We start from the raw sequence: 57,671 nt of genomic DNA on the forward strand, positions 1-57,671 counted from the left end.
GCGACTTGGAGCTTCACCGTCTCTCCCGGGGCGACCTACCGGATCGCGTCCACCTGGTCGGCCGGATCGAACCGGGCCAGCGCCGCGCGGTTCGGCCTGCTGGACGGTGGCTCGTCGCTTGGGACGGTCCTGGTGGACCAGCGCCAGTCGCCGGGAGATGTCACGTCGCAGGGAGCGGGCTGGGAGGAGCTTGGGGTGGTGACGGTGTCCTCCGGGGTACTGCAGGTCCGGCTGAGCAACCTGGCCGACGGGTTCGTCATCGCCGACGCCGTGCGGATCGAGGAAGTCTCGGCCCCGAGATCGGCCCCCTCGTCCCCATCCTCGCAATTCTCGTTGCTCGAACTGGCGTTGTTCGACGAAGACCTCTCAAAGACGTCTCGATGGTTCCCGAACCTGTCCGGGGCCGAGCTCAGCGTAATCGATCAGCTCGCCCAGACTCTCGTACGTTCGTGAGCCCCTGAGCATCGCGATCACCTCGGGGCGGGTCGCCGCGTTCGGCGGATCCGCCCCGCGAGTGCCCCCAGAAATGGGTCTGATAATGAACCTTATGCTCGCTTCACGTTCACGTGAGTGTGACCTCGAAACGCTGCCGGGCTGCGATAGCCGATCGTCGAATACAGCCGGCAACGGTTGTATAAGACCTCGATGTACTCGAACACTCGGCTTGAGCGTCGAACGACGTTCGGTCGAGTTCAATCCTGCTCGACATCGGGGGGGACGACCGAGGACCAGGCTGAGCCGACCTTGAGTTCATCGAGACGCCAACGGGCCTCCGGGCCGGCGGAGAGTCGAATGGACCTGATCGGGAGGGTGATCGACATGGAGGTCGCTTGTGCCGTCCAGGCGTCTGGTTCCTCGGCGTCGGCACGCTCCCCTGGGCGGTAGACGCGGAGGGCGGCGGTCTGCTGGTCCGCACGAACGCCAAGCTTGAGGACGACCAGGTAAGTCTCCCGGTCCAGTAGACCGGTCGCGGTCTCGTCGATCTCACCCGCGACGCTAATGAACGGGAAGCCCCGGGAGGTAACGCCGAAGGTGACGCCGTCCCGTCGTCCGGCCCCAAGGCCTTCGGCGTCGGGCTCAAGCGTGATCTGCAATGCTTGCCCGGAGTCCGATCGGGCCGGTTCCCGGCCGATCAGCAGGCTGACGAACCAGGCATCGCCGCCCCCCGCCGCGACGGGCTCCTCGAAGCACCGGCGGATGTCATCCCCGGACTCGAGGGCGAGCAGGCGACGTCCCGAGCGGTCGAGGCCGAAGACGACGTCGCCGGGGGCATCGACGACGGAGGCGATCCGGCCCCGTTCACCAGCGGCGGGAATCCAGCCGTCCGCCCACCCGAAACCGCTCCGGCCGCGACGCAGGTGGCCTGCGAGGTTCTCGAACCCGTCATAGGCCAGCAACGCTCCCCCGGTGGACTCCCGCAGGTCCGCCTCGATCCGGCGGACGAACTGCCGGAGGCCGAACGGGATGCGCCGGGGCCGCCCTGGCTCGCTCCTCAGAAATCGCCTGGCCTCACCCGATGCGATGCGATCCTCAAGGCCCACGACCGCATCGGTCGGGAGCCAGATCACACTGCCGTCGAAGACGTGGACCTCGGTCGCGTCCTCGTCGAGGGACACCGCGTACTCGGTGCCTTCGTCGATGATCCGGGCCTCAGGTGTTTCCAGCGTGAAGCCGACGGAGACCTCCGTGACCTCGACGACGAGGGTCCCGGCCCTCAGCCGGGCGGAGTCCGTCGACTCGACGGACAGCTCGCAGGGGCCCTGGAGGATGAGATTCGTGCCCGAGTCGAACCGCAGCTCCGCGGCACCGGAGGCCAGGGCGATCGCCCCGGCCGAGAAGCGGCCCGCTTGCAAGGCGGGCGGGATCCGCCATCGGCAGTCGATCCCCTCGACCAGCCTGCCGAGGTCGCGTCGGTCCGCTGGTTGTGAGCCGGCCTTGTCGTCGGAGGCCTTCGAGACGATCCGGTCGGGGGACGGCTTGCTCGGGACGATCTGCGAGGCGATCAAGACGAGGGCCGCGGCGGCCAGGGTAGCCGCCGCGATTCCCCATCGCCAGGATCGCGGGGCGGTCCTCGGACCGCACCGGGCCGGATTCCCCTGGGCCCTCGTCGCCCGATCGCCGGCCCCGGCCGATTGCTCCTGGGCCCAGGTCCTCAGCCCGGCTTCAAGGTCGATCCGCTCCCGGAACAGGGCGCGGGCCGAGGCATCGGATGCCAGCCGCCGCTGGAGTGCCCGATGGTCCTCCTCGGAGATCGTGCCATCGACGATCGCATCGATCAGCCTCAGCAAGTTCTCATCGCTCATGACCCGATCCCCTCCCTCGCGAGCCGGATGCGGATGCACTCCAGCAGCCGTGACCGCAGTCGGGCCAACTGCTTGTAGAGGGCGGTGCGCTCTTTCCCGAGTCGAGTCGCCACGTCGGTGATGGTCTCGGAACCCATGTAGCAGCGGCGGAGGATCTCTCGTTGCCGCTCGGAGAGACCGGCCATGCAACGCCGCAAAGCCGCGATGCGTGCCTCCGAAAGCTCGTCCTCGGCGGCCGCCTCCTCGGCGAGCAACTGGATCAGCTCGAGATCGAAGTGCAGTCGGCTCCTCCGCTGGACTGTGAGGAAGTTGCGCACCTCGTTGAAGGCGATGCCGCAAGCCCAGTGGAAGAAGCTGCCGGAGCGGTCGAACTCCGGCAGCTTCTTCCAGAGGACGATGCTGGTCTTCTGAAAGACGTCCTCCACGTCGGCCGGGTTGATCAGCTGCTTCGCGATGAACGCATAGAGTCGGTGCCGATGCTGCATCAAGAGGGGGACGAACTCGGAGACACCGTCGTCCCGCTCGGGAGTTGAGACGGACTCGGTCAAGGCCACGGACTCCCTTCATGATCCCCACGTGCCGGCGAGCCGGGCGCACGCACTTTATGCCGTTATCGTACGCCGACCCGGGGATCGGACGGTCTATCGCCCGTTGACGGGTTTTTCCGCGAAACCTCGGGCAATCCCACCTGGCCTGTACGAGAACCGTCGAGCCGATCAAAGTCGGGCCGGAGACGGGTATCCCGTATGAGCGGGCGCTCCGGGTCGACCGGCCCCCCTCCCCCTGGAGACCGCTCGATGCGAATCATGGCCGTGTTGCTCGCAGGAATCGCCTGGTGGGCCAATCCGGCGGCCGGTGCGGACCCCCCGCGCCGACCGAACATCCTCTGGATCATCGCCGAGGACCTCGGCCCCGATTTCGGCTGCTACGGCAACGAGGACGTCGCTACACCGCATCTGGACGCCCTGGCGGCCGAGGGCCGGCTCTACCGCAAGGCCTTCTCCACGGCGCCGGTCTGCTCGCCGTCGCGCTCGGCCCTCGCCACCGGCGCCTACCAGACGAGCATCGGCGCCCAGCACCACCGTAGCCATCGCAGCGATGGGTACCGGCTCCCCGAGGGGGTCCCGCTCATCCCGGAGCTGCTGAGCGAGGCCGGCTACACCAGCGTCCGCGTTACCTCCCTACCGCCGGAAGCGGGGGTAGGCGTCTCGCCGAAGCAGGACCTGAACTTCGAGGTCCCTGAGGGGATGTGGGACTCGGAGGAGTGGTCCGAGCTCGAGGCCCATCGGCCGTTCTTCGCCCAGATCAGCCTCGGCGAGGCCCACCGCCCGTATCGCGGCGGCGTCGGCCCCGAGATCGACCCCGAGCGGATCACGACCCTGCCGCCGTACGTGGCCGACCACCCGGTCGCCCGTCAGGACTGGGCCGATTACCTGGAGACGCTTCAGTCGCTCGACGCCAAGGTCGGCGCGATCCTCGACCTCCTCGACGCCCGCGGGCTCGCCGAGGACACCCTTGTCTGCGTTTTCGGGGACAACGGTCGCGAGGACTTCCGGGGCAAGTCCTCGGCCTTCAACGCTGGTTGCCATGTGCCCCTGATCATCCGATGGCCTGGCGTGATCCCGGCCGGGACCGAGAGCGACGAGCTCGTCAGCCTGATCGACCTCTCCGCCTCGGCCCTCGCCCTGGCCGGGGTTATGATCCCCGAATCCGTCCACGGCGTCCCGTTCCTTCAGGAAGGCACGCCGTCCCGGGAGTTCGTCTTCACCGCCAAGGACCGCATCGAGGAGGCCGTCGACCGGGTCCGCACCGTCTACGACGGCCGCTATCGCTACCTCCGCAACTTCATGCCCGACCGGCCACACCTGATCGACCGGGCGTACTACGATCGAACCAACCCGGTCCGCGCCCTGATGCGGGACCTGCACGAACGCGGCGAGCTCACCCCCGAGCAAGCCAAGGTCTTCGACCCGTCCCGCCCGCCGGAGGAGCTGTACGACCTCGAGTCCGACCCCTTCGAGCTCCGCAACCTCGCCGATTCCGATGACCCCGAGCATCGGGAGGCCCTGGGGCGTCTCCGGATCGCGCTCGATCGCTGGCTCATCGAGACCGGCGACCTCGGCGACGTCCCCGAGGATCCAGCGGCGGTCGACCTCGGCCGGGGCGGCGGCCGCGGTCGGGGAATGGCCGGCGCCCAGGGAGCCGGCCGGCAGGGAGGTCGCGGGAGGGCCGGTGGACCGGCTCGGTCCGCTCCGCCGGCCGACCCAGGTCCCACGCCCCCGGGTGCCTCAGGCCCCGCGGCCCCGGCCGCGCCTCCCGAGCGGGACGAAGATGAGCCGCTGATTCTCTCAAGGCTGGGGATGATGTACGTCGGCGGCCGGACAGTCGAGGCCGAGGGCGGTGGCCGTCGGGGCGGCGGAAGGCAGTCGAACGTTGTGGAACAGGCGCCGGTGCACGTCCTGATCCCGAGCGAGACGACCCGAGATCTCCCCGTCGTGATGGTGCCGGGCCTCGGCCTGACTTCCTACCTCTATCTCAGCACGCCCGACGGCCGCGAGGGCTGGGCCCAGATCTTCGCTCGGGAGGGATATCCCGTCTATGTCTTCGACGAGCCGACCAACGCCGTCTCCGGATTCGACGTCGGCCCGTTCAACGCCGTCCGCTCGGGTCGGGCTGGGCCGGAGACGCTACCGGTCCTGATGGTCTGGTCGAACGAGTCGGCCTGGCGGACCTGGGGCCTCGGGTCGGAGCCCGGCGTGCCGTTCGAGGACACCCAGTACCCGGTCGAGCGGATCGACCAGCTCTACGCCTCGTTCACCCCAGTCGTGGGTGGGGCCGGCGGTGGCGGTGGCGGTGGCCGTCGCGGTGAGGGGGACGCCCCTGCCGCCGCCGGCGCGAGAGGAGGCGGCCGATTCGGCTCCGGCGTGAAGGCCGCCGGCCTGGTCGCCCTCCTCGAGCAGATCGGCCCGGCGATCCTGGTGGTCCACTCCGCCTCGGGCACGACCGGGATTGAGGCCTCCCGGCTCCGCCCGGACCTTGTCCGGGGCCTCGTGATGGTCGAGCCCGTCGGTAGCCCGACCGACCCGGATCTGGTGAAGGACGTGTTCGCCGACGACCCGTTCCTCGCCGTCTTCGGCGACCATTTCGAGGTGCGGAGGATGCAGGGCCGCTACGAGGCCTGCCTTGAGACGGCTCGGCTCGTCGGAGAGGCCGGCGGTCGAGCCGAGGTCATCCGACTTCCCGACCGGGGGATCACGGGCAACACTCATCTCTTGATGCAGGACCGGAATAACCGGGAGATCGCCGAGATGATCATCGAGTGGCTCGGTGATCAGTGATCTGCGAGTCTTTCGATCCGTCAGCGCCGTGCCGTCTCCGCGGGTCAACGACTCGGATCGACTGCACGTTCCACCCGCATCGAAGCAGCCGACCGCGCGGGGGGCGGTTCCTTTCGATTCAACGAACATGGAGCGGCCCCGGTTTCGAACGTCCGTGTCCGGAACCGGGGCCGGGGCTCACCGTGCGTGAATTGATTGCCGTTACCGACTCGACGAGGACGAGGTCGTTTCCGACGTGTCGGCTGACGAGCTTTCGGCGATCCTCCAGGACCGGATACTGCTAAGGCTCGACTTGAGGAGTGTGATCGCCGAGGAGCTCTCGGTCGACTCCGTTGGGTTGGGCCGAGCAGCGCTCACCGGACGAGTCTCTCTCGTGGCAGGTCGAGCATCGACGCGGGAAGCAGCGATCACGTTCGCATTGATCACGGTCGGATCAAGGCTCGCCGGCGAGATGGTCGGAGGAGCCGCGGGAGGTTGCTCCGGAGTCCGAACCCGTGAAGAAACCAGAGAAGAGGTGAATTGCGTACGAACTGGAGTCTGGGTCGTGATCTGGGCCGCCGGGGCCGGAGCCGGAGCCGGAGCCGGAGCCGAATTGAGAGTCACAGATCTCTGAGGAGCGGGAGCGATGGAGGGACGGACGGGACTCATCGTTGTTGATCGAGGGGCGCTGGCCACGGGCATCTGCAAGCCGGATCGGGGGCTCTCATTCACTCGGAAGTCGATCTTGGTGTTTTCTCGGCCCACCACCACGTCTCGTCTTCCGACAAGGCGGTCGTTCACGCGGACTTCGACCTGATGGAGTCCAGGGGCTACCTCGGCCTGGTAGCCGCCGGAGGACCAGGTGCTCACGCTGGACGACTGGCCGGTGCCCGCGTTGGTGATTGTGACCTTGGCGTTCGAAACCCCTTCGCCGAGATCGTAGAACTGGTCGTTGTTTGCGTCGTCGAAGACCACGCCGAGAATCTTCGGGGCGGCCTCGTCCTTGCGGGCGAAGACCTGGGTGACGACCAGCTTCGTCTCCGTGGTCGGAGCAGGTGAGCCGAACGGGGTGGAGCGATCGATCGAGACTTCAACCGGCACAATGGCCACCCCGACATCCTGATGGCTTTCAGTTCTCGGGTCGTTCTGCAGAATGTTCTCTCGGTGCGGGTTGTGAGCGTTGCCAGGCCCGTAGTCGGCCAGGAAGGCCCGCATGGCGTGCTCGGAGGAATCGACGCCATAGATGATATTCTCGGCGACGGCGTCCGGATTCGTGTACCCAGCCGCGATCACGCGGTCGGTCACAGATTCAAGCCCTTTCGGGCCGTCGTGAGTCTGAGTGCCGAGTCGAATCTGATATTCCGTGTGCCGCTTGGCCGCGTCGGCAAGCGAAGGGTCCCAGGCAACCGGAGGCCGGGAGTCGGAAGCAGCGATCTCGGAAATGACGGAATCGACCGAGTTGCCGTCCTGAGTGATCGCCGTGATGGCCCCTCGGGTCAAACCTTGTTCCACCCGCTCGGCCGCCGACTCGGGATTGATCAAGGCCTCGTTGATCAGTTCCAGCATCAGTTGCTGTTCGCCGGTCACATCGGCAGACAGGAGCTTGCGGGCTTCCAAAGTCTCCAACCGAAGCGATCGTCGCATCGTGGGGCGAGCCATCAAGACCTCCCTGTCTTGTTTCGAGCCCTGACCCTGCCATAGGGCCGGACATGACATAGAAACGTTATTGGCGATTCGACCGTCCGTCTTGAGCGGCATTGGCGGTGAAACTCGCCGTAGCCAGATGTCAAGAGCAAACGCAAGGGCTGTGCCAGAAATCTTTCGAATCGTGCCAGGCTATTGGTGTCCCTTCCGCAAGTCAAACGTTCGATTGGGGATACGGCCGCGAAGATTCCTGATGCCGACCCGTGATCCTGGTCCCGATCGCCCTGCGTTGTTCCCGATTCAGGACTGCCTTTTTACAATGCCCTGGGCAGGAACTCCAAACGCAAGTTTCGTTAAAGATTGGAGTTGCGCCGGACGAACTGAGAAGCTGTTCGGGTCGTAGGGATCATTCCGAGAGTGGCGCCGCAGTCAGATCGCCCCCGCCGTGGTCTTGAAGGGGGTCAAGCCGCGCGGATAGCCTGAGGGCGGCTGACCTCCGCTCGGTCAGCCGATCTGCTCATCTTGCCGAGCAATCGTGATTGCAAGCGTTCGCATCGAAGGAAAAGGTCCCATGTCTACGGCTCAGGACGACTCCGTGGCTCGCGTTGCTCAGGCGACGGCTGAGGGAAAGCTCTCCGAGTCGGCGGCCAAGAACATTCGCCGCTGGCTGATTGAGTCGCCGTTCGCTCCCCACCGCGATCGGCTCCGAGCCGACATTGAGCAGCAGCGCTGGCGAGAGCTGGACGACGCCTTTTTCGCTGTCCTCGAATTCGGGACCGGAGGACGCCGAGGCCGGATGTACCCGATCGGCACGAACGTCCTGAACGAGCGCACCATTGCCGAGAGCGCCCGAGGCTTGGCCGATTACGTCACCTCTCGCAAAGGATCAGACGCGAAGCGGTCGTGCGTGATCGCCCGGGATGCCCGGCGCAACTCGAAGGAGTTTGCCGAGTGCTGCGCCCGGGTCCTGGCCGCGGCTGGCTTCACCGTTTACCTCTTTCCCGAGCCGCGATCGACCCCCCTGCTCTCCTTTGCCGTCCGGCATCTCGGGTGCGATGGCGGGATCATGATCACCGCCTCGCACAACCCGCCCTCGGACAACGGCTTCAAGTGCTACGCGAGCACAGGCGGTCAGGTGATCCCCCCCGACGACTCGGGGATCATCGCCTGCGTTGAGGCCGTCTCCGAGCGGGAGATTCCCGAAGTCTCGATGGAGCAAGGACTCAAGGACGGCTCAATCCAGCTCGTCGGCGAGCAGATCGATCGCGCCTTCATCGCCGCCGTCGTCTCTCAATCGGTTTCCGACGCAAGGAATGCCTCGATCGTCTACACGCCAATGCACGGCGTTGGTGAGTCGGCCTGCGGCGAGGCGCTTCGGGCGGCCGGGTTCGCGAAGGTTAACGTCCTGGAATCGCAGCGCCAGCCCGACCCTGACTTCTCAAACGTCCCCGGCCACGTCGCCAATCCCGAGGTCCCCCGGACGCTCGAACCGGCGATTGAAGAGGCCCGCCGCACGGGAGCCGATCTGGTGATCGCCAGCGACCCGGATGCCGACCGGATCGGCGTGGCCCTGCCGGTCGGTCCCTCGTCGGCCGGAGCCTGGACAACGTTGACCGGCAACCAGATTGGTGCCCTGCTCGCGGCCTTCGTCGTCGATCAATGTCAGAAGGCCGGGAGCCTTCGCCCCGATCACTACATGATCACCACGCTGGTCAGCACGCCGATGACCCGGTCGATCGCCGAGCAGGCCGGGATCAGGATGGAAGACAACCTGCTTGTCGGGTTCAAGTGGATCGGGCAGCGGATCGACCGCGCCGGGCCGTCGAATTTCCTCTTCGGTTTCGAGGAGTCGCACGGCTACCTCCGCGGAACGCATGTCCGCGACAAGGATGCCGCCGTCGCGGCCTTGCTCTTTGCCGAGCTGGTCGCCACCCTCAAGGAGCGTGATCAGACCGTCCTCGACTATCTCGATGAGCTTTACCGCAAGCATGGTCATTACGGCGAGGCCCTGATCAACAAGGTCTATGAAGGGCGCACCGGCCTGGAAAAGATCCGATCGCTCATGGCCGCGCTCCGCGAAGACCCGCCCTTGCAGATTGGCGGTCTGGCGGTTACTCGCGTCGACGACTACGGCCGCCACGAATCGCGGCGCCCGGGCTCAAGTGCCTCACCAACCCCCCTGCCCGAGCCGTCTGGCGACCTGCTCATCTTCACGCTCGACGCTCCCGGCACCCGGTTTGCCGCTCGACCCTCCGGAACCGAGCCGAAGATCAAATTCTACCTCTTCGCTCGGACCGACACCTCGGGCCTTGCCGACGGCGCAAGCGTCGACACCGCCAAGGCCGAGACCGCCCAGCGGCTGGAGCAGATGGCTGAGGACATCCACCGATACATCGCCTCGAAGGTTCCCGAGAAGTAAGACTGATCCTGCCCCGAAGCCTGATCCCGGGTGTCTCGGCCCTGCGGATCGAGCCGACGGGTGTCCTTCCCGAGAATGCTTGAGGAAATTCACCCTCCCAGGCTCGTTCGGCGGCCGAGGAAACCTTGGGAGTTGCCTCCCGACCGACAATAAGTGCAGCCCCCCTGCCCTTCCTTCATCGTCGCCCAAGTTCAGGAGTTGCCCAGGGGGGAACACGTCGCGGAGCGACCTTGCCATGTCCGACCCCTCGCCGACAACCGACTCGAACGCTTCTTCAGAGGCGAACAACGCCAGGGATGTTTCCTCTCTCCTGCGTGCCAAAATCCGTGCCCTTCCGAAGACGCCCGGCGTCTATCTGATGAAGGACGCCCAGGGACGCGTCATTTACATTGGCAAGGCCAAGAACCTCCGCAGCCGGGTCGGCTCGTACTTCGTCAAGGGGGCCGAGTCCGACCCTCGGATCCGCGACTGGATCGGCGAGGTGGTGGATCTCGACCATCTCGACGCCGACAGCGAGGTCGATGCCCTGCTCATGGAAGCTCGGCTCATCAAGGACATTCAGCCGAGGCACAACGCCGACCTGAAGGACGACAAGAGCTTCCCCTACCTCCAGATCACCACCGGCGAGGATTTCCCCCGCGTCAACTTCACCCGGGAACCCCGCGACCGCGGCGTGAAGCTCTACGGCCCCTTCCCCCGCGCCAAGGGGCTTCGGGGGGCCATTCAGGTGCTTCAACGTATCTTCAAGTTCCGCACCTGCTCGCTCGACATTGATGAAGATGACCCCCGATGGCGATGGTTCCGCCCCTGCCTTCTGCACTCGATCAACCAGTGCACCGCGCCCTGCAACCTCCGGATCGACAAGGAAACGTATAAAAAAGACATCCGTCGCCTCCGCCTCTTCCTCGAAGGCAAGAAGGACGTCGTCCTCCGTGAGATGGAGGACGAGATGAAGGAGGCCAGCAAGGCCCTCCAGTTCGAAAAGGCCGCCCGATTGCGCGACGAGCTGAAGGCTTTACAGAACCTCAACCTCCGCGGCAACCTCGAAGACCACGCCCAGCCCGAGGTCTTCTATCAGGATCCGAAGAAGGGGCTCCGCGGCCTCCAAAAGGTCCTGAACCTGCCGACCACCCCCCGCACGATCCACGGCGTCGACATCGCCCACCTCGGCGGCACCGAGACGGTCGGCTCGCTCGTCACATTTATCGACGGCCTCCCGTTCAAGCCCGGCTATCGGCGCTACAAGATCAAGAGCGTCAAGGGAATCGATGACTACGCCTCGATCCGCGAGGTTGTCTCCCGCCGCATCCAGGGCTTGCAGGAACGAGACGAACCCTTCCCCGACATCTTCCTCATCGATGGGGGCAAGGGACAGCTCAACGCCGCACTCGACGCCTTCAAGGCCCTTGAGGTTGAAGTCCCTACCCTGATCTCTCTCGCCAAACAGGAGGAAGAAATCTACGTCCCCGGCCGGCCCGACCCCATCGTCCTCTCGCGCCGATCGTTCGCGCTCCGCCTCCTGCAATACGTCCGGGACGAATCTCACCGCTTTGCGCAGCATTATCATCACATGTTGCGATCGAAGCGGACCCTTGGCAATGATGCGAGCGATTAAACCCCTCGCGAACCCGTGACTGTTTCCACACCCCGACGATTGTGGTGCATTCCGCAAGGTGTTTCGTGACCGACCCCATTCAACGCGATTACGAACGTGCTCAGGAGTTCCTCGCCGAGGGCCAGTTTCAAAAGGTGCTAGCGGTCTTGACTCGGATGAGGGACCAGGACGAGAACGACCCCCGAACCATCGAAATTGCCGGCGACCTGGCGAAGGAACATGGCGATCTCGACGAGGCGGAGCAGCTCTATCTTCGGCTCGACGACTTCAAGGATGATCCGGAAGTCCGGGGTATCGGTCAGCTCAGTCTGGGATTCCTTTCCCTTGAGCAAGACGATTCCAGGGCCGCCTGTGAACGATTCGCGGAGGCCTGCCGTTGGTTCAATGATGCCCGAGCGATCGATCACTTGACGCTCGCATTCGGTGCTCTGGGACAGGCACGCGCGGGTCGTGGCGAATATCGTGAGGCGGTCAACGCCTTTCGCTCGCTCATCCAGGCGGCGAATCAGTGGGAAGAACCCGAGGAGCTTGCGGGACCCGTCGCCGAGGCAACCCGGCAACTAGCCGATGTCCTTCGCCTACTCGGCGAGCTTGACGAGGCGGAATCCACCTTTCGCGATGCGATCGCGCGATTCGAAGACTTCGAACATCTGGAAGGCAAGGCCAACTGCCTCGATGGCCTCGGCATTATCGCTCAGATCCGAGGTCGCTATGACGAAGCGGAAACGCTTCATTTAAAAGCCTTGAAGATCAACAAACTTCTGGATCACGAAGAAGGAATGAGCGTCAACTACGGTAACCTGACGATGCTCAACCTCCATCGGAAGGATCTGGACCGCGCCGAGCGTTACGCCCGCAAGGCACTGAAGATCGACCGTCGGCTGGAGAACGCCAACGGGGTTGCCCATTTCTATAATCTTCTTGGACAGATCGAGACGGATCGCGAGCACTTCCAGTCCGCCGAGGACGCCTTCACGAAGGCCGAGAAACTCTACCGTTCTTGCGGCGATCGGGAAGATCTGGCCAGCGTGACCAGTCATTTCGGCGTGCTCTATCGCAAGTGGGGTCGGCTTGACGAAGCGGAAGCCAGGACCCTGAATGCCATGACGATGGCCGAGGAGATGAGTCACGGCGACGGCCTTGCTGCCACTCATGACGAGCTCGCCCTGATCCGCAAGTCTCAGGGACGAATCGACGAGGCCCGAGCGCTCTGGTTGAAGGCCCTCGCCCTCTACGAAGAACTCCAATCCCGGCGCATGATTGCCGAGGTTCGCGCGCAACTCGAACAGCTCGATGCGGAATCGCCCTGACCGATGTTCTTGAGTTTCGCTAGAATACGATCGAAGTGGTTCATCGTGAACGGAGCCATCAATGCCCTCCCCCTTCCCCGGCATGAATCCGTATCTAGAGCAGGAGGGGATCTGGCAAGGGTTCCACGCCAAGTTCCTGGCGGCGATTGGCGAGGGGATCGTCGCGCAGGTCCGGCCGGATTATGTCGTCGAGCTGGAGGAGCACCTATTCGTCCACGAGGTCCCTCCTGATGAGCTGAGGCGCTTGATTGGCCGGGCCGATGTCTCCGTCGCTGGTGGGCCTGGCGGCCTGGCTGCGGGGCTCGCGGTGGCCGAGGCGCCTGCGACAGTCGAGCTTGCGATCCAGGAGGTCGAACGGCTCCCTTATCTGGAGATCCGGGACCGCCGGGGTCGGGAGGTCGTCGCCGTCGTCGAATTGTTGAGCCCGTCGAACAAGCGAGCCGGCCCCGATCGCGCCCGGTATCTCGCGAAGCGGGCTGAATTGCTCTATAGCCCTGCCCACCTGGTCGAAATCGACCTTCTCCGAGGTGGCGAGCCGATGCCGATGGAGAGGAGGCCCGCTTGCCTCTACTCTCTTTTGATCAGCCGAGCCGACGACCGCCCCCGGGCCGGCTTCTGGCCGATCGGTCTGCGAGACCGGCTCCCCGAGATCGGCATCCCCCTTCGGACGCCGCACCCCGGCGCCCGGATCGATCTTCAAGCCATGCTCGACCGCGTCTATGATTCCTGGGGCTACGACGACTTCCTCTACGACGGACGCCCCGAGCCTCCGCTCGGCCCCGAAGACGCCGCCTGGGCCGCCGCGATCGTCCCTCGACCTCTTGCCGAACCAAACCCAAACGCTCCTGCCCCCCCGGACCTCTCATGATCCTCGCCTCCGCCTCCGGACTCGGCCGCCAGTACACCGGCGACCCGATCTTCACCGATCTTGCGTTCGAAATCCGGGCCGGAGAGCGGATCGGCCTGGTCGGGCCGAACGGCGCGGGCAAGACGACCCTCATGCGCCTGCTCGCCGGCATCGATCAGCCCGACATGGGCCGTTTGAACATCAGGCAAGGCATTCGCGTCAGCCTCCTGAAGCAGCAGCCCGATTTCGACCCGAAGAAGACCCTGTTCGAGGTCGCCCGGTCCGGCCTCGCCTCGTTGCTCGAACTGCAGGATGAGCTGGAAGAAGCCGCTCGGGAAATGGCCGAGGCCGACGACGACGCCGACCGCGATCGAGCCTCCCGACGCTTTGCCGACCTGCAAGACCAGCTCGAACACCAGGACGCCTACGCCATCGAGCACCGGGTCGAGGAGATCGTCTCCGGGCTCGGCTTCAAGACGGAGGAGTTCCACCGCCCCGCCGGCACCTTCTCCGGCGGACAGCAGTCGCGCTTGATGCTCGCCCGGCTCCTGCTCGAAAGCCCCGATTTGATGCTCCTCGACGAGCCGACGAACCACCTCGACGTGGCCACCGTCTCCTGGCTCGAAGCCTACCTCTCGCGACAGCCGACCGGCATGGTCATTGTCAGCCACGACCGCTACTTCCTCGATGCCACCGTCACCAAGATCTGGGAACTCTTTCAAGGGCGGGTCGACGCCTATCCGGGCAACTACTCCCAGTACTGGAAGCTCCGGGAGGAGCGGGCCAAGGTCCTCGAACGTCGCGCCGAGAAGCAGGCCGAGCAGGCTGCCCACCTCCAGAAGTTCATCGACAAATTCTCCGCCGGCACCCGAGCCACCCAGGCCAAGGACAAGGCCAAGAAGCTCGAACGGGTCATGTCCGAAGACATCGAGCTGATGCGGAACATCTCCGGCCCGCCAATGGGCTTCGATGAGGTCGTTCGCTCGGGAGACGTGGTGATCGAGGCCAAGGACCTGAGCAAATCGTACGACAAGCCCCTGTTCAACCGCCTCAACCTGACCGTCCAGCGCGGCCAGTGCGTCGCCATCATGGGGCCGAACGGCGCGGGCAAATCGACTCTTATCAAAACCTTGATCGGTCGGGTCAAGCCGGACGAAGGGGAGGTCAAACTCGGCCACAAGGTCACGGTCGGCTACTACGATCAGGGGCTCGAATCCCTGCCGGCCGACACCCCCGTCCTCCGCGCTGTCTGGCCCGACGATGACCCATCCTGGGTCATGCAGGACGTCCGCGACCTGCTCGGCAAGTTCGGCCTCTCAGGCGACCTGGCCCTGCAGACCGTCGGCAAGCTTTCGGGAGGCGAGAAAGGCAAGGCCGCCCTGGCCCGCCTGGCCGCCACGGGAGCCAATCTCCTGGTGATGGACGAGCCAACGAACCACCTCGACATCTGGTCGTGTGACGCGCTGGAGCGGACGATCCGGGAGTTCGAAGGAACCGTCCTCGTCGTCAGCCACGACCGCTATTTCCTCAACCAGGTGGCCGATCGTCTGATCGTCGTCGATGGCGGCCGTGCCCGGGTGGTCGAGGGGGATTACGAGGTCTACCGCCGGATGCTCGATCAGGAGGCCGAGGCCCTCGCCGCCAAGCAACGCGCTGCCGACGACCGCAACGGCTCGGCCAAAGGAGGAGGCTCCTCCTCGGCGACCCGATCGGCCGATGCCTCTCCGAAGGGCAAGAAAAAGAAGAAGTACCCCTACCGTAAGGCCGCCGATATCGAGCGCGAGATCGCCGAGGTCGAGGCCGAAATGGGCGAGCTCGAACACGCCCTCGGCCTTTCCGAAACCTGGAAAGACGCCGACCGCGCCCGCGCCGCTCAGGAACGTTACGACGACCTGGCCGAGTCCATCAAGGCCCTTTACGAACATTGGGAAGAGGCCCTGGAGTATAATGGCTAAATCGCGTTCCGCTTGTTCATCAATCTTCGATCACTTCGTCGTCACCCTCACCCGGCCTTTGGCCATCCTCTCCCCTGCTTGCGGGGACGAGGGATGAATCTGCCTCCTTCTCCCCGCTCGCGGGGAGAGGGCCGGCGTGAGGGGTCCTGGGCGAGGACGTCAGGCGTGGCGTTCGAGTCGCCGCCCCCTCACCCCGACAGGGGTTGCTGGGACCGTGTCGACCCTAGTCGCACATCGACCAACGGCCCTTCTCCGACGCTCCAAAATCCTGACTTTCCACCGGCACGACCGAGTCGATCCGATGCCCGACCCGCAACGCATTCTCCCCTTGATCCGCCGCGCGGCACTGTTGTCTCGGGCCACTCCGGGAAGGGTCGGCAGCGTTGTGGCGATCCCTCCCGATGCCGTGGACGACCTGATGGTCGTGGGCGACCTGCACGGCAATCTGATCGCCTTCCGCAAGGTCCTGGCCGTTGCCGACCTCAACTCCCATTCGAAGCGCCATCTGGTCCTGCAAGAACTCGTCCACGGCGACAGCTTCTACCCGGACGAAGGGGGGGACCGCTCGCATCAACTCGTCGATCTGGTCGCGGCGTTGAAGTGCCAGTTCCCCGATCGGGTGCATCTGATCCTCGGCAACCACGAACTCTCGGAGCTGACCGGCAGGCCGATCGCCAAGAACGGCGTGGCGCTCAACGCCCTGTTCCGAGCCGGGGTCGAAACCGCCTATGGCCCCATGGCCGACACCATGATCGAAGCCTATCACGACCTCTTTCGATCCCTCCCCCTGGCCGTCCGATGCCCGAACCGGGTGATGCTGTGCCACACGCTGCCCGACGGCAAGTTTCTCGACGACCTCGATCTGGAACCCCTGCGCACCGGCGTCTGGCCTCCCTCCTCCATGCAGCGCGGCGGAGCCGTGTACGCCATGACCTGGGGACGCGACGATCGCCCCGAAACCGCCGACCGCTTTGCCGAGATGGTTGACGCCGACTGCTTCATCACTGGGCATCAGCCCTGTGACGACAGCTTCCGGGTGGCCAACCACCGCCAGCTCATCATCGACGGCACCGGCCCTTATCCGGCCTACTGCCTCTTTCCCGCCCACGCTCCGGCCACGGTCGACGCACTCAAGGACGCCGTTCGATTGCTCGACCTTGCCGCAGGCTAAGTCTCGACTGCCCAGGGAGCTCGTACAGGCGCCCGCGACACGCTCAAACCCGGAAATCAAAATCGGCCCGATCAGCGGGACTGATGTCCTGCCAATCGGGCCGTTTTGAATAAGCCGGCCGGGGTTCGCCTCCTCGAACCACCTCTCCCATAGCTCAAGGGGGGAGACCCCGACCAGCTCAGGTTGGTGATCATCCCCGAGCCTTTGCTCCAAGGGGACAATCGGTGTAAGACAGGGCGAGCGGGGGGGTCGTGCGAGGCAACCCGCTCGCCCTTTGACGGTGAGCCGGACAAGGCCGGCTGTCGCCAAGGGGTGGGGTGATTTCTTGTCAATGAGAAGGTCACACGTGCCTGGTGCATTCCGCGTTGGCTCGTGTCTGATGCTGGAAAAGAGAAAGCAACCCGAGTGCCAAAGCGGCGCGCGGGCCTCGCCATCGCATCGGGCGTTCCCAGCTCGATGTGCGCTAAGCTCGCTGGCTCAACCACTTGCGATCGAAAAAAATCTTGACGAGGGATCCCCGTCGACGCGCACGGGGCCGATGCATTCGCCCGGTCCCCGTTGAGGCCTGCACGCTTCGCAGGCAGCTCCGCCTCTGCATTCGGCAGGCGATTGTTCGGGAGGAGACCGCCCGGAAATGGGCCGTGAGACGAGGGGGCTTGGCCGCTTGTCGGGCGGCGTGCGCCCGATACACTGGGAGCATGATTGAGGATCGCATTCGAGAGAACCTGGGACGCGTTCGCGGCCGGATCGCCGAGGCCGCCCGCCGATCGGGCCGCGCCGCCGATTCCGTCCGGCTGGTCGCGGTCACGAAGAAAAACCCTCCCGAGCGCATCCTGCCCCTCATTTCCCACGGACAGCTTGACCTCGGCGAGAACTTCCCCCAGGAGCTCTGGAAGAAGGTCGAGGCGTTGGCCGATCAGCCCGTCCGCTGGCACCTGATCGGCCACCTGCAGACGAACAAGGCGAAGCGGACCGCGGCGATGGTCCACCTGATCCACAGCGTCGACTCGCTCAAGTTGCTCCGCCTGATCGACGACCTGGAGTCTCCCCCCGCCGTCCTGCTCCAGGCCAACTGCTCGGGCGAGGAGGCCAAGCACGGCTGGGCCCCCGAGGCGATGCTCGCCGAGGCCGAGGCCATTGCCTCGTGCCGCCGCGTTCCGATCATCGGCCTGATGACGATGGCCGGCTACGACACGACCAACGAGGAAGCCCGCCCCACCTTCGCCCTGCTCCGCGACCTGCGCGACCGGATGCGATCACGCACCGGCCTCGACCTCCCCGAGCTTTCGATGGGCATGTCCGGCGACTTCGAGGCCGGCATTGAGGAAGGGGCCACGCTTGTCCGCGTCGGCTCGGCCCTGTTCGAGGGGCTCGACGCGCCGTGATCGCCCTGACGGCCCACGCCGATGGCACCGTCATCCCCGTCGTCGCCCAGCCCGGCGCGAAGCGTCCCGGCGTCCTCGGCGAGCGCAACGTTGCCCTCCGCCTCGCCGTCTCCGCCCCTCCGGATAAGGGCAAGGCGAATGCTGCCCTGGCGACCTTGCTGGCCGAGGTGGTTGGTTGCAAGCCGTCCGCGGTTGTCCTTCTGTCCGGCGCGACGAGCCGGCAGAAGCGGTTCTTAATCTCCGGACTGACACCGGACGAGGTCCGCGATCGCCTGGCGGCTACTCTGCCTTCCACCTCTTCGACGAAGCGCTAATGACGCGAAGGTTTCAGCCAAAGGCAAGCCGTGCTCGGCAATTGATGACTTTCGGTCCGCACCCGATCTGACCTTCGACACCTCTTAAATCAGAGAGGGCATCCGATGTCCGAGCACGAGGCTATCGATGATCCTGTCCTGGGGAGGCTGAGATGGGATGCCGTCCGTGGAGAATGGGTCTTTGCGTTCACCGTTCCGAGCGGAAAGTCAGTCCGAGGTGGCATTACCCCTGAGGACAGCCGTCTACCTTTGGAACATCAGGGCTTAACGGAGATCCGGGATTGTGTCAGTTGGATTGTGAGCAACGAACCTTCCATTCGAGCCTTTATTGCAGATCATATGTTCGAGGGCTGGAAAAGTGGTTGGTACAACGAGGAAATCGACGAAGTGATCACAAAAGAGGGATTTCAAGAAGCCATTAGCATGTCAGGAGTCAGCATTCTGGAAGATCGAGTTGCTACGCTCTACTACAACGACGCTGGGCTTTTCGGCGGTCACGCGATCGTATTGTCCGTGAGAGGAAGGGGCGAGCATTTCATTGATGAACCTCAACTCTGGGGCTGACCACACGCCGAAAACCTCTGATGACGGGACAGGAGAGACATGATTAACGCCATATGGACTGGGTCGCCTCTGAGGAACTCAATTATCCTTCTCAAGAACAGGGGCAGGTCTCCGGAGCAGGCGCCGCGGTGGGGGCTGGTCTGAGGTATGATGGTGGCGAAGCTGGCAGCCGGCCGGCACCGTCACGACCCGATCGCAAGAGCCCCGACCGCCCGAGCCCCCTCCCATGCCGGATTTTCCCGCCGAAGTCACCGTCACCCCCCTGCCCCAACCTCCCAAGGCATCCGTTCGGGTGCCGGGATCGAAAAGCCTGACGAACCGGGCGCTGGTGGTCGCCGGCCTGGCTCGGGGGCGGAGCACCCTGACCGGCGCCCTCGACAGCGACGACACGCGGGTGATGATCGAGAGCCTTCGTCGCCTGGGCCTGAGCGTTGAGCATGATCCTGCCTCGGCCACGATCGTGATTGAAGGTCAGGGGCGGCACCTGCCGGCGGAGAAGGCTGATCTGTTCGTCGGGAATTCGGGGACGACCTTGCGGTTCCTGACGGCGATGGTCTGCGTCACCCGGGGGACGTACCGGCTCGATGGCGTCCCTCGGATGCGCGAGCGTCCGGTGGCCGATTTGCTGCTGGCGCTCAACCGGCTCGGGGCCGATGCCCGGAGCGAGTTCGACAACGGTTGCCCGCCCGTGATCGTCCAGGCCGACGGGCTCGACGGCGGCTATGCCGAGGTCCGGGGCGATGTGTCGAGCCAGTTCCTCAGCGGCCTGCTGATGGCCCTGCCCTGCGCCAAGGGGCCGACGACGGTGGAGGTGATGGGCACGCTCGTCTCGAAGCCGTACATCGCCATGACGATGGAGGTGATGGCCGCCTTCGGCCGTCGGATCAGCAACCGCGACTTCAAGCGGTTCAACGTCGAGCCGGCCCCCTACTCGGCCCGGACCTACGCGATCGAGCCCGACGCCTCGGCCGCCAGTTACTTCTTCGCCGCCGCGGCGATCACGGGCGGGTCGATCACGGTGGAAGGGCTCGGGACCGAGAGCATCCAGGGGGACATCGGCTTCGTCGATCTTTTGGAGCACATGGGCTGCACCGTCGAGCGGTCGAAGTCGTCGATCACCGTTACCGGCAACGCACCGCTCGTCGGGATCGACGTGGACATGAACGCCATCAGCGACACGGTGATGACCCTCGCCGCCGTCGCCCTCTTCGCCGACGGGCCGACCCGGATCCGCAACATCGCCCACATCCGGCACAAGGAGACCGACCGCATCGCCGCCCTCGCCGCCGAACTGCGCAAGCTCGGTGCCGAGGTGGACGAGCAACCCGACGGTATGATGATCTTCCCGCCCTCGACCATCACCCCCGCCCGCATTCACACCTACGACGACCACCGGATGGCCATGTCCTTCGCCCTCGTCGGTCTGAAGGCCGAGGGGGTGACGATCCTCGACCCCGGTTGCGTCGCCAAGACTTACCCCGGCTTCTGGGACGACCTGGCCCGTCTCGGCTAATCGCTCGTCTCGCATGAGACCGCGGCCGCTTCTCGGCTGACTTCCTTCGCCTGGCTCGATCGAAGTGTCGGCAGGGGAGCCTCGGCCTTCGGTGAAACCGCTTCAATCTTCGGCAGGTCCGGATTCTGGGCCGATCCGGTACTGACGATCAGTCCCGCCTCGGCTCCCCAGGCGATCACCCGCGCCAAGCCTTCCCGACGCGCATCGAGCGGCACATGCTTCGTCGCTCCGGCCTCGCCGACCGAAAACACCGGCCCCCCTTCGTAAAGGTCCACCAGCCGCTCGGTGTACCCAAACGGCGTGAGGGCCTCCCGGAGCGTCGGGATCACCGCCGGTTGCAAGAAGGCGTAGTGCACCATCGCCTCGCGGACGCCAATTCTTCCCAGTTCCCGGAGCAAGGGCCGAAGGTTCTCCCTCGTGTCCGTCAGGCCGGGGATCAAGGGTTCAAGTCGCGCCTCGACCGGAATCCCGGCCTCGATCAGGCACTCCATCCCCTTCAATCGTCGCGTCCCCAGAGGAGCCGACGGCTCCAGCGCCCTGCTCAGGGATCGACCCAGCGTCGTCACACCCACCGCCACCCGCACCCGATCCGGAGCCGACCCGAGCAACCGCGCCAGGTCCCGCGTCACACGTCCTCGGGTCATCACAACGACCTCGATCCCCCGTTCCAGCAACTGCTCGATGATCCGGAGTGTCGCCGACCGAACCTCCCGAATCGGCGGCAAAGGGTCGCTGCTCGGGCTCAAAACCACCCGTTTCGGAGGCACGTCGAGCGCCTCGATCGCCGGGCCGATCGCCTTGACCACCCTCGGATCGAACAGCAACCGCCCCGGCCCCGGATCACGCATCGTCCCCTTCACAAAGCAGAAGGCGCACCCCATTGCGCAGCCGGCCGTCAGGTCAATGCCATAAAGCCCCGACTCCCGGACCCCTCCCCGGGCCGGTCGCAGCAGCGGCCCGCGCCGCCGGACATATCGCACCGTAAGCACCGACCGCCCGGTGAGCATCCCCTGCTCCGGTTCCGCGATTGCAAGCTCCATCGTCGCTCCCTCCGTCACAGAGGAATCGGGCGGACCCGTTTGTCCCCGGTCCCGTTGGTGTTCGAGACGCTACGTGTACGGACGCATTTTACTGCCATTCTGTACAGAAGGCAACCAGAGCACGCGACGCACGCCCCGAATCCCCCAGCTCGTCCGGCAACCAGCCGACCCGAGCCTTCTTCAACCCTTCTTTTTCCCCGAACGGCGCCCACCGGACTCTTGACACCCAGGCATCTCAACTTCATCCTGAGAACGAAAATCCGTTCTCATTTAATTGGGCTCGGTATTTCCGAGTGGGGGAACGGGTTGCCAGGGGAATTATCCCCCTGGAGTCGCTCGCCCCGAAGTTCCTTGTCGTAATGCCCAACGGCTCGGGTTCCGATCGCCGTGCGCGCCGACGTCAACCAAGTTCCAAGGTTCCACAACGACTCAAGGAAAACGGAATGCATCTCATGAAGCGAACCCGCGGCTTCACGCTCATCGAGTTGCTGGTTGTGATTGCCATCATCGGGATCCTGATCGCCCTGCTGCTGCCAGCGGTGCAATCGGCCCGCGAGGCGGCCAACCGGATGAGCAGCCAGAACAACCTGAAGCAGATGGGCCTGGCCCTGCACAACTACGAGTCGGGCGTCGGGGCCCTGCCCGGCTTCGGCGAATCGACGGCCTTCGGCTACTCGGTCCATGCGCGGATCCTGCCCTACATGGAGCAGGAGAATCTGCGGACGTTGATCAATTACGAGCAGCCGCTCTACGTCGGGTCCGGCCCCTGGATCAGCCTGAATCCCGTGCAGGGAACCGCCGCGCAGACGATCATCGGCGGCTTTCTCTGCCCCAGCGACGCTCAGGAGCCGATGTTCGATCAGTACTTCGGCGGTCGGATGGCGGGCACGAACTACGTCGTCAACATGGGGTCGGGCACAGGGCTGTTTTACGACATCAACTTCCGGACCGATGGCCTCTTCTGGAACGGATCGGCGGTTCGGCTGGCTGACATCCGAGACGGACTGTCGAACACCATGGCCGTCTCGCAGTGCTTGCTCGGGATCGGGTTCGACTCCGAAGGCCCCATGCCGGCCGAAGCCGGCCGACAGACATCCAACCTGGGAGCTATCCTGCGGACCAACCGGGGCAATCCCGGCCTGGTGATGGACGGTCAACCGGTGGTCAATCCCGACCTGGCGACCTTGACCGCGTCCACAACCCGATGGCGAGGCGATCGTGGCTACTCCTGGATCTCGGGTCGTCAGGTGCCGGTGGCCTTCGACGCCTATCTGGGCCCCAATAGCCGGATTCCCGACGTCAGTGCCCACGGGCGCGGATGGACGGCCGCCCGGAGCAACCATCCCGGCGGGGTGAACGTCCTGATGGCCGACGGCAGCGTCCGGTTCGTCAAGGACACGATCAATCTGCTCACCTGGCGGGCCCTCGCCACCCGGGCCGGCGGAGAGGTCATCTCCGCCGACCAGTTCTGATCATTCCCATCGAAGCCAATCGCTCGCAAGGAACACCTCATGAAACGCGTTCGAGCTTTCCGAGCTGTCGAGGGGAATTGCCTCGATGCCACGTCGGCCGCTCACCTCCTCAGCCGTGTCGGTTTCGGCGGAACTCCCGAGGAAATCCAACGCCTGGTCGATGTGCCCGTCGATCAGGCCGTGGCCTGGTTGCTCGATGCCGCAGAGGCCGCCGAGCCTCCCCAGCCTCCCGCCTGGGTCCGCTCTCCCTGGGTGAACACCGAACGACGCTTCGCCGACACCCCCCGCGAGGAATCGGCCGAGAATCACCGAAACACCCGCCGCCGCTACGCCTCTGAGATGAACGATCTCCGCTCCTGGTGGCTGGGTCAGATGATCGCCTCAGAAACCCCGTTGCGCGAGGTCATGACCCTCTTTTGGCACGGTCACTTCACCAGCGCCAACGACAAGGTCGGCATTTCGCAGGCCATGTACGAGCAAAATGCCACTCTCCGACGGCACGCGCTGGGGAACTTCCGGACCTTGCTCGGCGACATCACTCGAGATGCCGCCATGATGATGTACCTCGATCTGGAAGACAGTGACGCTCAGCAACCGAACGAAAACTACGCCCGAGAACTCTTTGAACTGTTCACCCTTGGGATCGGTCACTACACCGAGCGCGACATCCAGGAAACCGCCCGGGCGCTGACCGGCTGGACCCTCGACGTTCCTCCTGGCGTGGCAAAGCCCGACCGGCCCACCGAGCCGGGCACCCCGCGTAACTTCTCCCGAGACGGCCTGCATCCCACCTTCGTCCCCGACCGTCACGACGACGGCGAGAAGACCATTTTCGGCCAGTCGGGCCGCTTCGGGCTGGAAGACGTGCTCGATCTGGTCGTCTCTCGTGAGGAAACGGCGCTCCATCTGGCGACCAGGCTCATCGACTTCTTCGGCGTGTCCGACCCCGAAGGAACCTTACGCCCTCGCCTGGCCGCCGCCTTCCGGGAATCCGAATTCGAGATCCGCCCGGTCCTGCTCGCCCTGTTCACCGCTCCCGAATGTTACGACGAGTCCTCCCGAGGAACCTTGATCAAGAGCCCCGTTCGCTTGCTCGTCGGGGCCTGCCGACAGCTTCGCCTGGAGGTCGAGCCCACCCCGAGCCTCGCAGAGCTGACCGCCGCGATGGGCCAAGCGCTCTTCGATCCGCCGAACGTCAAGGGATGGCCCGGCGGCCGGGCCTGGATCGGCTCGGGGACGCTCGCCGTGCGATACCAGCTGGCCGATGCCCTGCTGGAAAGCCGCATCCCCGCCGGCCTGGAGCCGATCGGCTTCGATCGATTCCTCCTCGTGCCGCGCGACCCGTCGCAGATGCAGGAACGCATGGAACGCATGGAACAGGCCATGGCCGATCGCAGCACCGAGCGGAACAAGGACGGGATCAAAACACGTTTTGACGCCGATAGCCTGTTTCCCGACGGTCCCCCCGAATCTCCTGTCGCACTGGTCGATGCGATGCTCGACCGCCTGATCGTCACCTCGGTGCGAGAGACGACCCGCAAGGGCTTGATTCGCGCCTGCCAGACGGCTCCGGCCGCCGACCGCCCGGCGGTGGTTGCCCGCCTGATCCTGGCCTCTCCCGAATTTCAGATGGCCTGACGCGATCCGATTCCCGAAGATTCTCGACCAGACAGGAGTACATGATCATGTTGATTCAGATGGGCCGTCGAGCCTTTCTTCAACGAGCGGTGGGGCTGGCCGCACTCACCGGGACGGTCCCGGCCTTTCTTCAGAAGACTAGCCTTGCCTTTGACGGCGACCCGAGCCGAGACGTCCTGCCGATCCCCGGCCTGAACGACAACCGCGTCTTGGTCGTCGTCCAGCTTGCCGGCGGCAACGACGCTCTGAACACGGTCGTCCCGTATCAAGACGATGCCTACTACCGGGCCCGGCCGAACCTGGCGATCCCCTCGGCCGAGGTCCTTCGCATCAACGATGACCTCGGTCTCCATCCCGAACTCGTCGAGCTGCGCGGCTTGCTCGACGATGGCAATCTGGCCGTCGTCCAGGGGGTCGGCTATCCCAACCCCGATCGCTCGCACTTCCGATCGACCGAGATCTGGGAAACTGCCTCCCCTCCCGAAACCGCCTGGACCGACGGCTGGCTCGGCCGATACTTCGACAACGAGTGCAGCGGTGTCAATTCCCCCATGATCGGCCTGCAACTCGGCGAACGACCGGCCCAGACGTTCGCCCACCCGAGGCCCCGAGCGGTCACGATGGCCAACCCCGCCATCTTCGACTGGCCCGACGAGGGGCCGCTCGGCCTTGGCTTTGAACAAATCAATCAGGTCGAGCCGACCGGCCTCGACGAGCTCGATTATGTCCAGAGAACGGCCAACGCCACGCTTGCCGCCTCCCGTCGCATCCGGGAGGCGATCCAGAACGATCCGACCGAGGCAAGCTACGCTCCCTTCGCCTTCTCACAATCATTGAAGCTCGTCGCCCAGATGATTGCCGCCGAGGTCCCGACACGCGTCTACTACGTCTCGCTCGGCGGCTTCGACACTCACGCCCGCCAGGACCGACGCCACGCCAGCCTCCTCCAGGAACTGAGCCAGGGGCTGGCCGCCTTCCGGAACGACCTGGCCGCTCGCGGCCATCTTGACCGCACGCTCGTCATGACCTTCTCGGAATTCGGGCGTCGGGTCGCCGAGAACCAGTCAGGGGGTACCGACCACGGTACCGCCGGCTCCATGCTGCTGATGGGCAGCGAGATTCGTCCCGGATTGCTCGGCGATCGGCCCGACCTCTCCCGGCTCGACGACGAAGGCGACCCCCGCTTCACCGTCGATTTCCGATCCGTCTACGCCGCCGTGCTGTCCGACTGGTTTGGCGCCGATGCCGAGGCGATCCTCAAGACCCGCTTCGAGCCCTTCCCCATCCTCGATCCCGCCCGGACTCGCGTCTGAACCCGTCTCGATCGCATCCCCCTGCGGTCCATTGAGGGGACGGAGATCCGTCCCCTCAATGCCGAAGGACCTTGATTCCGGCGATCCGAGATCACAGCGCGAAGAACCGGAAGAACCCTCCGGGACGTTCGGGAGGGGGCACCTGGGCCTGCTGACGAAGCTGTTGGCCTCGGCCGACGAGGTCTCCGGTTTCGGGAGAGACGGCTGGAGCCATCGTGAACCGGAACTCCCGTTCGTCTCGAAGGGTGAACGGGACAAGGTTTTCGGTGAAAAAGCCGGTAAACGCGTTGTTCCACCAGGGGGCTCTGATCGGCAATTCCGTGTGAATGGTCTCGTACCCTTCAGCCTGGATCGTCACCCGGCGGTCGCCGTAGTATTCGTAGCTGACCGAAACCGGGCTGATCCCCGATTCCTCGCCATTGACGAACACCAGGGCCCCCGGCGGATCGGTCCGGATCGTGTAGCGCCGTTCGACACAGCCGACCGCAGTCAGACTGAACAGGAACAGAGCCAGGCAGCTGGCCCGTCGCATCAAGCAGTTCGGGCGCGTCAGCATCGGTCGACCTCCGCGTTCTCCCGATCCCTCGGCAGGTTTGATTCGACCCGCAAGCAAACGCTTGCCGACGTCGAAGGTTCCCCAGGGGCCGGGTCCGATCGATCGGTTCAACGTCACCGGGCGGAGCGGGAGGAGTCGCAAAAGGAGGCAGGAGCCAACGGCCCGGGGCGAGCCAGCGCCCGAAGCGGTCGAGGGCGGTCCCTCGTTCCTTCGGGTCGAGACATGCGACGCGAAGTCTAGCCGGATTCGAGCCATCCGACAAGCCGGCTTGGCGCACGCGACAGGGGTGAGGAAGATGAGGACCCTTCAGCCCTGGTTCTCCCGATCGCCACACGATTCGACCTCGGAAGGAATGCGTCTCGATGAACATCCGGATCGTCTCCGATAACCCCATCCAGCTTGAGGTAGGCTGGCTCGTGGTTGGCATGTTCGAAGATCAGCCCGAACCGCCCTCCTGGCTCTCGGAGACCCCTGGGGCCGAAACCGTCCGCCGACTCATCGCCTCCCGAGACCTCTCGGGAGGCTTCGGCGAGGCCTCGGCAATTCACGCCGTTCTGAGTCCGTCGAACGCCTCGATGCTGGTCGTCGGGCTTGGCCCGGCCGACCGCTTCGGTATGGGAGAAGCCTTTGATTCGGGAGTCCTCGTTGGCAAGCGACTCGGCGGGCGATCGCGCGACTCGGTCGCCCTGGTCTTGCCCGACGTCGGGAACCAGTCTCCCTCGATTGCCTCAGCGATCGTGCAAGGGGTGATCGTGGGCACCAGCGGCCCCGGCCTGGCGAAGTCCGAGCCCGCCCGATTCCCAATCCAGGAACTCCAGTTGAGTGTTTCCCCCGGCTCGTCTGCTGATCCCCACCCGATCAAGCAGGCCGTCCACCGCGCAGAAATCATCGGCCAGGCGATCAATCTGGCCCGAGAGCTGGTCAACCTGCCTCCGGCCCGGAAAACTCCCTCGCTGCTGGCCGACCGAATTCGGACCGAGGCCGAGCAGACGGATCTCACCGTCACCGTCTGGGACGACGATCGCATTCGTCGCGAGCGCTTCGGCGGCTTGCTCGGCGTGTCGGCCGGATCGGACGAGCCGCCGGCCTTTGTCATGCTCGAATGGCTTGGGGCCAGCGATCCGCAGGCGCCGGCCCTGGCCCTGGTGGGCAAGGGGATCACCTTCGACTCGGGCGGACTCTCCCTGAAGCCCTCGGCCTCGATGGAAGACATGAAGGCCGACATGAGCGGAGCGGCCATCGTCACCGCCGCCATGACGGCCATCGCCCGCCTCGAACTGCGGGTCAACGTCCGGGCCTTCCTGCCGCTAGCCGAGAACATGACCGGCGGTCGCGCGATGAAGCTCGGCGACGTGCTCACCATGCGGAACGGCAAGACCGTCGAGGTGATGAACACCGACGCCGAAGGGCGCCTGATCCTCGCCGATGCCCTGAGCTTCGCCGCAGAACAGGAGCCGTCGCGCATCATCGACCTGGCCACGCTGACAGGTTCCTGCATGATCGCCCTCGGGCCGAAAGTCGCCGGCCTCTTCACCAACGACGAGGCGACAGCGCAGGCCGTTCAATCGGCCGCCGAGGCCGTCGGTGAACGGCTCTGGCCCTTGCCAATGGATGCCGATTTCCGAGAGTCGCTCAAAAGCCCCGTGGCAGACCTCAAAAACGTCGGCTCAAAGTGGGGAGGAGCCAGCATTGCCGGGAAGTTCCTGGAGGAGTTCGTTGGAGGTCGACCCTGGGCTCACCTCGACATCGCCGGCCCCGCCTGGGCCGACACCGACTCCTCCACCCGTGATGCGGGCGGTACCGGCTGCTTCGTGCGGACCCTCGTCCGGCTCGCCGAAGACGGGCGATCGTCCTGATCCACCGCGGGTCAGCTCTCCTCGGTTTCCGTGATCCGAGCCAGGCGACCAGCGTTTGCCTCACAAGGCGCAACGAGGGCCATGAAGCCTCCTCCTCAACCTGCAGGAGGTGCGGGGCTTCATCCCTCGCAATGGCTCAGCCAGACAAGTGAAAGCCGGTTTCCCAGGAGATCAGTGCGCCTGAGAAAGACGAAACGCGAACTTGCACTCAATGCGCCGGCTGTTGATGTCGATCGCTTCAAGGATGTCGATCACGTCGTCCGTGGCGATTCCTTCGTCGATCGCCCAGTTGAGGATGTCGAGGTTCTCGTCTCCGCGCTTGATCCGACGGAAAATCTCGTCGAACAAGGGGCAAGAATCCCGAAACTCTCGCTGCAGCAGGCCGTAATCTTCGCGGTCCAGTTCGATCCAGAACGCTCGGCCCTGAAGATGTTCGAGCCATCGCTCACGAAGAAACCCGTTCCAGTGTTCACGGACCCAGCAGCGGATGGCCCAGTCGCCCAGATCGCGACCGGCTTTCTCGCTCATGATCCACTTGAACTTGCGGGCCTCTTCCTCACCTTCGGCGAGAAGACTCAGTGGCGTGGGGGCTCGATGTATATCCACGGAGGGGCTGCTACACAACGCCATCATGACCTCCAGGCCATCCTGGCCCACTGCCTCAAGAGGAATGAAACCGGGTGATTTCCGCTCGCCGAGACTCCCACGACTAAGGTAAGGCAACCTGACAGGATTGCCAGGTGGTTAGGGTTAAGTGTTCGCGATGATTGCACGCACCTGAAAGGAAGGGTTTGGGCCACTATAGCTCTGATTCGCACCAGCGCCAACCATCTTTCTCGGAAAACCAGAACGTCCTCACAATCCGACCGATCGGATGATGGCTCAGAACAACATGACCCCGGAGGTCGAATCACGGATCGCCTGCGTCGGAGGCTGTCCCGGCGTGCGGAAACCACGCCAGGTTTCGACCAATCAGGAGGGCAACTCCCGATCGCCCCGCCGCCAAAGGCCCTCGGGGCGAGTCCGTCAAGGCGCGCCATCGGACCCGCCCGGAAAGATCATCGCAGATCAAATGCGGGCCTCGGCGAGAGATCCGAAGCACCTCCCCCTCAGCTCCAATGCTGAAGATTCCCGGAGCGACCACGTCTCGCCCCTGAATCAGCGCGCGACCCGTTCCATCGTACGCAATCGCCCGACCATCCGGGGCCGAGACGACCACCGCCGTCCCAACTCGCTCAAGTTGCCAGGACTCCCAGGGCACCGGCGATTCCCAAAGCACCCAGCCCCTCTCGTCGTGCCCTCGAAGGATCTGGCGATGGCGGGCCAGGGTCAGGAAAGCCAGCTCGGACGATGCTCCTTCGGGGGCCGAAGCCAGCCCGAGCGGCTCTTCAAAGCTCGTATCTGGACCCTTCACCGGGTTGCCGGCCGGATCGAACACGAGCAGGCGGCCGTCGTCGGTCGTGACCGCAGTCAGTCCGTCCGGGCCGATCGCCAGTTCCTCGACTGCCGAAGGCAACTCCTTGCGCCAGATCCAGCGGCCCGCCGTGGTCGCCCTGCCAAGCCGGTCGCGTTCCTGCACCGCCGCCAGACCGAAATCGTCGGGGCGAATTTGGAGATGGGTCAACTGCACCAGGTTCAGGTCTTCCAAACGTCTCCCGGCGTTCCTCCTCGCATCGAACAGCAACAGCTCCCGGTCAGTCGCCGCCGCGATCCATCCCGAGGCCGTACGCAAGAGACGACCATTTCCCGCGATCGGTGGTGTCTTGCCCAGACTCTTGCCGGTGATGGTGAATAGCTCCAGCCGGTCGTTGCTGGTCATCAAGCCGATCCGAGGAGGATCGTCAAGCACCGCCAGCACGGCGGTCTCAGCCCGATCCTCGCTCTCGGTCGCCGTCAGCGACCAGGCCGGAGTCCGCATTGGACTGGCCGCGGCAGGAGACGGACGAACCGCCGACCGAGCCGCCGGTGAGGGGCGAACCGCCGACCGAGCCGCCGGGCTTTGCCGCTCCGAAGCGGCCGGGCGGCTCGATTCGTCCAGGTCGATCCGCGACACCTCACCCGTCGCCTGCCCATACACGAGCCAACGCCCAAGAGCGTCGATTTCGAGCGCCACCGCAGGTCGAGGCAAGGCGGTCTTCCACCGAACATTCCCGGCGCGGTTCAAGAGGAACAATTCCCCTTCCTGGGTCGCCGCGGCCAGTGTCCGGCCGATGAAGTCGGGCACGGCATTGACCGCCGTGCCGCCCAGGTGATAGGCCCCTTCGCTCCGGCCCTTGGCATCGAAGCGCTGAATGCCGTGTATGTAACAACTGGCGATGATCGTCCCGCCGTCGCCGGTCACGGCCAATCGGCCGACGTTCGAGAGCAGCGACTCGCGCCAGGCAACCTCAGCGAACAGTTTCCCCCGACCGCTCGGGTACAAATCCATCCCGAACAACGAACCGTGCCCGGCCGCTCCCAGGAGCCTCGGCTGCCCCGGAACAAACACCAGATGGGCCAGCGGTTGCATCGTCTCGAACTCGCCGGCCTTGCGGCCGAACCGGGTGTAGAGATGCGTCTGATCCATGCGAGAGGAGACAGCGACAAATCGGCCGTGCGGATCGACGGCAATGGCCAGCGGGTCGGCAACCGTCTCGCGATCGGCAATCAATTCCAGCTCTGAACCGAACAGCCAAAGCCGGCGCGATTCCCCGAGCAAGGCCACCAGTGAGCCGTCATCACTGACCGCTCCGGCCTGAATCCCCCCCGGAGCGCGCACGGCCCAAATCCGATCGCCGTTGAGGTCCGACATCACCAGGCCGTCCACCTCGTCCCAGGTGATGATCCGACCGGCCTCCCGCATCAAGCCCAGCCCTTTCAGGGGAGCGTCGGTCACGACGGTCCAGGCCAGGCTCGGTTGCATCTGCGCGCCGGTCGAAGCATCGGACACGGACATGGTCGAACGTCCCTCCTTGAGTCGGGCCTCACACCCGGCAACGGTCACCGCTCACCATTCTATCGAGCGTTGCCGACCAGGTCTTCGGCCAGGGCCCTGCGAATGGCGATTCGAAGGGCCGGGTCACGCTCCGGATCACCGAACGGAATCGGAGCCATCGCTTCGGGGGTCCGGTCAGACGCCGGCCGGGCCGACGAAGCCACCTCGACATCCGGAGAAACACCGTGCTCGCTGTAAGGCCGGTCGTTGGGCGAGTAGAACTTGGCGGTCGTCAGCTTCAAGGCCGCATCAGCCGATCGAAGCGGATAGATGCTCTGCACCGACCCTTTGCCGAACGATCGCTCGCCGATCACCAGGGCGCGGCGGTGCTCCTTCAAGGCCCCGGCCAGAATCTCGCTCGCACTGGCGCTGTCACCGTCGATCAGCAGCGTGACCGGCATCCGCCACGGGGTCGCCTGTGTCGCGACATAGTCAAACGTCTGACCCGGAGCCCGTCCCCTCGTGGCAACGATTCGACCGCGATCGAGGAACCGGTCGGCCAGCTCGACCGACACATTGAGCAAGCCGCCGGGATTGCCTCGAAGGTCAAGGACCAGATGACGCATCCCTTTCGCCTGAAGGTCAGCCACGGCCCGATCCATCTCCGCCAGGGTCGTTTTCTGGAAGCTGATCAACCGAATGAAGCCGACCCCACCCTGGAGCAAGGCCGTCGTCTCGACGCTCCAAACTTCAACCGGACGGCGGACCAGATCCACGACCCTCGTCTGGCCATCAATTCCCAGCACGTCCACCTCAAGCCCGGAATTCTCGACCCCCTGGAGCATGCCGGCCGCCATGTCCAGGCCCAGGCCGTCGAGCGGCTGTCCATCCACCGCCACAATCTGTTCACCGGGCTTCAACCCGGCTTCCCAGGCCGGACCCTCTCGAATCACGTTGACCAGCAGCAGCCCCCGCTCCGATCGTTTCAACTCAACGCCAATCCCGACAAAGTTGCCATCAATCTCGGCATAGAGATCCGACAGCTTGTCGGGCGTCAGACAACCGGTGTAATCATCGAGCGCATCGCATGCTCCATAAACGAATTCGAGCACCACGGCGGCCTCGGGCAGCCCCAGGGCTCGAACCCCCAGGTCACAGGCGGCTTCCACCTGAGCGTTCGCATCGGCTCGGCTCTGCGCCGCAAGCCTCGCTCGCTGCGATCGAAAGGCATCACGAAGCCATCGAACCCGCTCAGCCCTCTCCGAAGCGTCTATCCGGTGTGCTTCCAGGAACACCGGGTCGCGCAGTGCCACCTCCAGATTGTCGTAACCGTGTCGCAGCAGAGGCTCGAACCGAATCGGATCGACATACCCCGTCTCGATCCGTTCCAGCAGTTCCTGATAGAGTGCCATCACATCTGATCGGGGAAGCCGCAGCAGGACGCTTCGGAAGCTCCGATCCTCGTAGCGGCGACCCAGCCGGTAGTGCGTCTGGCAGAGCCGCAGGCGGTGCCGGAAGTCGGTCCGGCTCGGCCAGCGTTCCAGCGCCTGCTCGTAAAGGTCCATCGCACCGGACCAGTCCCGAGCCCGTTCGCGTTCCAGGGCCTGGGCCAGAGCATCATCGGGAGTTCCTGGCTCGGCTGTCGTCGACGCCTCTACCCGAGGGGACGATTGCCGGACGCTCAGGACCCCGTCTTCGGCCTCGATCGCCGAGTTCGCCGCCATCGGCGAGGCAGGCATGAAGGCCAACGCCAGAAGGAACAGTCCCGCCAGGGGACCTCGAAGCAGGGCGAGCATTGGCCACGATCCTCCCGCTTCGGATCGCGTGCGGGATCGATCTCAAAAGACGCTGGCCAGGGAAGATACCGCCAGTTCAGCTCGCCGTGGACTCGTACCGGACTGGGACGATCGGGGTCGAGAATCGCAAGCGGGGACCACAGACCAGGTCTTCCGTGATCCGTCCGCGCACCGATCCGTGGCTGCACGTCTTGAGGAAGTCAATCACCGAGTGGGGAAACGCTTCGTAGTTGCCATCGCAGCACGATGCACGCCACATGCCAGACACGGTTCAGGAACCTTCTCAGGGCAGGCAGCGACAATCGTTCCACCGATCAGATCCGGGCAATCACTTGTTCGCGAACGCCCGTCACAATGTAATCTATCATATCGACCTGGCTCGAACAGGTTCGATTCACTCACGAGGAGCCACCTCGAATCGGCACGATCGGCACCGTCCGGAGAACCCGCCTGCCGCCCCTCAAGAATTGCTGAAGTTCCATCCCAAGCGTTGTACGAACGACCGTCGGGCGTGCCTTTGTTTGTAAGAATGTCGCCTCCGTGCTCCCCCGTCCGCCCCGGGGGTTGACGCAAGTCCCGGCCCGGGTGTTCCCCACAGGGTCAGGCCACCGGTTCCAGTTCCAATGCGCCGAGGAACGATCGCAGCTTCTGAAAGGCCCGCGACTTCTCATTGCTGACCGTCTTGGCGGCCACTCCCCATCGCTCGGCGATCTCAGCCGGCGTCTCTCCCTTGAGGGTCGCCCGGATCAGGTCCGCCTCTCGAGCATTGAGACTCTGCTCGATCGCCTCTCCGAGATCCTCGACCCAGTCTCGTTCCCGGTACGGAGCCGAGGGATCATCCGGACTCTCATCGAGAGATCTGAGCTTTCGCTCGCGTTGTGCCCGTTTCTTGGTCGCGTCGATGGCCCGGAAGAACGTGGTCCCCTCGTTCCGCTCCCGGCTGAAGACCTCTCGGATGCCCAGCACCCCGACGGCGATCATCAATTCATCGAAGCCCGACCGCCCCAGTTGCTTCAGCAGGCTGACATAAACCGCCTGAGTGCAATCGTCATGCTTCTGCGGAGGTAATCCGGCCCGCATCCAGGTCCGCGCCAGATACCGATCAAGCTGCGAAAGCCCCCCTCGAATCGATCTGGAATCCGCATCCGACGCTTCCTGATTGTCAATCGCCTCCGATCGTGAGGGGGCGAAGAACTCCGACGAGAAGGTCTGATCGATCGCCGCATCCCAGGCGTCCGAATCGATGGTTGGCTCGGACACCAGCGGCGGATCGGACAAAGCGACCGACAACGCCCCATGCTCGGCCGGAACGGCCGGAGGCGAAGCCATCAGGCCGCTTAGCAGCCGCAATGCCTCTAGCCCCTCGACCCCCGGGCGATACGACCGTCGCGCCTTTCGCGGGACCTCATCGCTCACCGTTTCGTCCCCCGTTCCGATCTGGTGTCATCGCCGGTCACTCCCTCCAGCCATGACTGCCGATCCCCTCACCTCGCCATCGAGATTCAGGCGGAGCTGCTCAACCACGACCGATCATCCTATCGAAACCGCAAATCTCGACGAGGCCAATTCCCCTGCCCGCTTGCCAATTCCAGGACGCAACAGTCCATGCATCCAATCAAATCCTAGCAGGGAGAGTTGGTTCGGTCAAGCCTGCCGTATCAGGCTTAATTTCACCTTAAGCCATCGAAGCCGATCGAGGCGGCGATTTCTGATCTCACCCTTGTGAGACGGGAGAAGAGCTTGGTGCGGATCGTGATTCAAGACCGCGAACGCAAGGGGCCGGAGGCAAGACCGGGAGACAACCTAGTCCGGTGCGTGTCGATTGTCCCGCAGTCGGCTACCGAGCCGGAGAAAGTTGTCTCCGTCGCTCACGCTTGATGGAGACGGGTCGTTCGAGAAACGCTCGACGCAGTGACCAAGGAACCTGAAGGACGAACCGGCAGCGCGGACGTCGTCCTCCACGAATGCACAGGACCGAGTCGCTCGAACCAATCGAGCGACTCGGCCTCATCTCAGGATTGCAAATCGTAAGTGATTGCCAGACCGCGATCAAGAGCCCTGATTGCCGCGGTTCTGGATCGCGGCGAGCCGTTCGGCCCGTCGTTGCTGAGCGGCGAGAATCGCCGGCGATTGAGCCGGGGTCTGGCCGACTCCGGACGTGTCGGGAACGTTGAACTCAGGAACGGTCACGTTCGCTCGACGAGGGTGCAGGACGATTCGCCCCTGAGCCTGGGGAGGAGGGGTCGGAACCGGCACCAGGCGATCCCGGACAAACCGGAAGAACTGCCCGGTCGGAGGAATCCCCTGGTCCCCCGCGTGCTTCCCGACCTGAGGATACAGGTTCGGATCACCTGCGAAGACCAGGTCATCTCCGGGGCTGGGCAGGAATCGCACCCGTCCCATGCGCCCGATCAAGGCATCGCGTGATGCCCCTCCGCGGAGCGTATTATGACCAAACCAGCCGTGTAGTCGGGTCGGCAGGTCGCCGGCCTGAAGCTGATTCTTCCCGCCGAGCCCACCGTCGAGCGTTGCCAGCAAGGGAACATCGGGCGCGATAGTGATCGTGTCACTGGCCTTCGTCCCGTAGACGACCACCCGTTCCAGATCACTGACCAGCGGTCGCAACGAGTCGACCACCCCGTTGACCGACACGGAAACCCGGCCGCCGACCACGCTAACGTTGATCGTGTTCGGGTCGGGATTGACCAGCCGACCTGGAGGCGGGGTCACCAGCAGTACGTTGCCGATCTGCCGAACCGCTCCGGTGATGGCCGCTCCCGTCACGGTGAACGTCACGGTCGCCTTCGCGCTTTCGAGCCCCGACCCCGGCTCGCCGATCTGGCGAACCTGGAACTCCAGAGTATCGGTCCCCACAAACCCGGTTGGTGGGGTATAGATCAACGCCCCGGTGGCGGCATCGAAGTTCGAAACCGTTCCCAGCGTACCAGTGGTGTCGAGAATGTACGTCAGGGTCTGCCCGGAGTCCGCGGTCCCTGGAAATCCGGTCAACTGGACCGGGACCGGATCGTTGGGCGAGATGGTCAACAGTTGCGACTGTGCCGTGGGGGGAACCGCAATCGGGGTGCCACCCTGAACCGTGATCGACACGTCGGCCGGCGTGCTGGTCAGATTCGGCGTCGGTGCCCCAACATCCGTCACCCGGAACCCAAACGAGTCATTCCCCTGGAAGTTGGTAAACGGCGTGTAAACCAAGGTTCCCGTCTGGGCATTAAACTGGGAAATCTGCCCATGAACCGGAGGTCCGGTCAGTTCGTAGGTCAGGGTCTGCTGCGATGACGGGTCCCCGGACTGCCCAGCCAGCTGAATCGTCACCGCCTGATTCTGGTTCGTCTGGACCGAGACGGGGGTGGCCGTCGGCTGGTTGTTGGTCGTGACCGTCAGCGTGATCGCTTGAGTATCAAAATTGCTCACGGCGTCGAGCGGGGTGTTCGGGCCGCCACGGTTGACCTGATCGCGGACCCCAACCAGCAGGTCAATCACCCCTTCAAATCCGGCGTTGGGCGTGATGGTTACCAGTCCGTTGGCATCGACGCTGGCCGTCGCATTCTGGACCGGGGCGAACGTCCCTTGCGGCGACACCCCACCACCGACGGCGTAGGTCAACTGATCACCCGGGTTCGTGCTCACGGCGTTGAGCTGGAACTGCACCGGCTGGTTCGGCAGGGTAATCTGATCGCTGACCGGCCGGAGGAACGGCCGCTGGCTCTCGGTGTTGGCGATCACGTTGACCTGGAACGTCTCGACATCCGTCGACCCATCCGACGGAGTGGACGCCGTAACCGTGATCGTCGCCGACTCTCCCGCCGCGGCCGACGTGGTGTTGATCAGCACCGACCCGTTCGGGTTGGACTGACTGACGCGCGTGCCGGTGATCAGAATCGGAGACACCGGCGTATCGCTCGCGTTGCGAGACACCTGCGTCATCCGTTCCAGAACGTCGGCCCCTTCGATCAATTGGCCGAAGATCGTATGGTTGAAGTCAAGGAACCGGGGAGAGCCCGTCGTCACGAAAAACTGCGAGCTATTCGTGTCGTCTCCCGCGTTGGCCATCGCCAGCTGACCCTGACCGTTGAAGACCAGGGGAGCGCGGAACTCGTCGTCGAAGGGGAAGCCGGGTTGGTTGATCTCTCCCGTTCCGTTCCCGTTGACCGAACCGCCCTGAACGATGAACTGGTCACCCGGGAAACCCTGGGCGACCCGGTGGAAGTTCTTGCTCGGCAGATTCGTGAAATTCGGGTTCGGATTCGTCGTCGGCGAGGTGTAGAACCCCTGGTTGACCAGCGCGAGGATCCGACGGACCGTCACCGGCGTCAACTCGTCAAAGAGCTGAAACGTCATGGTCCCGGAAAAGGCCGGGTCTCCGGCACCGCTTGACTCATGAGAGACGTCAATCGACAAGAACGATCCGTTGACGACCGAAACGCCGATGTTCGGATTGCTCGACGTGGCTGTGAATTGCTGAGCCTCGGTCCCCCCTTCCAGGGGAACCACCCGACCCAGGTCGGCCGCGACCGAGAGGTTCGGAATCGGATTGAGCGAGGCAACGAGCATCTGACGAGGCTCAAGCCCTTCGAGTCGTGGGCGACGAGCCCGTTGCCGATCGGCTGCCGAGCCGCCGGCCCCGAACCATCGTCGGATCGACCCGCCACGATTGCGATCCCGCATCGGACTCCTCCCGACCTTCGGCCGTTCCCTCCACGCGGGCAGGCCATTGGTGCCACCGCGCGATCGTCTGACCTTCTCGATCGGTTGATCCGGTCGCACAGCTTGAGCCGAAGCTGCGCAAAGTGACGGCCGCGAGGCCGGGGCCTGGGCCGAGCCCCCGCCACAAGCTCCCCGAACCCGCCCCGGGCGGACGCCTCGGGGCGGCACACCCAAGCATCACACACACTCATGCATTCGCAAGGCCCTTCGCGACCTGAGTCCGCCGCCCCGCTGCGGTCAGTGCGCCTCGGGGTCGTGGGAGTAATTCACGAAGAACATGCCCGAGCCGGTGCCGCGGATGCGATACGCCCCGGACCTCCCCTGGCCGGCATCCCAGAGGTGGACGACCGTACTCCTCTGCTCTCCGAGGCTACGCGTACCGATCCCGTGGGCGCACTTGCCGACCACCCTCCCCGAGGCCTCGTCCACGATCTCGACGTCCACGAATCCACCTTCATAGTGGTAGAACGCAAGATAGGTATCGAAGTCGCCCGTGAGGTGGACGACCGTGTCAATGCGGCCCGTGAATCGCCCCGAGATCGCGGGAAGCGTCTCGATCCTCGCGGGAACAGCCTCCCGATGATTCGTCTCAACGACCCGAGGCGCCTCGTCGGCGGGATCTTCCCCCCCGGGCGGGCGGGACCAGCGGCCGCCATAGAAGCGGATGAAATCCTGGTAGCCGTCCCCGACGTTCTTCACGTAGGCCGAGTCGTCCGTCAACCGGACGAAACAATCGCGCGACTCGTCGTAGAGCAGGACCGCCTCCTCACCGCGAAACATCAGCCGGAAATTGTATTCGATCGTCTCGTCGTTGACCGTGATCCGCTCGACCCAGCGATCTGCAACGTTGGCGCGGAAGTACCCGGCATCATGCACCCAGTAGGTGCGCGTCTGCGCCTGGGCCATCAACGGGGCGCCGAAGACCACCACGAAGCTCAAGAGCCACTTCCGACGCATGGCGCGACTCCTCCAAGGCGATCAGGGACAGCACTCCCGCCAACAGAACGGTAAGATCAGTGTATGTGGCTCCGACGAGCTTGACAAGTTACCGGGCTGCCGCCGCCCGTAGCCCAGCCGGGGCGAAACGCAGAACCGCCTCGCCCCCGGTCGGGGAGCGAGGCGGTTCAAGGATCTCGTCGTTTCGTCTGGCCTGGGGAGATCAGTTCCCCTTCGGAAGCGAGAACTGGATGATCATCAGGCCGTCATCCTCCATCACGCTGTAGCTCCCCCCCTGGGTGAGGTACTTGGCGAAGACGGAGAACTCCGGAATCTTCTCGATGTCAATCAGATCCGAGAGGTCCGGCACCTCTGCGCCACCGGCGTTGCCGGCAAGGTCCAGCGCTTCCTGGAACTGGCCGCTGGTGACCGTGTTGTACACGGCTCGCGCCTGTTCCTCGGGCCGGTTGTAGGCGAACGTCGAGACCTGAGTCGGGAACTTCGAGGCCACACTCTGGAACTGAGCGTCGTCGGCCAGGCTGCTGCCACCGCCGCGAAGGATCTGCTCCAGAAGCTGGGCGCGACCCGTGGCGAACAGATAGCCCTTGGCAATCGCAATGCTCACCTCACCCGAGAGCTGCATCTGAGGAGCTCCCGGCGCGGCCGGCAGTTCCGGAAGCTCAACGTCGTAGATCGTCGTGCCCTGGAAGTCTCGCTTCTTCGGATTCGCGCCGGTGATGGCGAAAATCTTGTTCAGCGTGGTCTGGAAGGTTTGCTCGTCGTCCAGCTCGACCGCAATCAGCGCTCGCTGACTTTCCGCGTCGATTTCAGCCCCTTCCCCTTCAAAATCGGAGAGAATACTGATCCGATCACCGAGCGGACCGAAAATGTCTTGCTGGAAGCGAATCGTCTCACCGTTCGGACCCTGCAGGCCGCGTTCGACGTTCTCGAGCGCGCCGGGCAGGAACATGTTCACCAGGTCGCCCAGCGCCGTGTAAGCCGCGTTCAGATCCCAGCTAATCGTCTGATAGCTGCTGACGTCGGCCGGAACCCAGGCTTCAGGAGTCGGGGCGATCGGCGGCATCTGCACCAGCCGAAGGATCCCAGCGCGAGGGCCAGGGGCGTAAACAAACGTCTTGGAGATCGAGTCGTAGTCGCCGGTGGCCAGATCCAACGTGCCTCCCACCGCCTTGAGCTGATCAACCCCGAGCGTCCGCAAGAGGGCTTCCGCCTGACCGGCCTCTCCCCCTTGCTCGGCGGCCGCCTGGATCACCAGTTGCAGCGCCTGCTGGACATCGATGTACCAGCAAACCTGGCTGTCGGTTCCCAGCTTCGCACCGATGGCCTGATAGCTTGCGCTCGCGGCCAGCGAATCTTCTCGGCCGTCGGTATTGGCCAGCAGGTCCTTGACCCCTTCGACCCCTACGCCGATGAAGTAAACGCTTCCCTCGTTGGTCCAAACCAGCGGCGGGCTGTCCTCGGCCGGCGGCTGGATGATCGTCAGGGTCTTGCCCTGGAACTCCTCGGTCCGAGACTGACCGCCGGCTTCCTGAACGAGCTGATCCGTCCCCTTGGTCATGATGTCGTTCATCCGCTCGGCGTTCTCACCGGCGTCGGCGACCAGCAAGACGGCGATCGGCAGCACATCGTCACGGCGGGTCACGGCCAACCAGGCCGCTCCCTGAGGCGTTTCGAGCAACTCTTCCAGGCTCACGCCAAGCCGTTGCTGCAGCTCATTCTCCAGATCCGCCAGTTTGGCGCGAACGTCATCCTTCAGCGGCTCCATGGCCGGATCGGCCAGCAGCTTGCCGATCTGACTGCGGCCGAGGGCCTCACGCAGATCGCTAGCACTCTTGGCCTTGACGATCGCAACCGTCGAACTGGGCAGCGCGTTCTCGTCGGGGACTTGCGCCGCCACCGGAACCGCCGCTGTCAAGATGCCGAGCAATGCCGAGCCGGCGAGTACCCGAATCGGGAATCGCATCGCGCTTTTCTCCTTTGAACAATTGAGGAAAACTCACCAGATGACCCCCACGCGAGCCGATCATGGCATCGCGAACACCAGAGGGTCAGGGGGGACGGACAAGCCTGAATTCATCCGTCAGCACTCAAGGTCCGCCCCTTCTCACGACGAAAGGCCGACGCGAATCACGCCAACCCATGTGTCTGTTGCTCCCGGCAATTCTGATGCCAGGTGTTCGATTGATTGATCCGACCGCAGAATCTGCGCTACTCCCTTGATTCTCGATCAGGTGATCCCGCCTCGACGGACCCCTGCTTCGCTTCGGCGAACGTTTCGGCTCGGCGACGGCGGGGCGGGTCCAGATAGCGGTAGCCGCTGTTCGGATTCTCCTTGTCGTACGCGAACGCGTCTCGGTTCTTCAAGAAGTCTTTGAGGTAGTTGATCGGAATGGCGAACCCAAGATTATCCCCTTGCGAGGCCTTCATGTTGGTCACGCCGATCACCTCTCCTCGAAGATTAAACAGCGGACCTCCGGAATTCCCCGGATTGATGGCCGCGTCGGTCTGAAGATACACCAGGCCCTCGAAGTTCCGGTTCAACGTGCTGAGAATCCCCTGCGAGACGCTCCGCTCCAAACCCAGCGGGTTTCCCACCGCAAAGGTCCCGTCTCCGGCATCAAGGTCATCGAGCGTACCCAGCACAACGTGTTCGAGTTTCAATCCCTCCTGAGCCGGCAATTTTAACAAGGCCAGATCGAGGAACGGATTGACCGCGACAATCTGGACGTCATCAATCTTCCGACGACGCCAACCGCTTGACGTGCGCTGATAGAGAATTGCCGAGATCCGCGTTTCCCCTTCGATCACATGATTATTGGTCACGGCAAAGCCGTCTGGGTTGATAATAAACCCGGAGCCGATCCCCGAGGGGGTCTCAATCGAGACCACCGCCTCACCAAACTGGTTCACCAGTTCGTTGACCGGCCGAGGTCGCAGTAATCGAACTTCGAAAAACCCGTCGCTCGGCGACGTCGCATCCCCCGCAACGTTCAGCGATTCGGGCGCGGTCTCTTCAGGAGCCCCTCGCCGAAGGATTTGATCCCGAGGAACCTTGATCACGTCGTAACCCACATCGAGAAACAACGCATCAGGCTTTTCGGCCAGCACCTTCCCGACAATTTGGTAGCCGTCGTTCAGCACAACGCGCTCCACGTCCTGAAGCGCGGCTCCGTCCGACGGAACCCCCAGAAGCAGCCAGCTCACCGCCAGAATCACGGGCAACGTTCTTGGCAGCATAGACAATCCGTTTCTGCGAATGCGTTTGCGCATATCGACCTTCCTGATGCGAATATCCCGCCATTGTAGAATGACGGTGCCACGATTCAAGACTCCGGCGGTCCCAGGCTCGTGACCGGTTCCTCCACGTCGGGACGCTCCGTGAGCATCGCCTCGAATCCCGAGGTCTGGTCAACCTGATACCGATTCTGGCCGTCCTCGGCTGCAACGATCAACGCCTCAACCCCTTCCGCCTCCTCCGCCAGCTCAAGACCACGCTGCGGACCCAGCACCGAAAGGGCCGTCGCCAAACTATCCGAAGTCGTCCCGTCCCGTGCCACTACGGTGACACTACTCCGGCCGGTCAGGCCCAGTCCCGTCCTCGGATCAACAATGTGCGAGTAGCGAACTCCGTCGATCTCGACAAACCGTTCGGCATCCCCGGAGGTCGAGACCGCCTGATTCCGCATCGAGAGAAATCGCCTCGCCCCCCCCTGCTCCTCAGCGTCGATCGACGCGATCCCGATGATCCAGCCCGATCGCCCCGGAGGCGGATCACCCACCACGATGTCCCCTGCTCCGGCCACCAGCGCCCGGGTGATTCCCGAATCCCTCAGCACCGCCAGGGCCGCATCGCTCGCATATCCCTTGGCGATCCCCCCCACGTCGAGCCGCATCCCTGGCCGGGCCAGGCGGACGGTTCTCGCCTCGGCGTCCAGTTCCAGCCCTTGCCAGCCGATCCTCCCCAGCGCCTCCTCAAGCTGCGATCGGCTCGGTAATTCCCGGTTCCTCCTCGCTCGCCTCCAGAGCTTCACCACCGGGTTGATCGTCGCGTCAAACGCCCCATCGGTCTGCTCCGAGAGCGCCCGAGACCGCGCCAGCACCTCAAAGAGTTCCGGGCTCACGGGCACGGGAGGCCCGCCGGCCTCGTCGCTCAGCCGCATCAATTCGCTGTCGACCTTGTAGTCGCTCAGCGTCTCGTCAAGGAAGGCGATCCGAGCAAACGCCGATCGGGCCGCACTGCTGGCGAGGTCGCCATCGTTGCAGTAGATTAGAATCGTGAACTCGCTCCCCATGTGGGTCTCACGGAACTCGAACCGATCGAGTTCCGCCTCCCCGCGGTCCTCAACCGCCAGGCTTGATCCCACAACCAGGAGCATCCCGAGCAGTCCCACGCTCATCCACCGTCCTCCCCGAGGACCGAAGGCCGTCGCTCCGATCGCCTTGAGCCCTTGGCCTGGTGTTTCGATTGGTCGAGTTCGTTCTCGCCGCCTTCGACCGTTCCCGTCCGCCCGAGGAGTCCATCCTACGATGATCATCCCGCTGTCGCACGGCAGGACTGGTATTCTTGCCGTCGCATGCGCCTTGCTGGTCCTTCCCACCGCCTCCTCCTGGGGGCAGGACCCCACGACCCCGGAGGAAATGAAGCCCTACACGGAGACGATCGCCGGGACCGACATCACCTTCGAGATGGTCCCGATCCCCGGCGGCACCTTCATGATGGGCAGCCCCGACGACGAGGCCGACCGCACCGAGCATGAAGGCCCCCAGCACCCCGTCACCATCGCCCCCTTCTGGATGGGCAAGCACGAGGTCACCTGGGACGAGTACGACGAGTTCGCCTTCAGCTTCGACCTCCGCCGCAAGGAACGCGAAGGCGTAGACCGCGACGCTCAGCCCGAGGGTGAACGCAACGCCGACGCCATCACCCGCCCCACCCCCCCCTACGCCGACGAAACCTTCGGCCTTGGCCGCGAAGGCCAGCCGGTCATCTGCATCACCCTCCACGCGGCCATGGAATACTGCCGGTGGCTCTCCGAGAAGACCGGCCACACCTACCGCCTCCCCACCGAGGCCGAGTGGGAATACGCCGCCCGCGCCGGCACCGAAACCGCCTTCCACTTCGGCGACGACCCGGCCGAGCTGGAAGAGTACGACTGGTTCTTCGAAAACTGCGAAGGCCCCCAGCCCGTCGGCCAGCTCAAGCCCAACCCCTGGGGCCTCTACGATATCCACGGCAACGTCGCCGAGTGGGTCCTGGACCACTACATCGAAGACCTCTATAGTCAGAGGTCGCAAGACTCTCCAACCGTCCGACCGGTGGTCGTGCCGGACGCGTTCGAGTATCCCTACATCGCTCGGGGAGGCTCGTGGGACTTCGACGCCTACGACTGCCGCAGCGCATCCCGGCACGTCTCCAATCCCGATTGGAGCGTCCAGGATCCGCAGCGCCCCCAGAGCATCTGGTGGCACACCGATGCCACCTTCGTCGGCTTCCGGATCGTCCGGGCCTTCGAGGAACAGCCCGAGCTGATCGACTTCAAGTCGCCAATCATCAAGGGCAAAGGCCCGAAGCCCGACGACACCCAGTAACCAACCCCGGCCAGGATTCCAAGCCTTCTGTGCGTGTTTCGCGAAGGATGACTTGCGATTGCCTTGCCTGCAACCCCTTCGCCTCCCCTGCACACTCTCCCGCTTCCGTAGGAGCGCGAGCCGACCTCGTTCATCCCCTCCCAATCCTCTCCCCCGCTCGCGGGGGAAAGGGTGGCCGCAGGCCGGGTGAGGGGGTCCGCTGCCCGAACGCCATGTCTTGCGATCCAAACCAATACCCTTCACCAAGGTCTTCTCCCTGCTCGCGCGAAGTGGGGGTCAGCGGAATTCCACCCTTGCCCCCACCGGCTCGGCAGCGGAAGACAGAAGTCCGGGTGAAGCGGTGGCGACCCGCTCGACCCGTCACGAGAAACTGCTCCGACGCGCCGAGTCGAGTCTCCAATCCCCTGACCGATCCGATCCGCCTGCATGCAGTTGGGCCCCACCACCTCAAAATGGGTCGACCAGTCGGTCTCGTGGTGCGGCCCCAATTTCAATGAGTACCTCTTCCTTTTCGGATTCTCAGTCCCCCGACTCGGGAGCTTCGAGCCATGACCGGACCCAAGCCCTCTCGCCGTAACTTCCTCCGGAACTCGGCCGTCGCCGCCGTCGGCACCGCCTCGCTCACCGCTGTTCCGAATGCCTTCGCCGCGGGGACCGACTCAATCCGGGTCGGCGTCGTCGGCTGCGGCGGTCGTGGCACCGGCGCCGCGGAAAACATCTGCGAAGCCGCCGGCCAGGACCACAACGTCACCATCCACGCCCTGGGCGACGTCTTCGAAGGCCAGGCCAACCTCGCCGCCGACCGCCTCTCGAAGAACTCGAAGGTCGGCGAGAAGTTCGACGTCAGCCCCGACCGCGTCTTCGCCGGGTTCGATGCCTACAAGGACGTGATCGAGGCCTGCGACCTGGTCATCCTCGCCACCCCTCCCGGCTTCCGACCTTTGCACATTGAAGCCGCCGTCAAGGCCGGCAAGAACATCTTCACCGAGAAGCCCGTCGCCGTTGACGGCCCCGGCATTCGCAAGGTCCTCGCCGCCGCCGAGGAGGCCAAGAAGAAAGGCCTCGCCGTCGTCGCCGGCACCCAGCGCCGCCACCAGACCGGCTACATCGAATCGATGGAGAAGATCCGATCCGGCGAGGCCATCGGCGACGTCATCACCGCCCGAGTCTTCTGGAATCAGGGGAACATCTGGGTCCGTCCCCGCCAGCCCGGCATGGACGACATGGCCTACCAGCTCCACAACTGGTACCACTTCCTCTGGCTTTGCGGAGACCACATCGTCGAGCAGCACGTCCACAACCTCGACGTCGCTCGCTGGGCCTTCGGCGACATGGTCCCCTCCTCCTGCGTCGGCATGGGAGGCCAGCAGGTCAACACCGACCCCGGCTTCGGCCAGTCGTACGACCACTTCGCCGTTGACTACGCCTTCGAGGACGGCCGCCACGTCATGAGCATGTGCCGCCAGATCGACGGCTGCGCCAAGGACGTCTCCGAGTACATCGTCGGCCACAAGGGCACCGCCCACCTTATGCCCGGCAACTACAACCTCGCCGGCCAGCGCCTCCGCGCCCGAGGGGAAGTGAACCCCTACGTCAACGAGCATATCAACCTGCTCAAGTCCATCGCCGAAGGGCAGCCCCTCAACGAACTCGAACGCGTCGCCCACAGCACCCTCATGGCCATCATGGGACGCGACTCCGCCTACACCGGCAAGGAGCTGACCTGGGACGAGGCCCTCAATTCCACCCTCGACACCTTCCCCACCAACCTCGAATGGGGCGCCCGCCCCGAGATCATCGTCCCCAAGCCGGGCATCACCAACTACGCCTGAGCCTGTGCGTCTCCCTCGTCACGCAACCCGCGGCCGGATTCCCTCCGGTCGCGGGTTCTCTTTTGGCCACTCAAGATCGAAGCGTTGAGACGATCGGCCCGTAATACTCCGGTCTTCGGTCGGCAATCCGGTCAATCTCATGCAAGCCCGGCACCCGGATGATTTTCTTCCTCCTCGCCAGTTCCGGGTCGATCTCCGCCATCAAGATCTGTTCGCACTCCCCATCCCCTCGGGCAAGCACCTGCCCGTTCGGATCGACGATCGAGCTGTGGCCGATGAACGGGAACCCTCGCTCGCTTCCCACGCGATTCACGGCCATCACATACACTGCATTTTCCATCGCGCGTACGATCGGAAAATGCTCGGCCGTCGGCTCCGCCCGCGTCGGCCAGTTCGTCGGCCAGAGAAGCACCTCCGCCCCGAGCAAGGTCATCACTCTCCCCGATTCTGGGAATGAGCCGTCGTAACAAATGTGCATACCCAGCCGGAGCCCCGCCGCCTCAACCACCTCAAACGGCCGATCTCCCGGATCGACAAACCGATCGACTCCCAAAAACGGCAGGTGGTTCTTCCGATACGACGCGATCACCCCCTTCGGGCCCACCATAGCGCACGCATTAAACAGCCGCTCTCCGTCCCGCTCCAACAGGCCGACCACGGCGAAGACGTCTCGCTCGGCACATCTTGCCCCGATTGCCCCAAGGCTCGGCCCTGGAATTTCCTCGGCCGCCGACATTGCCTCGTCACGCGACTCGAACACATAACCGCTCAGGGCACACTCAGGGAAGACGACCAGCCGTGCCCCCGCCCCGGCGGCCGTGTCGATCCGGTCGAGGATCGCCCGGAGATTCCCCTCCCGATCCCCCAGTTTCACATCCATCTGCACCGCGGCCACCCGCACGGTTTCCATTCCACGCACTCCTCGTTCACGCCCCTCCGCCCCACCAATCTCAGAACGCCCACCACTTCGGGAAACTACCACGCCCGCCCCCGATCGGCCACCTGGCAGTGGCCTCGCCCGCTCGACCAGCTTGCCGTCTCAGAGGCAAGAGGAGAAGACCGTACGCAGGGTCGCAGAGAATCAGAGAGATCGAGGCCGTTCGACCGAGACGCTACCCTCTCCTCTGCGCCTCCACGTCTCTGCGCGCGATCCCTCTCCCCGACTCCCTCGCCCGGGAGAACTAGTTCCCTGCCCGACACTCCGCTAAGATAGCACCCTCTCCGATCACCCCTTCGTCGATTCCGAGCGTGCCGATGCCGTCTTTCGCCGACGATCTCCGCCGGTTCGGGCCTGATTCCTCAGTGCGTGTCTCGCGCGACGAGGCCCTGGCCTACTGCGCTGCACTTACGAGATCGCACTACGAGAACTTCAGCGTCGTCACCTGGCTCACCCCCCCGCACCTCGTCCCTGCCTTCCAGGCCATTTACGCCTTCTGCCGCTGGTCCGACGACCTTGGCGACGAGGTCGGCGACCGCGCCCGAGCCACCGAGCTGCTCTCCTGGTGGCGGGACGAACTCCGGCAGATGGACGCCGGCACCCCTCGCCATCCCGTCATGATTGCCCTCCGCGACGTGGTTGCCGAGTTCGACATCCCCCTTACCCCCTTCGAGGCCCTCATCTCCGCCTTCGAGCAGGATCAAATCATCACCGACTACGACTCGTATGACCAACTGCTCGACTATTGCACCCGATCGGCCAACCCCGTCGGCCACCTTATCCTCTACCTCGGACGGGTCCACACTCCCGAGCATGTTCAACGCTCCGACGCCACCTGTACCGCCCTGCAACTGGCCAACTTCTGGCAAGACGTCTCCCGAGACCTCGACATCGGCCGCGTCTACCTCCCCCGCGAAGACCGCGAGCGCTTCGGCTACCCCGACGACGACCTGCACGCTCGCCGCTTCTCCCCGGCCTTTGCCCGATTACTCGCCTTCCAGGTCGAGCGGACCCGAGCCTTGTTCCGCCTCGGCGCTCCCCTGGCCGATGCCCTGCCCGGCCGCCTGGCGGTCGATGTCGAGTTGTTCACCCGGGGCGGCCTGGCCATTCTCGACCGGATCGAGGCTCAGGGCTTCGACGTCTTCCGCCGTCGGCCAACCGTCGGCAAGGCGGCCAAGCTCGGCCTGCTGCTTCGCGCGATCCTTGCCCGATCGCTCCGCTTCAAACACCCTCGTGTGAACACCTTCTCAAGCCACGTTGCAGACCCCGCCGCCGACGCCGTCTCCGGTCCCCTTCCCTCCGTCAATCGCTCGGAGGCCCGCCCATGACCGACGCACTCGACGCCAGCTACCGATTCTGCGGCGACCTCTCCCGACGCGAAGCGAAGAATTTCTATTACAGTTTCCTCTTGCTCCCCCCTCGCCTCCGGCGGTCGATGTGCGCGCTCTACGCCTTTCTACGACACACCGATGACCTGGCCGACGAACCCGGCTCGATCGACGCCAAGCGCTCCAGCCTCCTCTCCTGGCGAGTCGAACTCGACCGCGCCCTCGACGGGAACCCGATCGCCTGGCCCGGCCTCCCCGCCCTGGCCGACGCGGTTCAGCAACACAGCATCCCGCCGAAGTTCCTCCACGCCGTCATCGACGGCGTCGAAATGGACCTCGAACCCCGCCCCTTCTCCACCTTTCAAGACTTGCACGCCTATTGCTACCGGGTCGCCTCGGCCGTCGGGCTGTGCTGCATTCATATCTGGGGATACAATTCTGAAGGCGGCCGCGCCGAAAAGCTGGCCGAAGCCTGCGGCATCGCCCTGCAACTGACCAACATCCTCCGCGACGTTCGAGAAGATGCCGAGCTTGGCCGCGTCTACCTGCCGATGGAAGATCTCGACCGCTTCGGCGTCTCTCCCGATGAGCTCAGGTCCCCCGTCCCCAGCGACCGCCTTCGCCAACTCCTGGCCTTCGAAGGCCGCCGCGCCTACGACTATTACGGCGAGGCCAGCCCCCTGATCCGCCTCGTCGCCCCCGTCGGACGCCCGGTCCTGGCCGCGATCGTCAACATCTATCGTGCGCTGCTCGATGAGATCGCCCGCCGCGATTACGACGTCCTCGCCGCCCGGGTCGCCCTTCCCCCCTGGCGCAAGGCGGCCATCACCGTCGGCGCGCTCACCGGACGCCTCGCCCGACCCGTCCCCAGACCAGAGGGTCTGCTCCCGTGATCGAGACCCGGAACCCCGACTCCCCGACCACCGGAACCGACTGGCGCCCCAGCCCCCCGCATGTCGTCATCGTCGGTGGCGGTCTGGCCGGCCTGGCCGCCGCCTCGGCCCTCGTCCGTCGCGGCCTCAACCTCACCCTCCTCGAAAGCCGCCCCCGCCTCGGCGGCCGCGCCAGCTCCTTCGTCGATCCGACCACCACGGAACAGGTCGACAATTGTCAGCATGTCAGTATGGCCTGCTGTACTAATCTTGCCGATTTTTGTCACCGCGTCGGCACGGCCGATCTCTTCCGCCGCGTCCCCGAGGTCGTCTTCCTCGACGAAGAAGGGCGCACCTCTCCCCTCCGCGCCGGTCTCCTACCCGCCCCTCTGCACCTGACCGAGAGCTTCCTCCGCGCCCGCTACCTCACCTTCTCCGAGAAGATCCGCGTCGGCGTTGGCATGGCCTGCCTTCGCCTCTCCCGTCGCGATCGTCCCGGCGAATCGTTCGAATCCTGGCTCCGGCGCCACGGCCAGACCGACCGCACCATTCACCGCTTCTGGGGCACCGTCCTCGTCTCGGCCCTCAACGAGCGGCTCGACCAGATGGACGTCGGCCACGCTCGCAAGGTCTTCCTCGACGGCTTTCTCCGCAACCGAACCGGCTTCCAGATGGAGATCCCGACCGTCCCCCTTGGCGAACTGTACGGCCTTCGCCTCCAGCAGTGGCTCGACGCCGAAGGCGTCTCGATCCGCCTGAAAACCGGCGTCCGCTCCCTCACCTTCGATGACGACGGCGCCGCCTCGGGTGTCCAGCTCCGATCCGGCGAGCACCTCCCCGCCGATTTCGTCGTCCTCGCCGTCCCTTACGATCGGGTCAACGCGTTGATTCCTGATAACGTGTCTCCCGTCCTCCCCGAGCTTCGTGCCGTCTCCCGGATGGAATCCTCCCCTATCACCGGCGTCCACTTCTGGTTCGATCGCCCGGTCTGCCCTCCTGACTTGGAGCACGTTGTCACCGTCGGCCGCCTGATCCAGTGGGTCTTCAACCACTCCGCCATCCAGGGCCGAGAGCCCGAAGGCGGCGGCCAATACTTGCAACTGGTCATCTCCGCCGCCTACGACCTCTTGCCGATGGACAAAACCGCCATCCGCGATGCTGTCCTCGCCGACCTCGCCTCCATCTGGCCCGCCGCCCGAGAGGCGACCCTCACCCGCTGGTGGGCCGTCACCGAGCATGGCGCGACCTTCTCCGTCCGACCCGGCATCGAGGCCCTTCGCCCCCCCCAGCGCACCCCCGTCGATGGCCTGTTCCTGGCCGGCGACTGGACCGACACCGGCTGGCCCGCCACCATGGAGGGGGCCGTCCGCAGCGGCTACCTCGCCGCCGAAGGAATCCTTGCCGATCTGGGCCGACCCAAGCGCCTGCTCCGACCCGAGCTGCCGATGGCCCCCCTCTCGCGGCTCCTTCTGGGCTCCTCCCCCACCCTGACCCGCCCCACCCCGCCGACGACGGCCCCCACCGCCTCCCCAACGCGCTAGCCCCTCATCCCTCGAACTCAATCCTCCGCATTGCCCGAACGCAACATCCGGCGACTCAATCTCCCGCGATCGGTTAGAATGAATCGTTATCCCCCGACCCCCGGGCTCTTCGTCCCGGCCGGGGTCGATCGTCGCCTGGTTCCCTACCCCCCCTGAGGTCCGATGGCCACCGATTTCCCCCTCCACGTCGTCGCGTTCGGCCGCCCTGGCAGCGGCAAGAGCAGCGTCGCCGAGCGTCTCGGCGAGGCCCACGGCTTCGCCATGGTCCGGACCGGAGCGCTCCTCCGCGACGCCGTCCGCAAGGGGGATTCCCTCGGCCAACAGGTCGAATCGCTCCTGAAGGCAGGCCAGCTCGTCCCCGACGACCTCGCCTACGAGGTCCTCGCCCGCGACCTCTCCACCCTCCGGCACAACCGCCTCCTCTTCGACGGCTTCCCTCGCACCCTCGGCCAGGTCCCCCTGCTCGATCGCCTCCAGGCGGCCGTCGGCTTCACCATCGACCGCTACGTCGAGATCGCCGTCTCCGCCGACGAGGCCCTCCGCCGCATGTCCGGCCGCCGCGTCTGCCCGACCTGCGGCGCCACCTACCACGTCACCAACAACCCGCCGAAGGCCGACGGCGTCTGCGACCACGACGGTACCCCCCTCACCCGCCGCTCCGACGACACCCCCGAGGTCCTCCGCGTCCGCCAATCCGTCTACGACAACCGCACCGGCCCCGTCGTCGACCACTATCGCCAGACCTTCCCCAACCGCTTCCTCCTCATCAACGGCGAGCAATCCTTCGACGCCGTCTCCTCCGACCTCGAACGCGCCCTCGGCCTCGCCCCCTGACCCGTAATCCTTCCGGACCATCAGTCCGGCCCACTGAAGCTCAGGTCCCGAACCTCTCGGAAGCCTTCGGATGGCCCCGCCGGAAAGGGGGAAATCACCTCGAAGACTCGGAATGAGTCCCAATTTCTCCAATCCGAAACAGGCAAAGGGAAACCGCGTGAGACTCGCTTATAAAAACCACCATTGAATGATCAGCGAAAAATCACAATCTTGTTTGAGATTCTTTGCTTTTGCCTCAGTTTTTATGTTTCTATTGTTCGGGCGGTGGACGGCCAACTTCCATCACCTTCGATCGAAAGGATCAGGGAGGTGTGTCAGGACATCGTCAAGCCGGTCCCGAACTTCCTCCAGCTCCGAGGTCGAGTCGCTGGCGGCCGTCAGGGCGTCGAGCCGCTGCCGAGCCTCGGAAACCAGGCCGGGCACCTCGGCGGGACGGCCTAGCGCCATGAGCAGTCGGGCCTGGCGGCCCAGTTCGTCGATGAGCTGAAGTTCCGCAACGAGGTCGTCCGGCCGGGCCGCCACCGCCGCCCGGTAGAACTCCAGGGACGCTCGCGAGACGCGGGCGGCATCCTCCGCGCGGCCGCGGTCCTCATAGCTCGCCGTGAGGTTCCCCTGGATCATCGCTCGCGTGAAGAACGCACCGGGAAGGTCGAGGGCCTCGACCCCGGTGCGTCGCAGGGACCGATAACCGCGCTCGTCGTGCTCGAGCGTGGCATCCCAATCGCCGAGGGACTCGGCCGTCGCCGCCAGAGAGGCCTCCGATTCGGCCACCGCAAGCGCCAGCCCGGCGTCCTCGGGGTAGGCGTCCAGCAGCCTCGCCCCAATCCCCGCGCAGCGACGGTAGAGCATGGTCGCTTCGATGTGGTCCCCTCGATCGCTCATGATCGAGGCCAGGCAGCAGAGCCAGCGAACCTCGTCGGCCGACCAGGCGTCGTCGGGGCGATCGAGCGGCAGAACCCGCTCGTAGATCGTCGCGAGCCGCCAGCCCAAGGACGTGTAGGTCGGCAGGGCGTCCCTGTCCCCAAGCTGGACCGCGTCCCTCGTCTCAAGGTAGAACGTGCCCAGTGTGTCGAGGGTCTCAACGAACTCGCGTCGCGAGGTGGCCGCGGCGGACTCGGCCCGCGCCCTGCGGCCATGCTCCATCGCCAGAGCCAAGCCGGCCGCCCCCAGAGCCAGCAGGGCGACGGCAACCAGCCCGGTCCGATGCCGAGTGCCGAGGATCGCCGCGCCGAGCCGACCGGCCCCCGGCGCCTGCACCCGACGGCCCTCCAGGAACCGCCCGAGGTCGTCGGCCAGGGCCTCGGCCGACGCATACCGCCGGCCCGGCCGCTTCGCCAGGCACCTGCGGCAGATCGCCTCGAGGGCGAGGGGGACCGACGGCTCCAGCAACCGAACCGGCACCGGCTCCCGCTCGACGACCTGGCGCAGCACCCCGATCGGGCTGGCACCCCGGAACGGCGGCAGGCCGGTCAGCATCGCGTACAGAGTCGCCCCCAGGCCATAGACGTCGGACCGAGGCCCGACCGGCCCGAAGTGTGGGTCCACCTGCTCGGGCGGCATGAACCCCGGCGTCCCCAGGACCCGGCCGACGGAGGTCAGGGCCGAGGCCGCCTCGTGCTCGCGGGCCAGGCCGAAGTCGGTCAGCCGGGGGGCGCCGTCGGGGCCGATCAGGACGTTCGACGGCTTCACGTCGCGGTGGATGATCCCCCGCCCGTGGGCCTCGGCGACCGCCCCGGCCAACTCCCGGGCCAGGGTCGCCGCCTCGCGGGGCCGCAGCGGCCCGGAGCGGAGCCGGGCGGCGAGGTCGCCCCCCTCGACCCACTCCATCGCCAGGAACGGCACGCCGTCGGCCTCCCCCGCGTCGAGCACCCGCACGATCCCCGGGTGGTCGAGCTTCGCCAGGGTCCCGGCCTCGCGCGCGACCCGGTCGCGCGCGTCCGCCGTCAGCCCCCAGGCGGCCGACATCACCTTCAGCGCCACCGGCCGGGCGTCGGACTCCCGCAGGGCCTTGTACACGACCCCCATCCCGCCCCGGCCGATCTCGACCCCCACCCGATACCCCGCGACCACCGGCGGCCGATCGCCCCGGCCGACGCCGCGTCGGACGGGAGCCGCCACCGTCGCCCCCCCGGAGTCCCAGGCCGGCTCATCGGCCAGCATCGACAGCCGGTCCCGGCACGCCTCGCAGTCGTCGAGGTGCCGCTCCAGCCCCTCGCGTTCCTCCTCGCCCGCCTCGTCGGTCAGCAGCCGGGACCAGGCCCCGTCCCCAGGGCAGCCCTCCATCGCCAACGCTCCGCGCACCACCCCGACGCGGCCGGGACGCCCCTCGGCGCCCCCACGCGGGTCGCATCGTCGGGATGATTCTATGCAATTGCGGCCGATCCCGCGAAGGGTTTCGTCATGAGAATTTCCCGCGAAGGTGCAAACTCCCGGCCCGCCGCCCGGGAGAAGGGGGTGGAGGAACCCGCCCGACGAAGGCCTCCGGCCAAGGTGGCCGGGCCCTCAGGGCGGGGCATCCCGAGACGAACCGAAGGAACCCTCAATCATGACGTCCACCCCAGTCCCGACGCCCCGCATCCCGCGCCCCTGGGCCGCCCTCGCCCTGCTGGCAGGCCTCCTGCTCGCCTGCCCCGAGCCGGCCGAGGCCGGGATCGTCTACCAGCAGCTCGACCTCGAGGTGGTCTCGAGCAGCAGCCTCCTGTCCCCAGACGTTTCCGTGCAGGTCGGCACCAGGACAATCATCGGATTTCGTGCCCTATATGATTCTTTTCCCGGTGGTGGTACGGCTGCCACACGTACTATTCTTGGAAGTTCGACCCGGACTGTGAACGTTTTCAATACCGGAGCGCTGGATGCCGGTTACTTGATCTCCGAGACTTCGCCGTTCGCAGGTTTCGATTTCTTTTTGACAGAACGTATCTTGTCCAATGGTGAAGGATTTTCATTTGGAATATTTAATGATTCAACCGACAAGTATCTCGGCCTCTCATTCGAGGACGACTTGGGGACGACCCTCTACGGCTGGGTCCGGCTCTCCGAGACGGGCGATTTCTCGCCGTCGTCGAGGCTGAGGATCAGCGGATTCGCCTACGACACCACCGGCGCCGGCATCCGGGCCGGCGATACCGGCGTGCAACCCGTGCCCGAGCCCTCGACGGCCGTCGCCGGCCTGATCGGAGCCGCCTGCTGCCTCGGGGTCGCCTGGCGTCGCCGCGCCCGCAAACGCCCCGAGGCCGTCCCCGTCTGAGCGGACCGGGCCCCCGGCGTCCGACGCCGGTCGGGTCGGCCCGAACGCCGGGCGCCGAGGCTCAGGCCTCGGCCTGGGCGACCAGCCGGGCCAGCTCCAGGCGCACGAGCCGCTGCACCTTGCAGCGCGCCGCGTGCGCCGAGCCGCGTCGCATCCCCAGCCGGGCGGCGGCCTCGTCGCCCGAGCGCCCTTCGAGGGCGAGCAGCCGGAACGCCTCCCACGTCCGGGGCTCGACCCGAATTCGCACCCGACCAAAGGCCAGTTCCATCAGCTCGGCGTCGGCCTCACGCTCGAGCCAGGCTGCCGGGCCATCCGGGTCGGGCCTCGCCTCGACATGGCCGAGTTCGTCCGGCGGGACGAGGCCCGGATGCCACGGCCGACGCCGGGCCGACCAGTCGCGCCAGGCCGCGTCGGTCATCGTCCGCAGCAGGCCGCGAAATCTCCGCCCCGGGTCGAGCGTGAATCGGCCGGCCCGGCGTGCGAACCGCAGGAGGACCTCCTGCGTCAGGTCCCACGCGTCGGCCTCCTGCAACCCCTTGCGCCGGAACCAGGCCAGGATCATCGGCTCATAGGACCGGACGAAGAGCCGCCAGCCCTCCGCATCTCCCACCGTCCCGCAGATCCGCTTCAGCAGGCTCGGGCTAGTGATCGGCTCGGTAAATCGAGACATCGCGAAGACTCGTTCTCTCCACACACGTCAACAGATCGAGACACCCACCGCCCGGCAGTACTCCCGGCAACGGTAACGCCGCCCACGTCGTTCTACTCTACAGGCTTCATCCGCTCAATCAAGCCTGCGCTTACGCCTCGTCTCGCTCCGGGTTCAACGATACCGTTCAGACCACCCGCCGACGTGACAATCACCCATACTTTTGTGAATTTATTCTTTAAGATTAACCAATGACCGGGCAGGTTCCCCCTGCATCGACCCAACACCTGAAGACCCTGGAACCGCCGGACGGACGCCGCGTCATCTCACGGCTCCCCACCGACTTCCAATCATGCACGCCCCCCGGAGGGCGGTCCATCCACCCGTTGGTACGCCAACGGATTCCGGTAACGGAACCCGGGGACGGGACCACTCCCCGAGCCGCGGAGACCCTCAGAATCGAGTAATTTGTGCCTTGCACGCGACTCCTCCCCCCTCTCCCCTCCCTCGTCTCTGTGTCTCTGCGCGCGGTCCCTCTCCCCTTCCCCTCAATCCGCGTGCACCCCCCGACCAGACCACCACCGCGCAACCTCAAGAGAAGCGTCGACCCTACCACCGATCGGCCCAGTAAACCACCTCGCCACGCTCCTTGCTGATCGACAGGCCCGCGCTCAAACCGTGGTTCCATGCGTGGCCGGGGCTGCCTCGGTCCTCGGCCCTGAGCACATACAGCGTGAACGACTCGGGAAACTCCCCCGAACCCTCAGCTCCGGTCCGGTAAGTGGTGGTCGGCAGGCCATCCAGTTGATTCAGGTGGCGAGTTACATCCCCACCCCCCTCGTACCTTCGGATCGCCCGAGGAGCAATGCGCGCCTCGATCGCCTCGACCTCTCGGTCAGGCAGCTCCACGCGCAATTGCAGCCAGGCACCACCTTGCAAAAAGCCCGGGAAGTGCGAGCAGGAGACCGATCGCGCCGACGCCGGGATCTCCCCCGGGAAGTGATCCGCGAGGTCAGACCAGGACCGTCGGAGTGCGTGATACCGATTCACATCGGTCGTCTCCTCCGGCGGGCCGACCCAGCAACCCGCCGAGACGAGCAGCCCCGCGACCGACATCAGGGCGATTCGCATGGTGCCTCTCCGGTCCTGGACTACCTCACGCCCACCCTCACAACAACGCGTTCACAACGCCTCACCGATACAGATCTCCCAACGCCGACGTGATGTCCGGGAACCGGAAGGCGAACCCCTCCTCCCGCAACCGCCTCGACACGCAGTAGCGGCCACAGAGTGCCAGTTCCGGATCTGTTCCCAGCACCAGCGGGGCCCCGATCCGCACCATCCACGCCATCGCCAGCAATCCGACCGGCATCCCCAGGGCACTCCGAAGCGCTCGCATGAACTCAGCGTTCGACACGGGACCGGGCGCCGTCGCCAGATAGGCACCCGTCACCGACTCATCCCCGATCGCCCACGCCACCAGACGGTTCATATCATGTTCATGAATCCAGCTGATTCCCTGTCGGCCATGCCCTACCGTTCCTCCAAGGCCCCACCGCGCCAGGCTCGCGAGCCGAGGTAACGCCCCCCCCGATCGCCCGAGGACGAAGCTCGTCCGAAGCACGACCTGCCGCACCTCCATGGGCACCGCCCGCGCAAACGCCTCCTCCCAGGCCGCTCCCACGGCCGGCGCCAGACCATAGCCGAACGCCGAGTCCTCGTCGATCACCACCTCCGGCGGATCACCATAGCGATGCGCCGTCGACATCTGAACCCACACACGAGGCAACCTCTTGACCGTCTCCAGCCCGCGCCCCAAGGCCTCGGTCGACTCCACCCGAGACCGCAAGATCTCATCGCAGTGCTCGGGGGTCTTCACACAGTCCACCGACCTCCCCGTCAGGTTCACCAGCGCCTCGGACCCCTCCAGGTGCCGCACCCAATCCCCCGTTGTCCGTGCATCCCACGGGACAAAGTGCCATGGATCGCTCCCCTCCGGCCGATGCCGAGCGAGCACGACCACGTCCCATCCGCCATCGTGGAAATGCCGTGCCAGACTCCGGCCAAGAAACCCGGTCCCCCCGGCAATCACAATTCGCCCTGTCGATTTCATCGTGATAACATTGAATGTGATTATTTTTTTCATTCCGGGAATCGGAACATCGATTTAGTCTCGATCTCAACCGATTCCAGGAACGCTCCTCAACGTATCCGTCAA

43 protein-coding genes are annotated in these 57,671 nt (G+C 65.1%); 23 read left to right on the plus strand and 20 right to left on the minus strand.

From position 1 onward, the window contains the following. Positions 1–453 (plus strand): golvesin C-terminal-like domain-containing protein (locus HG800_RS25155; RefSeq protein WP_206352452.1); only part of this gene is annotated, 453 nt, incomplete at its 5' end. A 92-nt stretch (positions 454–545) separates the two neighbouring features. On the opposite strand, the gene HG800_RS28550 is transcribed toward HG800_RS25155, so the two are convergent. Genes HG800_RS28550 through HG800_RS25165 form a run of 3 tightly spaced genes read right to left on the minus strand, consistent with a single transcriptional unit; the run spans position 546 to position 2,851 of the window. Continuing rightward, on the minus strand, positions 546–659 hold the full coding sequence (locus tag HG800_RS28550) for a hypothetical protein (RefSeq protein ID WP_390622665.1): 114 nt from the start codon (positions 657–659) through the stop codon (positions 546–548). 33 nt (positions 660–692) lie between these two features. After that, positions 693–2,303 carry a FecR domain-containing protein gene (locus HG800_RS25160; protein WP_169980817.1) on the minus strand — a complete coding sequence of 537 codons (1,611 nt, stop codon included), beginning with the start codon at positions 2,301–2,303 and terminating at the stop codon, positions 693–695. After that, positions 2,300–2,851 (minus strand): sigma-70 family RNA polymerase sigma factor, encoded by a 552-nt coding sequence (locus tag HG800_RS25165; protein WP_206352453.1) that lies wholly within the window; start codon positions 2,849–2,851, stop codon positions 2,300–2,302. The genes HG800_RS25160 and HG800_RS25165 overlap by 4 nt, the downstream gene beginning before the upstream one ends. A 249-nt stretch (positions 2,852–3,100) precedes the next feature. Here HG800_RS25165 and HG800_RS25170 point away from each other — a divergent pair, with 249 nt between their 5' ends. Beyond that, positions 3,101–5,641, plus strand: a complete 2,541-nt coding sequence (locus HG800_RS25170; RefSeq protein ID WP_169980818.1) for a sulfatase-like hydrolase/transferase — start codon at positions 3,101–3,103, stop codon at positions 5,639–5,641. 201 nt (positions 5,642–5,842) lie between these two features. Here the strand turns inward: HG800_RS25170 and HG800_RS25175 are convergent, their stop codons facing one another. After that, positions 5,843–7,279: a CAP domain-containing protein gene (locus tag HG800_RS25175; RefSeq protein WP_169980819.1), complete on the minus strand. Its 1,437-nt coding sequence runs from the start codon at positions 7,277–7,279 to the stop codon at positions 5,843–5,845. A gap of 556 nt (positions 7,280–7,835) precedes the next feature. Here HG800_RS25175 and HG800_RS25180 point away from each other — a divergent pair. The 10 genes from HG800_RS25180 to aroA all read left to right on the plus strand — a co-directional run bounded on the left by HG800_RS25180 (position 7,836) and on the right by aroA (position 20,357). Then, positions 7,836–9,683, plus strand: a complete 1,848-nt coding sequence (locus HG800_RS25180; RefSeq protein WP_169980820.1) for a phospho-sugar mutase — start codon at positions 7,836–7,838, stop codon at positions 9,681–9,683. 235 nt (positions 9,684–9,918) lie between these two features. Beyond that, positions 9,919–11,298: an excinuclease ABC subunit UvrC gene (locus tag HG800_RS25185; RefSeq protein ID WP_169980822.1), complete on the plus strand. Its 1,380-nt coding sequence runs from the start codon at positions 9,919–9,921 to the stop codon at positions 11,296–11,298. Between the two features lie 65 nt (positions 11,299–11,363). Then, positions 11,364–12,608 (plus strand): tetratricopeptide repeat protein, encoded by a 1,245-nt coding sequence (locus tag HG800_RS25190; protein ID WP_169980824.1) that lies wholly within the window; start codon positions 11,364–11,366, stop codon positions 12,606–12,608. A 61-nt stretch (positions 12,609–12,669) separates the two neighbouring features. Then, positions 12,670–13,476, plus strand: coding sequence for a DUF4058 family protein (locus tag HG800_RS25195; protein ID WP_169980826.1), 807 nt, complete (start codon positions 12,670–12,672; stop codon positions 13,474–13,476). After that, positions 13,473–15,410 (plus strand): ABC-F family ATP-binding cassette domain-containing protein, encoded by a 1,938-nt coding sequence (locus HG800_RS25200; RefSeq protein WP_169980828.1) that lies wholly within the window; start codon positions 13,473–13,475, stop codon positions 15,408–15,410. Before HG800_RS25195 ends, HG800_RS25200 begins: the two co-directional genes overlap by 4 nt. A gap of 301 nt (positions 15,411–15,711) precedes the next feature. Then, positions 15,712–16,581, plus strand: coding sequence for a metallophosphoesterase (locus HG800_RS25205; protein ID WP_169980830.1), 870 nt, complete (start codon positions 15,712–15,714; stop codon positions 16,579–16,581). A gap of 698 nt (positions 16,582–17,279) precedes the next feature. Continuing rightward, positions 17,280–17,966 (plus strand): YggS family pyridoxal phosphate-dependent enzyme, encoded by a 687-nt coding sequence (locus tag HG800_RS25210; protein ID WP_169980832.1) that lies wholly within the window; start codon positions 17,280–17,282, stop codon positions 17,964–17,966. After that, the gene (locus HG800_RS25215; RefSeq protein ID WP_169980834.1) at positions 17,963–18,280 is read left to right on the plus strand and encodes a DUF167 domain-containing protein; all 318 of its coding nucleotides are present in this window, start codon (positions 17,963–17,965) and stop codon (positions 18,278–18,280) included. Before HG800_RS25210 ends, HG800_RS25215 begins: the two co-directional genes overlap by 4 nt. Positions 18,281–18,385: 105 nt before the next feature. Beyond that, positions 18,386–18,844, plus strand: a complete 459-nt coding sequence (locus HG800_RS25220; RefSeq protein ID WP_169980836.1) for a DUF2262 domain-containing protein — start codon at positions 18,386–18,388, stop codon at positions 18,842–18,844. 226 nt (positions 18,845–19,070) lie between these two features. Beyond that, positions 19,071–20,357, plus strand: a complete 1,287-nt coding sequence (aroA, locus tag HG800_RS25225) for a 3-phosphoshikimate 1-carboxyvinyltransferase (RefSeq protein WP_169980838.1) — start codon at positions 19,071–19,073, stop codon at positions 20,355–20,357. On the opposite strand, the gene HG800_RS25230 is transcribed toward aroA, so the two are convergent. After that, positions 20,354–21,397 (minus strand): SPL family radical SAM protein, encoded by a 1,044-nt coding sequence (locus HG800_RS25230; protein ID WP_169980840.1) that lies wholly within the window; start codon positions 21,395–21,397, stop codon positions 20,354–20,356. The genes aroA and HG800_RS25230 overlap by 4 nt on opposite strands. A gap of 452 nt (positions 21,398–21,849) precedes the next feature. On the opposite strand from HG800_RS25230, the gene HG800_RS25235 reads away from it, so the two are divergent. Genes HG800_RS25235 through HG800_RS25245 form a run of 3 tightly spaced genes read left to right on the plus strand, consistent with a single transcriptional unit; the run spans position 21,850 to position 25,820 of the window. Next, positions 21,850–22,869 (plus strand): DUF1559 domain-containing protein, encoded by a 1,020-nt coding sequence (locus tag HG800_RS25235; protein ID WP_182830392.1) that lies wholly within the window; start codon positions 21,850–21,852, stop codon positions 22,867–22,869. A 39-nt stretch (positions 22,870–22,908) separates the two neighbouring features. Then, the gene (locus HG800_RS25240; protein ID WP_169980844.1) at positions 22,909–24,507 is read left to right on the plus strand and encodes a DUF1800 domain-containing protein; all 1,599 of its coding nucleotides are present in this window, start codon (positions 22,909–22,911) and stop codon (positions 24,505–24,507) included. 47 nt (positions 24,508–24,554) lie between these two features. Then, positions 24,555–25,820, plus strand: coding sequence for a DUF1501 domain-containing protein (locus HG800_RS25245; protein ID WP_169980846.1), 1,266 nt, complete (start codon positions 24,555–24,557; stop codon positions 25,818–25,820). A 91-nt stretch (positions 25,821–25,911) separates the two neighbouring features. Here HG800_RS25245 and HG800_RS25250 read toward each other — a convergent pair whose 3' ends face one another. Beyond that, positions 25,912–26,376 carry a PEGA domain-containing protein gene (locus HG800_RS25250; protein ID WP_235963955.1) on the minus strand — a complete coding sequence of 155 codons (465 nt, stop codon included), beginning with the start codon at positions 26,374–26,376 and terminating at the stop codon, positions 25,912–25,914. Between the two features lie 362 nt (positions 26,377–26,738). Here HG800_RS25250 and HG800_RS25255 point away from each other — a divergent pair, with 362 nt between their 5' ends. Then, a complete protein-coding gene (locus HG800_RS25255; RefSeq protein ID WP_169980848.1) occupies positions 26,739–28,232 on the plus strand; it encodes a leucyl aminopeptidase in 1,494 nt (497 codons plus the stop codon). 171 nt (positions 28,233–28,403) lie between these two features. On the opposite strand, the gene HG800_RS25260 is transcribed toward HG800_RS25255, so the two are convergent. The 9 genes from HG800_RS25260 to HG800_RS25300 all read right to left on the minus strand — a co-directional run bounded on the left by HG800_RS25260 (position 28,404) and on the right by HG800_RS25300 (position 43,021). After that, complete coding sequence (locus tag HG800_RS25260) at positions 28,404–28,865, minus strand: hypothetical protein (protein ID WP_235963956.1); 462 nt, start codon at positions 28,863–28,865, stop codon at positions 28,404–28,406. Between the two features lie 277 nt (positions 28,866–29,142). Beyond that, complete coding sequence (locus HG800_RS25265) at positions 29,143–31,167, minus strand: PQQ-binding-like beta-propeller repeat protein (protein WP_169980850.1); 2,025 nt, start codon at positions 31,165–31,167, stop codon at positions 29,143–29,145. Between the two features lie 59 nt (positions 31,168–31,226). Next, positions 31,227–32,942 (minus strand): S41 family peptidase, encoded by a 1,716-nt coding sequence (locus HG800_RS25270; protein ID WP_169980852.1) that lies wholly within the window; start codon positions 32,940–32,942, stop codon positions 31,227–31,229. Between the two features lie 600 nt (positions 32,943–33,542). After that, entirely contained in the window at positions 33,543–34,358 is an 816-nt protein-coding gene (locus HG800_RS28335) for a sigma-70 family RNA polymerase sigma factor (protein ID WP_315852105.1), read from the minus strand. 633 nt (positions 34,359–34,991) lie between these two features. Next, positions 34,992–37,628, minus strand: a complete 2,637-nt coding sequence (locus HG800_RS25280; RefSeq protein ID WP_169980854.1) for a peptidylprolyl isomerase — start codon at positions 37,626–37,628, stop codon at positions 34,992–34,994. A 276-nt stretch (positions 37,629–37,904) separates the two neighbouring features. Then, a complete protein-coding gene (locus HG800_RS25285; RefSeq protein ID WP_169980856.1) occupies positions 37,905–38,624 on the minus strand; it encodes a hypothetical protein in 720 nt (239 codons plus the stop codon). A gap of 202 nt (positions 38,625–38,826) precedes the next feature. Then, complete coding sequence (locus tag HG800_RS25290; RefSeq protein WP_169980858.1) at positions 38,827–40,587, minus strand: hypothetical protein; 1,761 nt, start codon at positions 40,585–40,587, stop codon at positions 38,827–38,829. A gap of 245 nt (positions 40,588–40,832) precedes the next feature. Next, complete coding sequence (locus tag HG800_RS25295) at positions 40,833–41,861, minus strand: S1C family serine protease (protein WP_235963957.1); 1,029 nt, start codon at positions 41,859–41,861, stop codon at positions 40,833–40,835. Positions 41,862–41,947: 86 nt separating this feature from the next. Further along, positions 41,948–43,021, minus strand: a complete 1,074-nt coding sequence (locus HG800_RS25300; RefSeq protein ID WP_206352454.1) for an FAD:protein FMN transferase — start codon at positions 43,019–43,021, stop codon at positions 41,948–41,950. Positions 43,022–43,151: 130 nt separating this feature from the next. Between HG800_RS25300 and HG800_RS25305 the strand changes: the two genes are divergently transcribed. Together HG800_RS25305 and HG800_RS25310 are read left to right on the plus strand one after the other, a co-directional pair. Beyond that, positions 43,152–44,213: a formylglycine-generating enzyme family protein gene (locus HG800_RS25305; RefSeq protein ID WP_169980862.1), complete on the plus strand. Its 1,062-nt coding sequence runs from the start codon at positions 43,152–43,154 to the stop codon at positions 44,211–44,213. A 548-nt stretch (positions 44,214–44,761) separates the two neighbouring features. Beyond that, positions 44,762–46,045, plus strand: a complete 1,284-nt coding sequence (locus HG800_RS25310; RefSeq protein ID WP_169980864.1) for a Gfo/Idh/MocA family protein — start codon at positions 44,762–44,764, stop codon at positions 46,043–46,045. 70 nt (positions 46,046–46,115) lie between these two features. Here the strand turns inward: HG800_RS25310 and HG800_RS25315 are convergent, their stop codons facing one another. Next, positions 46,116–46,955 carry a carbon-nitrogen hydrolase family protein gene (locus HG800_RS25315; protein ID WP_169980866.1) on the minus strand — a complete coding sequence of 280 codons (840 nt, stop codon included), beginning with the start codon at positions 46,953–46,955 and terminating at the stop codon, positions 46,116–46,118. A gap of 344 nt (positions 46,956–47,299) precedes the next feature. Between HG800_RS25315 and hpnC the strand changes: the two genes are divergently transcribed. The 4 genes from hpnC (at position 47,300) to HG800_RS25335 (ending at position 51,557) form a co-directional block, all read left to right on the plus strand. Continuing rightward, entirely contained in the window at positions 47,300–48,310 is a 1,011-nt protein-coding gene (hpnC, locus tag HG800_RS25320) for a squalene synthase HpnC (RefSeq protein ID WP_169980868.1), read from the plus strand. Then, positions 48,307–49,203 carry a phytoene/squalene synthase family protein gene (locus tag HG800_RS25325; RefSeq protein ID WP_169980870.1) on the plus strand — a complete coding sequence of 299 codons (897 nt, stop codon included), beginning with the start codon at positions 48,307–48,309 and terminating at the stop codon, positions 49,201–49,203. Before hpnC ends, HG800_RS25325 begins: the two co-directional genes overlap by 4 nt. Then, the gene (gene hpnE / locus HG800_RS25330; RefSeq protein ID WP_315852106.1) at positions 49,200–50,723 is read left to right on the plus strand and encodes a hydroxysqualene dehydroxylase HpnE; all 1,524 of its coding nucleotides are present in this window, start codon (positions 49,200–49,202) and stop codon (positions 50,721–50,723) included. Before HG800_RS25325 ends, hpnE begins: the two co-directional genes overlap by 4 nt. A gap of 162 nt (positions 50,724–50,885) precedes the next feature. Next, positions 50,886–51,557 (plus strand): adenylate kinase family protein, encoded by a 672-nt coding sequence (locus HG800_RS25335; RefSeq protein WP_169980872.1) that lies wholly within the window; start codon positions 50,886–50,888, stop codon positions 51,555–51,557. Positions 51,558–51,839: 282 nt separating this feature from the next. On the opposite strand, the gene HG800_RS25340 is transcribed toward HG800_RS25335, so the two are convergent. Continuing rightward, positions 51,840–53,840, minus strand: a complete 2,001-nt coding sequence (locus tag HG800_RS25340) for a serine/threonine-protein kinase (RefSeq protein ID WP_169980874.1) — start codon at positions 53,838–53,840, stop codon at positions 51,840–51,842. Between the two features lie 262 nt (positions 53,841–54,102). Between HG800_RS25340 and HG800_RS25345 the strand changes: the two genes are divergently transcribed. Continuing rightward, positions 54,103–54,804, plus strand: coding sequence for a PEP-CTERM sorting domain-containing protein (locus HG800_RS25345; RefSeq protein WP_169980876.1), 702 nt, complete (start codon positions 54,103–54,105; stop codon positions 54,802–54,804). A 61-nt stretch (positions 54,805–54,865) separates the two neighbouring features. Here HG800_RS25345 and HG800_RS25350 read toward each other — a convergent pair whose 3' ends face one another. The 3 genes from HG800_RS25350 to HG800_RS25360 all read right to left on the minus strand — a co-directional run bounded on the left by HG800_RS25350 (position 54,866) and on the right by HG800_RS25360 (position 57,599). Beyond that, complete coding sequence (locus HG800_RS25350) at positions 54,866–55,474, minus strand: RNA polymerase sigma factor (protein WP_169980878.1); 609 nt, start codon at positions 55,472–55,474, stop codon at positions 54,866–54,868. Positions 55,475–56,062: 588 nt separating this feature from the next. After that, complete coding sequence (locus HG800_RS25355; RefSeq protein ID WP_169980880.1) at positions 56,063–56,584, minus strand: hypothetical protein; 522 nt, start codon at positions 56,582–56,584, stop codon at positions 56,063–56,065. A 61-nt stretch (positions 56,585–56,645) separates the two neighbouring features. Next, entirely contained in the window at positions 56,646–57,599 is a 954-nt protein-coding gene (locus HG800_RS25360) for a TIGR01777 family oxidoreductase (RefSeq protein ID WP_315852107.1), read from the minus strand. Positions 57,600–57,671: the final 72 nt, after the last annotated feature.

Source organism: Tautonia rosea, from assembly GCF_012958305.1.
Lineage (GTDB): Bacteria > Planctomycetota > Planctomycetia > Isosphaerales > Isosphaeraceae > Tautonia > Tautonia rosea.

Coding starts and splice junctions, on each gene's coding strand:
- HG800_RS25295 (WP_235963957.1), bottom strand. CDS start 41,861: ATGCTGCCAAGAACGTTGCCCGTGATTCTGGCGGTGAGCTGGCTGCTT.
- HG800_RS25160 (WP_169980817.1), bottom strand. CDS start 2,303: ATGAGCGATGAGAACTTGCTGAGGCTGATCGATGCGATCGTCGATGGC.
- hpnC (WP_169980868.1), top strand. CDS start 47,300: ATGCCGTCTTTCGCCGACGATCTCCGCCGGTTCGGGCCTGATTCCTCA.
- HG800_RS25255 (WP_169980848.1), top strand. CDS start 26,739: ATGAACATCCGGATCGTCTCCGATAACCCCATCCAGCTTGAGGTAGGC.
- HG800_RS25230 (WP_169980840.1), bottom strand. CDS start 21,397: ATGGAGCTTGCAATCGCGGAACCGGAGCAGGGGATGCTCACCGGGCGG.
- HG800_RS25305 (WP_169980862.1), top strand. CDS start 43,152: ATGATCATCCCGCTGTCGCACGGCAGGACTGGTATTCTTGCCGTCGCA.
- HG800_RS25200 (WP_169980828.1), top strand. CDS start 13,473: ATGATCCTCGCCTCCGCCTCCGGACTCGGCCGCCAGTACACCGGCGAC.
- HG800_RS25280 (WP_169980854.1), bottom strand. CDS start 37,628: ATGCGGGATCGCAATCGTGGCGGGTCGATCCGACGATGGTTCGGGGCC.
- HG800_RS25260 (WP_235963956.1), bottom strand. CDS start 28,865: ATGATGGCGTTGTGTAGCAGCCCCTCCGTGGATATACATCGAGCCCCC.
- HG800_RS25335 (WP_169980872.1), top strand. CDS start 50,886: ATGGCCACCGATTTCCCCCTCCACGTCGTCGCGTTCGGCCGCCCTGGC.
- HG800_RS25290 (WP_169980858.1), bottom strand. CDS start 40,587: ATGCGATTCCCGATTCGGGTACTCGCCGGCTCGGCATTGCTCGGCATC.
- HG800_RS25315 (WP_169980866.1), bottom strand. CDS start 46,955: ATGGAAACCGTGCGGGTGGCCGCGGTGCAGATGGATGTGAAACTGGGG.
- HG800_RS25195 (WP_169980826.1), top strand. CDS start 12,670: ATGCCCTCCCCCTTCCCCGGCATGAATCCGTATCTAGAGCAGGAGGGG.
- HG800_RS25360 (WP_315852107.1), bottom strand. CDS start 57,599: ATGAAAAAAATAATCACATTCAATGTTATCACGATGAAATCGACAGGG.
- HG800_RS25240 (WP_169980844.1), top strand. CDS start 22,909: ATGAAACGCGTTCGAGCTTTCCGAGCTGTCGAGGGGAATTGCCTCGAT.
- HG800_RS25325 (WP_169980870.1), top strand. CDS start 48,307: ATGACCGACGCACTCGACGCCAGCTACCGATTCTGCGGCGACCTCTCC.
- HG800_RS25345 (WP_169980876.1), top strand. CDS start 54,103: ATGACGTCCACCCCAGTCCCGACGCCCCGCATCCCGCGCCCCTGGGCC.
- HG800_RS25170 (WP_169980818.1), top strand. CDS start 3,101: ATGCGAATCATGGCCGTGTTGCTCGCAGGAATCGCCTGGTGGGCCAAT.
- HG800_RS25350 (WP_169980878.1), bottom strand. CDS start 55,474: ATGTCTCGATTTACCGAGCCGATCACTAGCCCGAGCCTGCTGAAGCGG.
- HG800_RS25185 (WP_169980822.1), top strand. CDS start 9,919: ATGTCCGACCCCTCGCCGACAACCGACTCGAACGCTTCTTCAGAGGCG.
- HG800_RS25340 (WP_169980874.1), bottom strand. CDS start 53,840: ATGGAGGGCTGCCCTGGGGACGGGGCCTGGTCCCGGCTGCTGACCGAC.
- HG800_RS25175 (WP_169980819.1), bottom strand. CDS start 7,279: ATGGCTCGCCCCACGATGCGACGATCGCTTCGGTTGGAGACTTTGGAA.
- HG800_RS25285 (WP_169980856.1), bottom strand. CDS start 38,624: ATGCGTCGGAAGTGGCTCTTGAGCTTCGTGGTGGTCTTCGGCGCCCCG.
- aroA (WP_169980838.1), top strand. CDS start 19,071: ATGCCGGATTTTCCCGCCGAAGTCACCGTCACCCCCCTGCCCCAACCT.
- HG800_RS25270 (WP_169980852.1), bottom strand. CDS start 32,942: ATGCTCGCCCTGCTTCGAGGTCCCCTGGCGGGACTGTTCCTTCTGGCG.
- HG800_RS25265 (WP_169980850.1), bottom strand. CDS start 31,167: ATGTCCGTGTCCGATGCTTCGACCGGCGCGCAGATGCAACCGAGCCTG.
- HG800_RS25210 (WP_169980832.1), top strand. CDS start 17,280: ATGATTGAGGATCGCATTCGAGAGAACCTGGGACGCGTTCGCGGCCGG.
- HG800_RS25300 (WP_206352454.1), bottom strand. CDS start 43,021: ATGAGCGTGGGACTGCTCGGGATGCTCCTGGTTGTGGGATCAAGCCTG.
- HG800_RS25205 (WP_169980830.1), top strand. CDS start 15,712: ATGCCCGACCCGCAACGCATTCTCCCCTTGATCCGCCGCGCGGCACTG.
- HG800_RS25180 (WP_169980820.1), top strand. CDS start 7,836: ATGTCTACGGCTCAGGACGACTCCGTGGCTCGCGTTGCTCAGGCGACG.
- HG800_RS25245 (WP_169980846.1), top strand. CDS start 24,555: ATGTTGATTCAGATGGGCCGTCGAGCCTTTCTTCAACGAGCGGTGGGG.
- HG800_RS25250 (WP_235963955.1), bottom strand. CDS start 26,376: ATGCTGACGCGCCCGAACTGCTTGATGCGACGGGCCAGCTGCCTGGCT.
- HG800_RS25355 (WP_169980880.1), bottom strand. CDS start 56,584: ATGCGAATCGCCCTGATGTCGGTCGCGGGGCTGCTCGTCTCGGCGGGT.
- HG800_RS25235 (WP_182830392.1), top strand. CDS start 21,850: ATGAAGCGAACCCGCGGCTTCACGCTCATCGAGTTGCTGGTTGTGATT.
- HG800_RS25220 (WP_169980836.1), top strand. CDS start 18,386: ATGTCCGAGCACGAGGCTATCGATGATCCTGTCCTGGGGAGGCTGAGA.
- HG800_RS25310 (WP_169980864.1), top strand. CDS start 44,762: ATGACCGGACCCAAGCCCTCTCGCCGTAACTTCCTCCGGAACTCGGCC.